This is a genomic window from Micromonospora halophytica (assembly GCF_900090245.1).
Classification (GTDB): domain Bacteria; phylum Actinomycetota; class Actinomycetes; order Mycobacteriales; family Micromonosporaceae; genus Micromonospora; species Micromonospora halophytica.
Genome location: NZ_FMDN01000028.1, coordinates 1 through 54,690, shown reverse-complemented (window position 1 = coordinate 54,690; position 54,690 = coordinate 1). Strand labels below are relative to the sequence as shown.

The following is a 54,690-nucleotide window of genomic DNA, read 5'->3' as shown; positions in this document are numbered from 1 at the left end:
CGAAGAACATCACCCCGAAGCGGCTGAGCACCACGTCGAAGCCGGCGTCGGGCAGCGGGTGCACCTGGGCGTCGCCCTGGACGAAGCGGACGTTGTCCACCCCCTCCTCGGCGGCGCTCGAACGGGCCCGGTCGAGCATCGGCGCGGACAGGTCGAGGCCGACGGCGTGCCCGTCGCCGGCCCGGCGGGCGGCCAGCCGGGTGAGCTGCCCGTTGCCGCAGCCGACGTCGAGCACCCGGTCGCCCGGCCCGACGTACGCCAGCAGCGGGGCGTTGAAGCCGGCGTTGACCGCGTCGTAGCGGTCGTGGTGGTCGGCCCAGTGCTGCCCCTCGTAGCCGTTCCACGCCTGTTCCTGGTGGGTGTTGACGATGATCCCCATCCGGCCCTCCAATAAAGAACGCTTGTTCATGAACGCTCATTCATAATGTTCGGGCGGGCCACGTCCTGTCAACGGTTTCGCCGGTGATCGCCTCGGGTACCTCCGGCCCTCGATGAAGCTGCCCACGAACTCCACGACGTTGCGCCGCGCGGCGCGCAGCCTGTTCGGCTGGACCGCGCTCAGGCCCAACCAGCTCGCCGCCATGCGTGCGGTGATGAAGCGACGCGACGCCCTGGTGGTGCTGCCCACCGGCGCCGGCAAGTCGGCGATCTACCAGATCCCGGCCAGTCTGATCCCCGGCCCGACCGTGGTGATCTCTCCCCTGCTGGCCCTGCAGCAGGACCAGATCGCCGCGCTCAACGAGCGGCGACGCCCGGAGCTGCGGGCGGTGCGGATCAGCTCCGACGAGAGCCCGGCCCAGCAGGCCGAGGCGATCACCGAGATCCGCGAGGGGCGGGCGGAGTTCCTTTTCATCACCCCGGAGCAGCTCAGCAACCCCGACCGGACGGCCGAGGTGAAGTCACTGAGGCCGGCCCTGGTCGCGATCGACGAGGCGCACTGCATCTCGGCCTGGGGCCACGACTTCCGCCCCGACTACCTGGCGCTGGGGCACCTCATCGACGGCATCGGCCGTCCCCCGGTGGTCGCCCTGACCGCCACCGCCTCGCCCCCGGTACGCGACGACATCATCGCCCGGCTGCGGCTGCGCGACCCGGAGGTGGTGGTCTCCGGGCTGGACCGGCCCAACATCTTCCTCGAGGTCGCCCACTGCCCCACCGACGACTACCGGTGGCGGCGGCTGGCCGCGCTGCTGCGCGACGACGGGCGCCCCGGCATCATCTACGTGCCCACCCGGCGGGCCGCCGAGGACCTGGCCGCCCGGCTGACCGAGGCCGGCTTCCCGTCGCAGTACTACCACGGCGGGATGCCCACCGGCGCCCGCAACGAACTGCACGAGGCGTTCCTCGCCGACCAGGTGCCGATCATGGTGGCCACCTCCGCGTTCGGCATGGGCATCGACAAGCCGAACATCGCCTGGGTCGTCCACATGGCGCTGCCGGACTCCCCGGACAGCTACTTCCAGGAGATCGGCCGCGCCGGCCGGGACGGCGAGCCCGCCCGGGTGCTGCTGCTCTGGCGCGCGGAGGACGTCGGGCTCCAGCGCTACTTCAGCGGCGGCCTGCCGGACGCCACCGAACTGCGGGACCTGGCCGCGCTGCTGCGCAAGCAGGCCCGGACCAGGAAGGAACTGCGCGAGCTGACCGGCCTCGGCGCGCGCAAGCTCGGCCGGTACCTGGCGCTGCTGGAGCAGATCGGGGCGGCGCAGCCCCGCGCGAGGCAGAAGATCGGCGCGCCGCGCTACTCCCCCACCCCGGTCGACGCCGCCGCGGCGGCGCTGGCCGAGGCGGAACGCCAGCAGACCGTCACCCGTTCCCGGACCGACATGATGCGCGCCTTCGCCGAGACCACCGCCTGCCGGGGCCAGACCCTGCTGGCCTACTTCGGCGAGCAGATGTCCGAGGTCTGCGGACACTGCGACAACTGCCACGCCGGCACCAGCACCGCCGACGACGGCGCGGTCGGCCCGTTCCCGGTGCACAGCCAGGTCCGCCACCCCGAGTGGGGCTCGGGTCTGGTGCTCAACTACGAGGACGACCGGATGACCGTGCTCTTCGACGAGGTCGGCTACAAGACGCTCTCCGTGCCCGTGGTGTCCGAACAGGGTCTGCTGACGCTCGACTAGCCTGACCCGGGCAGCCGCGGCGCACGGTGCGCAACACCCAACGAGCGAGAGGGGCTCAGTCGTGATCGAACAGCCGGCGTACACCGGGTTCGGGTTCTCCGACGAGGAGTGGGGGCTGCTGGTCGGCCTGCCGCAGGCGGTCCTCACCGCGGCCAGCGCCGCCGAGTCCGACGGCACCCGGCGCACCCGCGCGGAGAACGCCGCGGGCCTGGAGACCATCTCCGCCGGCCGCGAGTCGGCCAGCCCACTGGTCGCGGCGATCGCCGGAGAGATCGTGTCCCGCGTCGGCGACCCGGAGGCCGGCGAGGAACTGCCGGTCATCGAGCCGGCCGACCCGCAGGGCATGATCGACGACGTGCTGGCCCGGGCCGGCCAGGCCTCGGCCCTGCTGGCGGCCAAGGTCGACGAGGGCGAGGCCGGAGCGTACCGGCACTGGCTGGTGGAGATCGCCGAGCAGGTGGTCGGCGCCGCCGCCACCGGCGGCATCCTCGGCCTCGGCGGCGACCAGGTCAGCGACTCCGAGCGACGCTTCCGGGACCGGCTCTCGCACGTGCTCAACGACTGACGGCGCACCGGCGGCGGCTCCGCGTCGGGCGAGCCGCCGCCCGTCGGGGCTTCCGCGACAGGGCGCACTTCAGCCGCGCCTTCCGTGCGGTCGACGACGCCGACCGGCCTCCGGGGCCGCAGGGTTCCCGGCCCCGTCGCTCTTCCCGAGGACCGACGGCGGGGCCGGTCATGCCTCTTCGAGCAGTTCCAGCACCGACCGTTCGGCCTCGTCCTGCGGGGAGTCGGAACGCACCGGAGCCACCACCCCGTCGTGGTACAGGTCCACCACCCGCGGGTCCACGTAGGACGTGCGCGCCACGGTCGGGGTGTTGCCGAGCAGCTGCGCGACGTCCTTCATCACCCCGGCGACCGCCCTGCGCCGGGCGGTGACGGAGCACCGCACGCCGACCGTGGCCAGCTCGGTGGCGGCGAGCACGGTGGCGTGCCAGGTCCGGAAGTCCTTCGCCGTCATCTCCCCACCGCTGGCGTCACGCAGGTAGCCGTTGACCTCGTCGCTGCGCACGTCGCGCCAGGTCCGGCCGTCCCAGTAGCCGAAGAGGCGCTCCTCGGCCCGCCGCCGGCGGCGCAGGTTGGTCAGCACCCGGCACAGCTCCGGGTCCTCGATCCGGCGTACCTGGTCGAGGCCGCCCTTGGCGGGGAACTCGAACACCACGCAGCCGGCCCGGGAGCGGGCGTGCTCGGGACGCAGGGTGGAGACACCGAAGGTGGCATCCTCACCGACGGCGTACTGGTCGTTGCCGACCCGGAACATCCCCATGTCCAGCAGCCGGGCGACGGTGGCCAGCACCCGGTCCCGGCTGAGTCCACGCCCGTCCAGGTCCCGGGCGATCCGCTCGCGCAGCGTCGGCAGCCGGTGGGCCACCTCCAGCACGTGGTCGAACTTCGCCTCGTCGCGCTTGCGCCGCCACTGCGGGTGGTACAGGTACTGCCGGCGCCCGGCCGCGTCGACGCCGACGGCCTGGATGTGCCCGTTCGGGTACGGCGAGATCCAGACGTCCCGCCAGGCGGGCGGGATGACCAGGTCCCGCAGCCGGCCCAGCTCGTTGCGATCGCGGACCGGCTCGCCGTCCGGACCGAGGAACACCCAGCCCCTGCCGGCCCGGCGGCGCCCGTAGCCCGCCCGGCCCGGATCACTACGCCGCAACCGCACCGGAGACCCGCACCGCCTCTTCGGCCTCGTCCACGGCGGCCAACACCCGGTCCACCGGCAGGGCCGCCAACGTCGGGTGGGTTCCCACCCCGGACGAACCGGGCCAGTCCCGGGCGCCGGCCCAGAGCACCCGGTGCCGGGGGCGGTCCGCCGGCGGGCCCCACTCGGCCGGCGGGACGGGCCCGAAGAGCAGCACCGAGGGGACGCCGTACGCGGTGGCCAGGTGGCCGACGCCGGTGTCGCCGCTGACCACCAGCCGGGCCCCGGCGACCAGGGCGGCCAGCTCGCCGAGGTCGGTGCCACCGGCCAGCACCGCGTCGGCGGGCAACCCGGCCCCGGCGGCGACCCGCCCGGCCAGGTCGCGCTCGTCCGCCGAGCCGGTCACCACGACGCGGTGGCCCCGACCGGCCAGTTCCCGCGCCAGCGCGGCGAACCGCCCCGCCGGCCAGCGTTTCCGTTCGACCTTGCTGCCCGGGTGCACGATCGTCGCACCGGCCGGCGCCCCGCCCGGCGCAGGCCGGCGCAGCGCCAGGTCGGTGCGGTCGGCGGGGATGCCGTACCAGGCGAGCAGCCGGCACCAGCGCGCCACCTCGTGCTCCCCGGGCCGCCAGGGCGGGCCGTCGAGATGCCCGACCTCCGGGCAGCGGAAGGCGAGCAGCCGCCCCGCCCCGGCCAGCATCCGGTGCGACTGCGGACCCCGCCCGTGCAGGTTGACCGCCAGGGACACCGGCGGCCATGGCGGCGGGCCGAGCCCGTCGGTGGGCAGCAACCGGTCCACCGCGCCGACCAGGTCGACCAGGGGCGCGAGCCAGGCCGGCGCCGCCAGCGCCAGCTCCTCCCCGGGGTACACGGCCCGCAGCGCGCGCAGCGCGGGCACCGCCGTGGCCAGGTCACCGACGCCCAGGGCGCGCAGCACGAGGATCACGGCCAGGACGTCTCCCGCTCGGCGCAGACCACCATCTCCCGTACCGCGCAGCCGGGCGGTTGGGAGAGGGCGAACATGATCGCGGCTGCGGTGTCGGCCGGGTCGTTGAGGTTGGCGTCCGGTCCCGGCTTGTACTGCGGGTCACGCTCGTCGAAGAAGGCGGTGCGCATGCCGCCCGGGATCAGCAGGGTCACGCCGATCCGGCCGGCGAGTTCGGCGGCGAGCGCGCGGGTGAAGCCGACCACCCCGAACTTCGCCGCGCAGTACGCGGTGGCGTCGCTGACCGCCTTGATCCCCAGTGTCGAGGCGACCGTGACGACGTTGCCCCGGGCCGCCTCCAGGTAGGGCAGCGCCGCGCGGACCACCGCGACCGTGGCGAGCAGGTCGACCGCCACGATCCGCTCCCAGGTCTCCCGGGACAGGTCGGCGAGCTTGCCGGGCACGTCCGTGCCGGCCGCGGTCACCACCGCGTCCAGGCCGCCGTTACGCTCGGCCAGCTCCCGGGTGGCCTCCTCCGCGGCCCGGGTGTCGGCGAGGTCGCACTCGACCCACGGCACCCCGTCGCCGGGACGGTGCCGGTCGAGCACGAGCGGCCGCCCGCCGGCCCGGGCCACGGCGGTCACCACGGCCGCGCCGAGGCCGCTCGATCCACCGGTGACCAGGACGGTCGGACCGGTGCCGGGTGCGCTACTGGTCATCGTGCTCCCTCCGCCGTGGGACACCCGGCGCGGGCCGCGCCGGTGGGGGCGACGGCCGGCCGCTCGCCGCGGGCCGCCGCGATCATGTCGGTGGTGGAACGCCCGTCCAGGTACGGCACCACCACGGTCTGCCCGCCCCAGCGGCGCAGCACCTCGGCCTCCGGCAGGGCGGAGGTGTCACCGCCACCGGTGGCGTAGTCGCCGCCCTTGACCCAGATGTCCGGACGCAGCCAGCTCAGCGCCGCGTGCGGGGTCGGCTCGTCGAATACCACCACCGCGTCGACACAGCTCAGCGCGGCGAGCAGTCGGCTGCGGTCGCCCTGGGACATCACCGGGCGGTCCGGCCCCTTCAGCCCGGCGACGCTGGTGTCGGAGTTGAGGCAGACGACCAGGCAGTCACCGAGCTGCCGGGCGGCCTGCAACGTCGCCACGTGCCCGGCGTGCAGCAGGTCGAAGCAGCCGCCGGTGGCGACCACGGTGCCGCCCGCGGCGCGTACCTCGGCCACCACCGCGCCGGCCGCCGCGGCCCCGATCCGCTCCCCGCCGCCGCTGAGCACCGCCGGCGGGGCGGCCCGCACCTCCACCGGCAGCGCGGCGGCGACTCCCCCGCCGGCCACGTACGCCGACGCCTCCGCCACCGCCTCCTGCACCGCCTCGGAGACCAGCGCGCCGCGAGCCAGGGCGAGGGTGGCGGCGGAGGCGAACCGGTCCCCGGCGCCGCAGGTGTCCCCCTCGGCGTTGACCGGGGCCGAGACGACCAGCGGGGTGGACCCGGCGTGGCAGAGCAGCGCGCCGTCGCCGCCGAGGGTCACCGCCACCGCACCGGCCCGCCACCGCTCGCGCAGCCCCTGCGCGCCCCGGGCGGCGGTGGCCAGCCGGGACTGCCCCGGCGGCACCTTGGTCAGCTCGCGTGCCTCCGGCTCGTTCGGGGTGGCCAGGGCGACCCCGGGCACCGCCGCCGGCCCCCGGGGATGCGGGTCCCAGACCACCGGGGCGCGGGTGGCGGCCAGGGCGGCACGCAGCGCCGGCTGCCGGGCCACACCCCGACCGTAGTCGCTGACCAGCACCGCGGACGCCTCGGCGATCAGCCGGAGCACCGCCTCGTGCGGTGCCCCCGGTTCGGCACCGGCGCCACCCCGGTCGTGCCGCAGCAGCACCCGGCCGCGCGCCCGCAACCGGATCTTCTCCGGGGTGGCCCCGGGCAGCGGCAGCGCGTACACCCGCACGCCGGCGGCGGTCAGCAGCGAGCTGAGCCGGGCCCCGGCGGCGTCGTCGGCCAGCGCGGTCACCAGCGCCACCTCGGCGCCCTGCGCGGCGGCGAAGACCGCGGCCAGGCCGGCCCCGCCGGGCCGGTCGGCGTGCGCCGTCTCGTCCAGCACGGGGACCGGGGAGTCCGGGCAGAGCCGGTTCACCAGGCCCTCGACGTCACGGTCCAGCAGGGTGTCGCCGACGACCACCAACGGTCCCCGCACGTTCGCCTCCCTCATCCCGCCTCGACCTGCCGGTGGCCGTCGTCGAGCACCACCTCGACCCCGGTGCGGACCGGCTCCACCTGCGCCGCCGCGTCCACCGACGCCGGACGCCCGGCCGTCGCCAGCGCGGCCGGCAGCTCCCGGTCGACGTACTCGCAGAGCACATGGGTGGAGACCAGGTGCAGCTCCTGCACCACCTGACTGTCCGACGACGCCACGGCGAGCACCTCGTGGCAGGCGTCGGCGAGCGGGTTCGGGGCGGGGCCGGTGAACGCCCAGCAGCGCAGTCCGGTGTCCCGCCCGGCACGCGCGGCGGCCAGCAGGTTGGCGCTGGCTCCGCTGGTGGACATCAGCAGCAGCACGTCGCCGGGGCGACCGTGGGCGCGGACCTGACGGGCGAAGACCTCGTCGTAGCCGTAGTCGTTGCCGATCGCGGTCATCGCCGAGGTCTCCGCGTGCAGGGCGATGGCCGACAGCGGCTGCCGGTCGTCGCGCAGCTTGCCGACCAGCTCGGCGGTGAGGTGCTGGGCCTCGGCGGCGCTGCCGCCGTTGCCGGCGACGAGCAGCCGGCCCCCGCCGGCCAGGGTCGCGGCCAGCGCGGCCCCCCACCGGGACAGCAGCCCCTCCGACTCGCGGTACGGCAGCAGCGCCTCCGCCAGCAGGGTCAGATGCGCGTCGAGCAGCCCCGCCGTCATCAGGCGACCACCCGGGTCGGCCGGCGCACCGCGACCACCTCGCCGTACAGCTCCGCCAGCCGTTCCGCGGCGGTGCCCCAGGAGTAGCTGCGGCGGGCGCGTCGCAGCGCCTCGGTGGCGTACCCGAAACGGCGGATCCGGTCGTCGAGCAGGCGCTGGATCGCGGTGCCCAACGCCTGCGGGTCACGGGCCGGCAGCAGGTCGCCGGTGACCCCGTCCACGACGGTGTCCTTGATCCCGCCGACGGCGGTGCCGACCACGGGCACGCCGCACGCCATCGCCTCCAGCGGGGTGAGGCCGAACGGCTCGTACCAGGGGGCGGCGACCAGCAGGTCGGCCGAGCGGTACCAGCGGCCCATCTCCTCGCGGGGCACCGCGCCGACCAGCTTCACCCGGTCGGCCACCCCGCACGTCTCGGCCAGCGCCCGCAGCCGGCGGGCGTACGGGTCGGTCTCCAGCAGCCCGGCGGGCGGCCCGCCGACGATGACGCACTCCGCCTGCGGCACCAGCTCCATGGCCCGCACGACGGTCTGGAAGCCCTTGCGTTCCACCAGCCGGCCGACGGTGAGCACGCGGGGCCGGTCGGGCTCCCGGTCGGCGGCGGGGCCGAGCGGGGCGAAGGTGGTCAGGTTGACCCCGGAGGGAACCACCGTCATCCGGGAGCGGGGGACGCCGAGGCGGACCAGTTCGCCCACCTCGTCCTGGCACTGGGCGACCACCCGGTCCACCGCGCGGCCCAGTTCCCGTTCGTAGGAGATCCGGCGGGCCGGGCTGGTGTCCTGCACCCCCTGGTGGCGTTTCTTGACCGTGCCCAGCGCGTGGTACGTCTGCACCACCGGCACCCCGGTCTGCCGGCTGGCGGCCAGCGCGGCGAGCCCGCTCATCCAGAAGTGCGCGTGGATCACCTCGGGTGTCCAGTCCCCGCCGCGCCAGTGCTCCACCAGCCATCCGCTGAATTCCTTCATGTGCGGCAGCAGGGCATCCTTGGCCACCGGCTCGGCCGGCCCGGCCGGTACGTGCACCACGTCGTACCCGTCGGGGGCGCGGACGGTGACCGGCAGGTCGACGGCGTCGCGGCGGGTGTAGACCTTCACGTCGTGCCCGGCGGCCGCCAGCGCGGCGGAGAGTTCCGCGACATGCGTGTTCTGCCCGCCGGCGTCCTCACCGCCCAGCACGGCGAGCGGGCTGGCGTGCTCGGAGATCATCGCGATGCGCATACTTCCTCCTCCAGCAGGCGGTCCCAGTCGGCGAGGAAACGGTCCAGGCCGTAGCGGCCGAGGGCGGCGGCGCGGGCCTGCTCGCCCGCCCGGCGGGCCTCGGCGGGCTCGGTGACGAACCGCCGCGCGGCCCCCACCAGCACGTCCACCCGGGTGGAGAGCGCGCCGGCAGCCGGTGGCACGGCTTCGACGGCTTCGGTGGTGGCGAGCGCGACCACCGGCATGCCCATGCTCATCGCCTCGATCAGGCTCAGCCCCAGCGAGGTCCACCGGCACAGGTGCAGGTACGCCCGCCGCCGGGCCAGCTCGGCGTGCATCCGGTGCTGTGGCACGTCGTCGTGGCTGGTCAGCCGGTCGGCGGGGAGACCCAGGTGGTCGGCGAGCCCGGCCACCTTCATGCCGAAGACGTCCAGCGGGGCGATCTCGGCGAAGCGGGTCAGCAGGTCGGTGCCGGTGACCCGCCACCGGCGCACCGGCTCGTTGACGACCACGGCGAGCCGGTCCAGCTCCCCGGTCCAGCCGACGGCGGGCGGCACCACGCCGTGCTCGACGACGGCGGTGCGGGTGCCGCCGTTGTCGTAGAACAGCTCGTTGAAGTGCGTGACGTGGGTGAGCAGCAGGTCGTCGCGGTCGGCCATCGGGTGGCGGGTGTTCGGCACGTCGCCCTTGGGGGTGTTGTGCTCGACGTAGATGGCCGGCACGTCCCGGCCGACCCGCCGGCCGAGCCAGTCGCAGGCCAGGTCGAACTCCTCGGGGCGTTGCAGCAGCACCACGTCGACCTCCTCGCGGCGCAACTGCTGCGGGGTGACCTCGACGGCGCTGTCCGGCCACGGGTAGGTGCGCGCCCGGCCCAGCCCGTACGGGCCGCGGTCGGGGGTGACCGGCACCAGGTAGCGGTGCTTGCCGTGCACGAAGGAGGTGGTCCAGGAGCCGTGCACGTGCCACACCAGGACGTTCATCGGGGGCTCCCGCCGCCGGTGACCACCACCGGTGCGCCCGGTCCCGGCGCGGCGGTGACCGTCGCGGCGGCGGGGGCGTCGGCGGGCACGCCGAGCAGCCGTACGGCATCGAGGACCCGGCCCGGCTCGACCGCGGCGAGGCAGGGGTGTCCGGGCACCGGGCAGCGGGTGGCCCGGGTGTCCCGGCACGGCGCGGCGGCGTCGCCGAGGCGTACGGCCGGCACCCGGTAGGGCCCCCACTGTCCGTACGGGACGGTGGGGGCGAAGAGGCTCACCACCGGGACACCCAGCGCGGCGGCGAGGTGGGCGGGGCCGGTGTTGCCGACGACGAGCGCCCCGGCGCCGGCGAGTACGGCGGCCAGCTCGGCCAGCCCGGTGCGCCCGCCGAGGTCAAGGCCGACGTCCCCGGCCACCTGGGCGGTCAGCGTCGTCTCCTCCGGGCCGCCGGTGACCACGACCCGGTGTCCGGCGGCGGCGAGCACCCGGACGATCCGGGCCGCCAGCTCGGGCGGGCAGGCCCGGGTCGGCACCGCGGAGCCGGGGTGCACCACCACGTAGCCCGCTCGGCCGAGCCGGTCCGGCGGCGGGGGCAGCCCGTCGGTGCGTACCCGCAGGGTCGGCTGGTCCTCCGGCGGCAGCGCGAAGCCGGCCGCGGCGGCCAGCGAGAGGGCCCGCTCGGGTTCCGGCACGCCGTCCGGCACCCGGTGCCGGACGTCGAGCAGACTGCCCGGGTAGTCGTCGCTGATCGCGCTGATCCTCGGCACCCCGGCCATCCGCAGCAGCAGCGCCAGGGGCAGCGGCGACTGGTGGAAGGAGGTGAAGACGACCGCCTCGTCCGCGCCGACCGCGGCCAGGCGGGCGGTCAGCGCGTGGACGTCGTCGGGGTCGACGGGGGCGGGGTCGCCGTCGATCCAGGGCAGTGGCCACTCGATCAGCTCGTCGACGCCGGGCAGCAGGGCGGCGGCCTCCCGGCCACGCGACCCGCAGAGCAGCACGACCCGCTCGGCGCCGGCGGCGACGGCCCGGACGGCCGGGCCGGTGACCAGCACGTCCCCGGCGGAGTCGCTGCGCGCCACCAGCACGGTGCCCCGGCGCGGGCCCGGTGCCGGGCCGGTGACCAGGGCGGCCCGGGCGAGGACGGCGGTGACCGCCGCCGGCAGGTCGGCCACCACGGCGGGCGCGGCGGCCACCTCGGCCGGGCGGGTGGTGGCGGTGGGCACCATGATGCCGGTGGCGCCGGCCGCGCCGGCCGCGGTCATGTCCGCGCCGATGTCGCCGACCACGACGCACCGGTCCGGGGTGGTGCCGAGGGCGTGGGCGGCGGCACGCACCATGCCGGGGGCCGGCTTGCGGCAGTCGCAGCCGGCCCGCTCGTCGTGCGGGCAGACCTGCCAGGTGTCGAACGGGCCGAGCAGTTCCTCGACCCGCGCGTGCACCGCCCGCATCTGCCCGGCGGTGAACAGCCCCCGGGCCAGGCCCGACTGGTTGGTGACCACGCCCAGGCGCAGCCCGGCGGCACGCAACCGGTCCAGCGCCTCCCGGGCGCCCGGCACCGGGCGCACCTTGTCCGGGTCGCCGTTGTACGGCACGTCCTCGATCAGGGTGCCGTCGCGGTCCAGCAGCACCGCGTCGAACAGGACCGGCTGCGGCGCGCCCCGCCCGGCCGGTTCCACCCGGCCTGACCTGCGCTGATCCGGCTCCACCTGGTCCCGTCGCACGGGCGGCGGGTTCCCGGAGCCCCGGGGAGTAAACATCATCTACCCGGCGCTACGGCTCGTCGCCGTCGCCGGAGTCCGCACGGTCGCCGGTCGGGCCTTACCCACCGCCCCGGAGAAGCTAACGCCGTCCCGTTAGATCCCGCGGCGGCCGGGGTACAGGGTCGCGGTGGCGATTGTGGAGAAGGTGATCGACGCTCCCCCGCAGCAGGTCTTCGACGTGCTCGCCGACGGGTGGACGTACAGCGACTGGGTGGTCGGCACGGCACACGTACGCGACGTGGACGCCGACTGGCCCCGGGCGGGCACCCGGCTGCACCACCGGGCCGGGCCCTGGCCGTTCTCCCTGGAGGACTCCTCCACCGTGCTGGCCTGCGAGCCGCCGCACAAGCTGGTCATCAAGGCCGGCCTCTGGCCGGCCGGCGAGGCGGTCGTCGTGTTCACCCTGGAACCGGTCGGTGACGGCTTCGGCACCCGGGTGCGCATCGGCGAGGACTTCGCCGCCGGACCGCTGCGCTGGGTCCGCAACAAGCTCAACGACCTGGTGCTGCACCAGCGCAACAAGGAGACCCTGCGCCGGCTGTCGGACATCGCCACCCGGCAGAAGGCGGACGAACGCGCGCGGCGCTGACGGTCGGCCCCGGTGTCGGCGGCGCGGGCGGGGAGCCTCGACGGGCACCGGCACGGCACTGGCTACCCTTTGGGGGAAAACCGTCGGCAACCAGAGGATGTCCGTCATGATCGAACCCGTGGAGCTGCCCTCGCCCTGGCGGGACGCACGCCTGACCGTCGTGGTCCCCACCTACAACGAGGCGGGCAACCTCCCGGTACTGGTCGAGCGGCTCCTCACCCTGCCGCTGCCGGGCCTGACGGTGCTGGTCGCCGACGACAACTCCCCGGACGGCACCGGCGAGGTCGCCGACAAGCTCGCCGTCGAGCACCCGGACCGGGTCCAGGTCGTGCACCGCGCCGGCAAGGAGGGGCTGGGCCGGGCGTACGTCGACGGGATCAGCCGGGCCCTCGACGGTGGCGCGGAGTACGTCGCGCAGATGGACGCCGACCTGTCGCACCCGCCGGAGGCGCTGCCCGGCATGCTCGGCGCGCTGCTCTCCACGCAGGCCAGCGTGGTGATCGGCTCCCGTTACGTCCCCGGCGGCGAGTTGGACGAGAACTGGCCGCTCTACCGTCGCGCGCTCAGCGGCTGGGCCAACCTGTACGTGCACACCCTGCTGCGGGTGCGCATCCGCGACCTCACCGCCGGCTTCAAGATCTGGCGGGCCGACGCGCTGCGCGACATCGGGCTGGAACGGGTGCAGTCCAACGGCTACAGCTTCCAGGTCGAGATGCACTACCTGGCCACCAAGCTCGGGCACACCATCCTGGAGGTGCCGATCCGCTTCGAGGAGCGGCGCGACGGCGACTCGAAGATGACCACCGCCACCAAGGTGGAGAGCGCCCTGATGCCGTTCAAGCTGCGTACCCGGCACCGGAACCTGGAGCGCTGACCCCTCCCGGCGGGTCACCCGGCCCGGTCGTGCCATGCCACCGGGCCGTCAGCGGTAGACGGCGCGGTGCGCCGCGCCGATCACCCGGGCGTACAGTCCGCCGGTCAGCGCGCGGTCGCGGTGCAGCGCCGCCCGGGCCGCGTTCGCGCCCGGCGCGCCGTGCACACCGCCGCCCGGGTGCGCCGAGGCGTTGGCCAGGTAGAGCCGGTCGACCGGGGTGTCGGGCCGGCCCAGCCCGGGCACCGGCCGCAGGAAGAGCTGCTGGTACGCGGCGGCGGTGCCGCCACCGACCGCCCCACCGACCAGGCCCGGGTTGCGCTCCTCCAGGTCCGCCGGACCGGCCACGAACCGGCCTCGGACCAGGGCCTTGAAGCCGGGGGCGTACCGCTGGAGCACCGCCTCCATCCGGTCGACGTGCCGGGTCACGTCCTCGACCCGCCAGTCCCGCCGGAACGGCAGGTGGGTGTACGACCAGAGCGACTCGGTGCCCGCCGGTGACCGTCGGGCGTCGGCGGTGGTCATCTGGCCGACCAGCAGGAACGGCTCCTCCGGGACCTGGCCGCAGGCCAGGTCGGCGGCGTACCGGGTGAGGCCGTCGAGGTCGGTGGCCAGGTGCAGCGTCCCGGCTCCGCGCAGCTGCGGGTTGGTCCACGGCATCGGCCCGTCCAGCGCCCAGTCGACCTTGACGGTCGAGCCGTCCCAGCGGAAGTGCGCCAGGTCCTCCACCAGCCGGGGCGGCAGCGCGGCCGCGCCGACCAGGTCCAGGTAGAGCACGGGGGCGGGCACGTCGGCCAACACCGCCCGGCGGGCCCGCCAGAGCGTGCCGCCGGCCGTGCGTACGCCCATCGCCCGGCCCCGGGCCACCAGCACCCGGTCGACCGGGGCGGAGTAGCTGATCCGCCCGCCCCGGGCCAGCAGCCGGTCCATCAGCGCGTCGGTGATCTTCTGCGCCCCGCCGACCGGGACCGGCCAGCCGACCTCCTGGCCGAGCATGGCCAGCAGCCAGCCGTAGATCCCGGAGCCGGCGTCGTCCGGAGACAGGTCGGTGTGCAGGGCGCAGCTCGCCATCAGGGCGGGGGCGCCCTCGCCCCGGAACAGCTCGCGGCCGAGTTGGCGGCTCGGCAGCACCAGCCGGCGGGCCAGTCGCAGGGCTCCGGCCGCCCGCAGCCGACCGAGCAGCTCGAGGCCGTTGCGTACCGGCGGGAACGGGGTGAACAGGGCGTCCAGCAGTGGGCGGGAGACGGTGCGCCAGTCGTCGTACGTGTCGATCCAGCGCTGCCCGTCGCCGGGGGCGAACGCCTCCATCGAGGCGGCGCTGTGCGCCGGGTCGCGGTTGAGCACCGCCGCGCGCCCGTCGGGCAGCACGTGTGCCAGGACGTCCGGGGCGTGGGTCCAGGTCAGGCCGTGCGCGTCGAGGCCGAGCCGGCGCAGCACCGGCGAGGCGTACCCGAGGGGGTAGAAGGAGCTGTAGAGGTCGCTGAGGTAGCCGGGGGCGGTCACCTCGGCGGAACGGACCGCCCCGCCGGGGACGCCGGTCGCCTCCAGCACCAGCACGTCCCAGCCGGCGTCGGCGAGCAGGTTCGCGGCCACCAGCCCGTTGTGCCCCGCCCCGACGACGACGGCGTCCGCGGTCTCCGTCCCGCTGTCGATCATCCGATCCGGCTACCCGGCCGGCAACCGGGCGAAACGCGTTTGCCTCGCCGGGAGCGGGGCATGCGCTGCCGCATGTACAGGGTTGAACAGGTCATCGGTGGAGTGTGGGGCGCGGGCGGCGAGGGTGGTGAGCTGACGGTCCACGATCCGGCCGACGGCTCCCCGGTCGCCACCGTCCCGGTGGCCACGGCGGACGAGGTGGCCAAGGCGGTCGAGGCGGCCCGGGGCGCGGCCGCGGAGTGGACGGCGACGCCCCCGGCGGAGCGGGCGGCGGCGCTGCACCGGGCGGCGGACGCCCTGGCCTCGACGGCCGAAGAACTGGCGGCGGCGACCACGGCGGAGATGGGCAAGCCGCTGGGCGACGCGCGGGGCGGCGTCGAGGCGGGCATCGGCACGTTGCGACAGTACGCCGAACTCGGTCCGGTGCGCGGTGGCCGCACCCTGCACGGCGGTGCCGCCGCGATCGACTTCATGGCACCGGAGCCGCGCGGCGTGGTCGCCGCCATCACCCCGTGGAACGATCCGGTGGCGGTCTCCTGCGGGCTGCTCGGCGCGGCCCTGGTCACCGGCAACGTGGTGCTCTTCAAGCCCAGCGAGCGGACCCCGGCCACCGGGTGGCTGCTGACGAAGATCCTCGACAGCACGCTGCCGGCCGGGGTGCTCTCCCTGCTCACCGGCGGCGCCGAGGTGGGTGCGGCCCTCGCGGCGCAGGAGGTCGACGTGGTCGCCCACGTCGGCTCGACGGCGACCGGACGGGCCATCGCGGCGGCCTGTGCCCGCACCGGCGCGAAGGCGCTGCTGGAGAACGGCGGCAGCGACCCGCTGATCGTCGACGCCGGGGTGGACCCGGTCTGGGCCGCGACGCAGGCGGCGATCGGCGCGTTCGCCAACGCCGGCCAGATCTGCGTGGCGGTCGAGCGGATCTACGCGCACCGGGACGTCGCCGAGGACTTCGTCGACGCGCTGGTCGAGCGGGCGCGGGCGCTGAGGGTCGGGCCGGGCCGCGACCCGGGCACCGAGCTGGGGCCGCTGGTGGACCGGCGGCACCGCGACCACGTGCACGGCCAGGTCACCGCAGCGGTCGCGGAGGGCGCGACGCTGCGGGTCGGCGGCACGCTGCCGGACGGGCCGGGGGCGTTCTACCCGGCCACGGTGCTCACCGACTGCCGGCAGGAGATGACGCTGGTCCGCGAGGAGACGTTCGGCCCGGTCGCGGCGGTGGTCGTGGTGGACTCGTTCAGCGAGGCGCTGAAGTGTGCCGCCGACTCGCCGTACGGGCTGGCCGCCACGGTGCTGACCCCGTCGATGAGCCACGCCCAGCGGGCCTGGCGGGAACTGCCGGTGGGCACCGTCAAGGTCAACGCGGTCTTCGGCGGCGCGCCGGGCGGCGCCGCGCAGCCGCGCCGCGGCAGCGGCCAGGGCTTCGGGTACGGCCCGGAGCTGCTGGACGAGTTCAGCACGGTGAAGACCGTGCACATCGAGGCCCCGGGCGGCGGCCACTGGTGAACGCACGCGCGGGAGCCCGGAACCGCCCGGTCCCGGGCTCCCGGAGCTGTCGCGGTCACCGGTCAGCGAGCGCGGGCCTTGGCCTTCTCCCGGGTCTTCGTGGTCTGCCGGGTGTTCGCCTTCTCGATCGCCCTGACCAGTTCCGGCTTGGTCATCCGGGACCGGCCGGGCACGTCCAGCTTCCTCGCCACCGCCATCAGGTGGTCCTTGGTGGCGTTGGCGTCCACGCCGCCGGCGGTGGGCGCCCGCCGGGCCGGGCCGCCACCGGCCGCCTGCCGGTCGCTGGGGCCCCTGCGTCCCTTCGGCTCCCAGTGGTCGCCGACCTTCTCGAACTCGTGCTTGACCGCGGCGAAGGCGGTGCGGTGCGCCCGCTCTCCCTCGCCGTACGTCTCGACCGCCGAATCGTGTGTCTTCTCCCAGGTGCGCTGCGCCTTCTCCGGGGAGCGCCGCAGCGTGCTGGGCAGTACCTCGCGCCCGGGCATCTCGTCCTCCTCCGCGTCGGTTTCGCTCTGGTTGACGGTTCCCCGGGCCCACCGGGGCAAACTCCGGCGTCGGGTTTGTCGATTTCCGCCCGGGGGTACCGGCGGGGCCAACTGGGAGCCGGGTGACCTCCGGCCGTCGGGCGACACAGGGAGCGGGCATGGCAGCGACGACGGAGTCGACCGCGACCGCCGGACGGCAGGGCCGGCCGGTCCCCCGCCGGGTACGCCAGTTGAGGTGGGCCACCTGGCGCGGCGCGTTGGTCCGCAGCGGTCGCAACTTCGTGAAGGACAACTGCGCGGACTGGGCCGCCGCGCTCACCTACTACGGCGTGCTGGCGCTCTTTCCGTCCACGGTCGTGGTGGTCGCCCTGGTGGGGCTGGTCTCCGACGGGGAACGGACCGTCGACACGGTGCTCGACCTGGCCCGGGACGTCGGGGCCGGCGCGGTGGTCGCCAACGACGGCTTCGTGTCGGTGGTGCGCACCGTGGTCGACCAGCAGAGCGGGGCGAAGGTGCTGTTGAGTTTCGGTCTGCTCGGCGCACTCTGGTCGGCCTCCGGCTTCATCGGGGCGTTCACCCGGGCCTCCAACGCCATCTACGGCGTCGAGGAGGGCCGGCCGTTCTGGCGACTGCGTCCGATGCAGATCGGGTTGGCCGGGATCTCGCTGGTGCTGCTCGCGGTGGTGGCGCTCGGCCTGATCGTCAGCGGACCGGTGACCGACGCGGTCGGCGACCTGGTCGGCGCGGGCGGGCTGGCCCGCGCGGTGTGGAGCGTGGTCAAGTGGCCGGTGCTGGCGCTGGTGATGATGACGCTGCTGTCGCTGCTGTTCTGGATCGCCCCGAACGTCCGGCAGCCACGGTTCCGCTGGCTCACCCCGGGCGGGGCGGTGGCCCTGCTCGTCTGGGTGCTCGCCTCCTCCGGTTTCGGCCTGTACGTCGCCAACTTCGGCTCGTACGACGTCACGTACGGCAGCCTCGGCGCGGTCATCGCCTTCCTGGTCTGGCTCTACCTGTCCAACTGCGCGCTGATGTTCGGGGTGCAGATCAACGCCGAGCTCCAGCGCGGGCGGGTGTTGCAGACCGGGGCGGACGACCCGGGTGAGCCGGTGCTGCCGCCGAAGGCCGCCGCCGATTCGTGACCCGGTGCCGGGTTCGGCGTTTCCCGCCGGTCCCCCGGGGTAGCACACACGGCATGGAACGTGGCAGCAGCAAGCACGGACCGAGGATCGACGAGCAGATGAGCCAGGAGGTCGCCGGCCTCGTGCAGGGGCCGGGCACCGGGGGCTCGCGCGTCGAGGAGTTCCGCGAGGCGGAGCCGGCCGGCGAGGACCAGCCGGGAGCCACCACGGCCCCGGCGGGTGAGCTGCGTACCGGCGCCCCGCAGGGGATGAGCTCCGAGGACGTGGAGGCGCGCAGCCGGCTCGGGCGGTTCATCACCCTGTCCGCCCTGCCGGGCGACCGCGAGGCGTTGGTGGCCAACGCCCGGGACAACGACGCGCCGGCCGACATCGTCGCCGCGCTGGAACGACTGCCCGACGGCACGCGGTACCAGACGGTTTCCGAGGTGTGGGCGGCTCTCGGGCACACGAACGAGACGACGCGCTGGTGAGACGGACCGGCCCACGGTTCGCCGAACGCGCCAGCGGCAGAGGAGGAACGCTTTCATGAGCGGCGTTATCGAGCATGTCGAGGTGGCCGTCCCGATCCGGACGGCGTACGACCAGTGGACCCAGTTCGAGGAGTTCCCCCACTTCATGGAGGGGGTCGAGGAGGTCCGGCAGCTGTCGGACACGATGACCCACTGGACGGTGGAGATCGCCGGGGTCAAGCGCGAGTTCGACGCCGAGATCACCGAGCAGCTCCCCGACGAGCGGGTGGCCTGGAAGTCCACCGGCGGCACCCAGCACGCCGGCGTGGTGACCTTCCACCGCCTCGACGAGGGGCAGACCCGGGTGACCCTGCAGATGGACTTCGAGCCGCACGGTGTGGTCGAGCAGGCCGGCGACAAGCTGGGCGTGGTGGACCGTCGCGTCAAGGGCGACCTGGCGCGGTTCAAGCAGTTCATCGAGCGGCGCGGTCTGGAGACCGGCGCGTGGCGGGGCCAGGTCGACCGTCCCCAGCCCTGATCCCTCCCCCGCGACACGACCTCCGATGGCCGCCGGTGACCCGGCGGCCATCGCCGGGTCCGGGGACCGTTTGCGATCACCGGACCCGGGTACCGCGATGGGATGACGCAGAACGACGACAGGGCGTGGCGGGACGAGCAGAAGACCCCGCTGGAGGAGTTGGACCGGGCGATCGCCCGGTCGACCATCGACGGGCAGGCCGACGACGTCACCGGGAGTGCCGCCGGCGAGGAGGCCGCTTTCGGGCACGGGCCGGAGGCGGTGGACCGGGGTGCCGGGCCGGAGACGGAACGGCGGGAGATGACCGACACGGAACGGGCGTACCGTCCGTCCACCACGGGACGGACCGGCCCCGACACGATGTGACGTGGCACGCCCCGGGCGGGACGCCGTCCGGGGCGTACGAGCGGGCGCCGGGGCCCTACCCTGGGACGGGTGCTGCCCCTGCCGCCCGGTGAGTTCCGGGCCTACCTCTTCGACTGTGACGGCACCGTCGTCGACTCGATGCCCCTGCACCACGTCGCCTGGCGGCAGGCGCTGCGGGACTGGGGCTGCGACATCCCCGAGGACCTCTTCTACGCCTGGGGCGGCCGGACGCTGGTCGACATCGTCAACGACCTCGGCGACCGGCACGGCGTCGCGCTGCCGGTGTGGGACGTCATCCGCCGCCAGGAGGCGCTCTACCGCGAGCTGCTGCCCACCCTGACCGCCGTGCCGGAGGTACGGTGGCACATCGATCAGGCGCACGGCAGCGTTCCGTTCGCCGTGGTCTCCGGCGGCAACCGGGAGGCGGTGACGGCCTCCCTGGCCACCCTCGACCTGCTCGACCGGTTCGACCTGCTGGTCTGTGCCGGTGACTACGTCCGGGCCAAGCCGGACCCGGAGTGCTTCCTGCTCGCCGCCCGCCTGCTCGGCGTACCTCCGGAGTCCTGCCTGGTCTTCGAGGACACGGACCTGGGCATCCAGGCGGCGACCGCGGCGGGCATGGCCTCCGTGCGTGTCCCTCCGCCCTGGCAGCGCGCCGTGCCCGCCCAGCGGCCGCGGCCCACGGGGCCGGAGGCGGCGGTCTCCGGCGAGCACGCTGGGGGGTGAGGTGGCCGGCGGTGTCGTCCTCCCCCGAACCGGCAGAATGCGACGCCCGGACGGGCAGGAACGCGGACAGCCCGTCCAGAATCGGCCGATCGGGTGACGGCAATCCGGGATCGTCGCGCAAGACTTTCGGAATGCAACAGGGCTCCGGCTTCCTCACCCCACGTCAGCGTCGCCTGGCCTGGCTCGGCTTCCTGCTCGCCGCCGTCCAGGCTCCCGTCTCGGCCAAGCTGGTCGCCGACGACTCCTGGCTGTTCAGCCTCTGCGTCGCCCTGATGGTCGCCACGGTGATCATCGCGGACGACGCCGGCCGGCGGCGGCCGGCCGACGCGCCGGTCGACTAGTCGTCGCCACCCGGGCACGCTTCGTGCCCGGGCCGCCCCCGGCTGCGCCGACGTTCCTTCATCTCCGCCTCGTACAGGTGGCGACGCCCGCCGGCCAACTCGTCGCGCGCGCGGCGGTCCAGGTCGCGGAAGAGCGCGTAGTACCCGTCGTCGAAGTCCTCGACGATCTGGAACGTCCACCGGCCGGCGATCACGTTGCGGCCGAGCAGGTCGGTGCCTATCCGGTCGGCGATCTCGTGGTGCCCGGCGGCCCGGAACTGCGCGACCGCGTCGTCCAGCATCAGGTCGGCGTGCCCGATCAGCTGGTGCAGGTCGTAGAGGCGGCCCCGGGCCCGCTCCACCGTCTCCAGGGCCTCGCTGAGCTTGCCCAGCGCCGCCACCGTCTCGTCGGTCACCCCTGCGGGCCGGCGGTGCGCCTGGTCCGGGCCGTCCTCGTGCTGTCCCATCCGTCCCTCCCCGGTGCCGGCTGCGCCCGATCGCGCGCCGTTCCCCTTCTGCCCGGGCTGGGCCGGCTCAATCCGCGCGGGGGAACTCCGCCGACCGGAGGGGGATCCCGGACCGTCCGACCGGCCGAGACCGTCGCGGTTACCGGGTGGTTAACCTCGGTCCCCATGCGTGTGCCGTACCACCAGGTCGCGACCCGGACCGCCGCGAGTTCGGCGCGCTCCGCCCTCGCCCTGCTCTCCGCCTCCGTCGGGGCCACCGGCCTCGCCGCGGCCGCCGCCGACCCCGGCCTGCTCGCGATGGTCGACCAGCACGCCGCAGCCGTGCGGGACAGCCTCGACGGGGACCGCCGGCCGCTGACCCCGGCCGCGCTCGCCGGGTACGCCGAGGGAGTACGCGCGGCGGCCCTGGAGCACGGCCTGGTCCCGCCCGCCGGGCCGGTCGACTGGTCGGCGCCGAGCTGGCTGCTCACCCGCCTGCTGGCGGTCTGCGCGCTCGCCCGCACGCTCGACCCGCGCCACCTCGAACCGGCCTGACCGGCGACGGGGAGGGCGTCCGCGCCACGCGCAGGACACCCTCCCCCGGTACGCCCCGACTCAGCTGCCCGGACGTCGGAACTGCTGGGTCTCGTCGCCCATGGCGCCGGACTGGTACGTCCCCCGGCCCGACATCGTCCCGGCCTCCTCGGCGCGCGGCATGGTCCGCGTGCCACCCCGGTCGGCCATCTCGCGGTTCATGTCGCCCCGTCCGGCCGTCTGCGCGCGACGGCTCTCCTGGATGGTGCGCGACTCCTCGGCCGCGCGGTTCAGCCAGCCGTCCCAGCGGCTCTGCATCGGCTTCACCAGACCACCGCCGACGCCGACGATCAGGATGCCGGCCACCGTGGCCAGGACCGCGATCAGCACCGGCGTGGTGACCGTGGTGGCGATGCCCACCTGGTTGAGCGCGGCGATCACACCGAGCGCCAGGACGAAGACCGCGACCACGTTGGCCAGGACCTTGCCGTACGAGAGGCCGCCCAGCGCCCCGGTGACCAGGTCCTTGACGGCGTTGGCGATGGCGGCGGCCACGACCACGATGACGATCGCCACGAACGCGCGCGGCAGCCAGGCCACCACGCCCCGGATCAGGTCACTGATCGCGTTGGGTCCCCACACTCCGAAGGCGAACTGCAGGGTGAACAGCAGCACCGCGTAGTACGCGAGCTTCGCCAGGATGTCGCTGGCGTCGTACCTGGTGCGTTCGAGCGCGCGTTTGATCCCGCCGCGTTCGACCGCCCGGTCGAAACCCACCCGTTCCAGTGCCGCGTCCACGATCTTGAGTACCGCTCGGGCGATGAGCCAGCCCACCACGAGGATCGCGATGAACGCGATCGCCCTCGGGATGAAGAGCAGCACCGACCTCCACATGTCGGCCACGGCGTCGCCGATGTCGACCTGCCTGACCGCGAGGGTTTCCGGCATGATGTCCCTCCTGTCGCATGGACTGCGCCGGGCGCATACCCGGTCGTCCCGGCAGCACGCCGCGAGACCCCGCCCCAATTTCCCGACATGTCTTCTGATACCGGCCTTGACCTGCATCAACGTCGTGCCACCGGAGGGCCTCGGAGAACCCCGGCGGCATGATCGAAACGCGCGCGGCACCGGCCGGTTAGGCTGCGAGACATGCCAGGCACGGTCGGGCGAGTCCCCACACCACCCACCGCCCCCGGACCGTCCCCGGTCTCGCAGGTGACGGCGGCCATGCTCGGCCACCCGTGGGCGGACACGGTGCTGGGGCCGTCGCAGCAGTGGGACCCGGCGGTGCGCGCACTGGTGGACGTGGTCCTCTCCTCTCCGGTGCCGATGGCGCTCTACTACGGCGACCAGTTCGTGATGCTCTACAACCAGGGCTACTCGGAGCTGATCGGTGACCGGCACCCCGATGCGATCGGCCAGCCCGCTCCCGAGGTCTTCGCCGACCTGTGGCACACCCCCGGCGTGGGGGACGTGATCGAGCGGGTCTACCGACGTGGGGAGTCCTTCCTCCAGCGGGAGTCGGTGCTTCCGATCGACCGGCACCTCGCCGTCACCGGCGACCACGCCGTCTTCACCCGGGGCCACTCCCCGGCACGCGACAGCGCCGGGCGGATCATCGGCGTGCTCACCGTCGCCGCGCAGACCACCCAGTTCACCCAGCAGTTGCAGAGCCTCAGCGACTTCGCCGCCGCGCTCTCCGGCACCCTCACCCTGGACGACGTGGCCCGGGTCACCCTGCGGTACATGCTGCACTCGTTCGACGCCGACCGGGTGGTCCTCGCGGTCGACGACGGGCCGGCCTGGCGGATGGTCCGCCGGCTGCGGGGCGAACTGCTCGACGAGGCCGACGAGCGGCTGCCCCCGCTGTGGCGGCCCACCGGCGCGGACTCCCCCGCCCCGGCGGTGCGGACCGCTCGCAGCGGGGTGCCGTACTTCGTCGGCGACGGGCAGCCGCTGCGCGACAACGCGGTGGACCGGCACGACCAGAAGATCCGTGCACTCGCCGCGCTGCCGCTGCGTTCCTCGGTGATCCGGGGTGGTCTCAGCGTCAGCTACCAGGCCCCGCACGGCTGGTCGGCTGCGGAACGGGCGCTGCTCGCCGCCTCGGCCGAGCTGGTCGGGCAGGCCGCCGAACGGGCCCGCCGGTTCGAGACCCAGCACGGCACGGCCCAACTGTTGCAGCGCAGCATGCTGCCGGAGCAGCTGCCGACACTGCCCCGGCTGCGCGTCGCCGCCCGGTACGACCCCGGCGTCGACGGCAACGCCGCCGGTGGGGACTTCTACGACGCGTTCCTGCTGCCCACCGGCGAGCTGGGCGTGGTGCTCGGCGACGTCGCCGGCCACGACGTGCAGGCGGCCGCCCGGATGGGGCAGGTCCGCGCGGCGCTGCGTGCCCTGGCACTGGCCGACCCGCGTCCGGACGCCGTCCTCGCCGGGCTGGACCGGCTGGTGGCCAGCCTCGGCACCGAGACCGGCACCCAGGAGCTCTTCGTCACCGTGGCCTTCGGCGTGGTGGACTCCGGTCGCGGGCAGATCACCCTGGCCAGCGCGGGGCACCCGCCGCCGTTGATCCGTCGCTGCGCCCCTGACGGCTCGGCCACCGCCGAGTACGTGGAGCTGCCGGCCGGCGCCCCGCTGGGCCTGGGCTGCCGGCCGCGTACCACCACCGTGGCGTTCCTGCCCGGTGACACCCTGCTGCTCTACAGCGACGGGGTGGTGGAGCGGCGGCGGCAGAGCCTCACCGCGGGGCTGGACGGGCTGGCGGTGGCGGTGGCCGGGGCGGCCAGCGGTGATCCCCGGGCGCTCTGCGCGGTCGCCACCGGGGCGGTCTCCGGCGCGACCGAGGACGACGTGGCGGTGCTGGCGGTGGAGTACGCGCTGCGGCCGAGCCGCTCGGCGAGCATGGAGATGCCGGCGGAGCCGACCGCGCCGAGCCGGGTCCGGCACTGGATGACCGCGAAGCTGACCGACTGGCAGGTGCCGGAGGCGGTGATCGGGGCGGCGGTGCTGTGCACCAGCGAGCTCACCACCAACGCCCTGCTGCACGCCGGCACGGCCGCCCGGGTGGTGATCGACCTCAGCGCCGAACGTCTGCTGGTGTCGGTCGCCGACTCCGGCACCCGGGGGGCGGTGACCCGGACGCAGACCGACACGTTGAGCAGTCGGGGCCGGGGGCTCGGCCTGATCGAGCAGCTCAGCGACGCCTGGGGGACGGACCCGACGGTCCGCGGCTCGACGGTCTGGTTCGAGATCCTCCTCCCCCCGCAGTGATCCGGGGCGCGTCGGCGTGACCCGGCCGGGTAGGAGGGGTGCATGAGCGCGGACCGGCCCGACGGGGTCCTCTTCGACGTCGACGGCACCCTCGTCGACACCACGTACCTGCACACGGTGAGCTGGTGGGAGGCGCTGCGCCAGGCGGAGCACCGGGTGCCGATGGCGACCATCCACCGGTCCATCGGGATGGGCTCGGACAAGCTGCTGGACCATCTGCTCGGCCCGGAGCGGGACCGCGGCGAGGACGACAGGCTGCGCACCGCCCACGACGGGTTCTTCGGCGAGTACTGGGAGCGGCTCGCTCCGCTCCCCGGCGCCGCCGAACTGCTGCGGGCCTGCGCCGCCCGGGGCCTGCGGGTGGTGCTGGCCACCTCCGCCGCCGCGCACGAGGTCGCCGCGCTGCGCGCCGCCCTGGACGCCGACGACGTGATCCACACCGTCACCTGCTCCGCCGACGCCGAGGAGAGCAAGCCGGCCCCGGACATCCTGGTCGCCGCCCTGGAGCAGTCCGGCCTGGACGCCGGGCGGGTCGTCTTCGTCGGCGACTCGGTGTGGGACGTCGCCGCGGCGGCCGGGCTCGACATCCCCTGTGTCGGGCTCACCTGCGGCGGCACCGGCCGGGGCGAGCTGGCCGGGGCCGGGGCGGTGGCGGTCTACGACGACCCGGCGGCGCTGCTGAGCGGTCTGGCCGACTCCCCGCTCGTGTCGCGGAGGCGGAAGTCACCGACGGACAAGACGGACACCCAGGCTTAGCCCACGGGACCACGGGGCACAGTCCCACCCGCCCACGTGCCGTGGGCGGGTGGGCGAGAGGTGGTGCCGTGGAGCCGGTCGATGTCGCGTTCGCGCTGGTGGGTGTCGGAGCCCTGCTGGCCGGGATCCTCCCCCGGATGCTCGAGCACCGCCCGCTGTCCATGCCGATCGCGTTCCTCGGCCTGGGCATGCTGGTCTTCCTGCTGCCCACCGGCCTGCCCTCACCGGATCCGCTGCGCTGGCCGGACATCACCACCCATCTGACCGAGATCGGGGTGATCGTCGCCCTGATGGGCGCCGGGTTGAAGATCGACCGTCCGCTGAGCTGGAAGAGCTGGTCGTCCACCTGGCGGTTGCTGGCGATCGCCATGCCGGTGTGCATCGCGGCGGTGGCGCTGCTCGGCTGGTGGTGGGCCGGGCTGGTGCCGGCCGCGGCGCTGCTGCTCGGCGCGGCCCTGGCCCCGACCGACCCGGTGCTGGCCGCGGACGTGCAGGTGGGCGAGCCGACCGACGTGGAGGACTCGGAGGACGAGGTGCGCTTCGCGCTCACCTCGGAGGCCGGTCTCAACGACGGGTTGGCCTTCCCCTTCGTGTACGCGGCCATCGCCATCGCCACCGCCGGTCTCGCCCCGTCGGCGTGGTTGGCCGACTGGTTCAACGTCGACGTGCTCTACAAGCTGTCCGTCGGGGTCGGCGGCGGGCTGCTGATCGGCTGGCTGCTCGGCAGGCTGTTCTTCCGCGCCCCGAGCGAGCTGCGGCTGGCCCGGCACGCGGAGGGCTTCCTCGCGCTGGCCGCCACCTTCCTCGCGTACGGGTTGGTGGAGGTGGTGGGCGGATACGGCTTCCTGGCGGTGTTCGTGGCCGCCCGGGCGATCCGGGCCGCCGAGCGGACCCACGAGTTCCACTCCGTGCTGCACGACTTCGCCGAGCAGGTCGAGCGGCTGCTCACCGTCATGTTGCTGCTGCTCTTCGGCGGCGCGGTGATCGGCGGCCTGCTCGCCCCGCTGACCTGGCAGGCGGCGGTGGTCGGCCTGGCCCTGGTCTTCGTGATCCGGCCGCTGGTCGGCTGGCTGTCGCTGCGCGGGGCGCCGGGGCGGCCGGCGGAGCACTGGGTGATCGCGATGTTCGGCATCCGGGGCGTCGGCTCGTTCTACTACCTGGCGTACGCCACCACCAAGGCCGACTTCCCGCAGGCGGACCTGATCTGGGCCACGGTCGGCCTGGTGGTGATCGTCTCGGCGGTGGTGCACGGCATCGCCGCGACCCCGGTCATGCAGCTGCTGGACCGCGAGGGCAAGCGGACCCGCGAGCCGTCGGAGCGGGGCGAGCCCGCACTGGACGGCGCCCGGGGCTGACCTCGGGGCGGGCACCGTCACCGCCGGTCGTCCGGCGGCACCGCTCAGCCGCGCACGGCGGGCAGCCGCTCGGCCAGGGCCCGGCCCAGGTCCCGCCCGGAGCGCCAGGCGCTCTGCACCCGGGGCCGACCGAAGGCGTCCCCGGCGAGCCCGATCCCGTCGTCGTCGAGGTGGTACGCGGTGTCCGCGCCGGAGTTCGGCTTGGCGTACGTCCAGCGGTGCACGTGCACCAGCTCGGCCGGCTCAGGCAGCCCGAGCAGGTCGCGGACGGCCTGCTCGATCGCCGGGCCGGCGGCGGTGGGCTGGGCCAGGTGCCCGGCGGCGAACTCGGCGGTGGTGTGCGCGACGAGCACCGGGGCGCCGTCGCCGCGCCGGTCGCCGTCGTCGCAGACCAGCGCGAGCAGCGGGTCGTCGTTGACGAACGCGCCGTGGAAGTCCGGCCAGCGGCGGGCCGGGAAGCGCAGCACGGCGGCGAGCGTCGGTGACCAGCGCTGTTCCCCAGCGGCGCGGGTGGCCGCGGCCAGCGCCGGGTCGAGCAGCAGGGCCGCCTGTGGTCCGGGCATGCACAACGCCACGGCGGCACACCGGGTGCCGTCCACCGCCGGGCCCGGCTCGACGGTCATCACCAGCCGGTCGACGGTCGCCGGCAGGTCCCGGGCCAGCTCCTCGACCAGGGAGCGCAGCCCGTGCGGGGCCGCCCAGCGGACCGGCCCGGTCACCTCCCGCCGGCCCGCCCGGTCGTACGCGACGAAGGTGTCGGTCCACTCGCGGACCAGGCCGGCGGCCCGCCACCGGTCGAGCACGGCGGCGAAGTCCGGGTCGTCGACGGTGAGGTACGCCGCGCCGGTGTCGGCGGGCCGGCCGTCGAAGCGCCGGCTGGCCATCCGGCCCCCGGGCACCCGGCCGCGCTCCCGGATCCGCACCGGGACACCCGCCCGGACCAGCTCGGCGGCGCAGGCCACCCCGGCGATGCCGGCTCCCACCACGATCACGCCCGAGTCCATCCGGTGATCGTATGTGCCGCGTGGCCGGCATGAAGGGCCGATGACGGGGTAGGGGCACACCTGTTCGAAGAGAGGTGGACACGATGACCGACCGCAATCGGCGGACGCCGGCGCCGGTGACCGCTGGGCGGTCAGCCCCGACGCGGGGGCAGGCGGTGCAGCTCGACGGCGTCGAGTCGCCCCGCCGCCACCCGCGCGGTGAGATAGGTGGCGTACGGCTGCGAACGCCGGTCGGTCGGCGAGCCGGGGTTGAGCAGCCGCAGCCCGCCCGGGGCGACGCTGTCCCACGGGATGTGCGAGTGGCCGAAGACCAGCAGGTCGCGGTCGGGGAAGCGGGCGGCGCAGCGTTCCTCCCGCCCGGCCTTCGGCCCGGTCTCGTGCACGACGGCCACCCGCAGTCCGTCGAGTTCCACCCGGGCCACCTCGGGCAGCCGGGCCCGCAGGTCGGGGCCGTCGTTGTTGCCGTACACCCCGACGAGCCGGCGGGCGCGGGCCTCCAGCGCGTCGAGCAGCGTCACGTCGACCCAGTCACCGGCGTGCAGGACCACGTCGGCGGACTCGACCGCCGACCACAGGGGCGCGGGCAGGTCCCGCGCGCGTTTCGGCAGGTGGGTGTCGGCGAGGATCACCAGGCGCATGCCCTCATTCTTCTCCGGTCCGCCGGGTCCGTAACTTTCGAGGTCTTCACATCCCGGCAACATGCCCGTATTTTGTGCTGCATATGGGAGCGCTTCCACGCACCTTTGTCGATACCTTTGAGGGGCTGGTCATGAGAGACAGCAGAACCATCGCCGCCGTCGGCGCGGCGGCCACCGCATTCGCCGTCGCCGCCACGGTGGGCGTGGGGGCACTCCGGCCGGCACCGGCCGCGGCGGCCGACTCCGCCTTCTACGTCGACCCGCAGACCGCGGCGGCGGCCTGGGTCGCGGCGAACCCGCAGGACCCGCGCGCCGCGGTGATCCGCGACCGGATCGCCGCCGTCCCGCAGGCCCGCTGGTTCACCCGGACCAACACCTCGACCGTACGCGCCGAGGTGGACGCCCTGGTCGGAGCCGCCGCAGCAGCCGGGAAGACGCCGATCCTGGTGGTCTACAACATCCCCAACCGGGACTGCGCCGGCGCCAGCAGCGGCGGCGCCCCGGACCACGCCAGCTACCGGGCCTGGGTCGACCAGGTCGCCGCCGGCCTGAACGGCCGGCCGGCCACCATCGTGCTCGAACCCGACGTGCTGCCCCTGATGACGAGCTGCCAGAACGCCGGCCAGCAGGCCGAGACGAAGGCCTCCATGGCGTACGCGGGCAAGAAGCTCAAGGCAGGCTCGGCCGCGGCGAAGGTCTACTTCGACGCCGGCCACTCGGCCTGGCTCTCCCCCGCCGAAATCGCCTCCCGGCTGGTCGGCGCGGACATCGCCAACAGCGCCGACGGCATCTCGGTCAACGTGTCGAACTACCGCAGCACCGCCGAGGCCGTCCCGTACGCCAAGCAGATCATCGCCGCCACCGGGGTGTCCCGGCTGCGGGCGGTCGTCGACACCAGCCGCAACGGCAACGGGCCGGCCGGCTCGGAGTGGTGCGACCCGGCCGGCCGGGCGATCGGCACGCCGAGCACCACCGCCACCGGCGACCCGATGATCGACGCGCTGCTCTGGGTGAAGCTGCCCGGCGAGGCCGACGGTTGCATCGCCGCGGCGGGGCAGTTCGTCCCGCAGCGCGCGTACGACCTCGCCGTCGCCGCCGGCCCGCTGCCGACCACCGCTCCCCCCACCACCACACCGCCCACCACCGCTCCCCCGACCACCGCTCCCCCGACCACCGCGCCGCCGACGACCACGCCGCCCACCACGCCGCCGGCCGGCGGCTGCGTGGTCACCTACACCCCGAACTCCTGGACCGGTGGCTTCACCGCCGACGTGCGGATCACCAACTCCGGTGCCGCGGTCAACGGCTGGACGCTCACCTTCCGGCCCGGGACCGGCGTCCGGCTGACCAACGGCTGGAACGGCGAGTGGAGCCAGAACGGCGACCAGGTCACCGTCCGCAACGCCACCTGGAACGGCAGCCTGCCCGCCGGTGGCACGGTGAGCGTCGGCTGGCAGGGGACCTTCACCGGCACGTCACTGCCCACGCCCGCCGGCTTCCAGCTCAACGGCGCCGCCTGCTCCTGACCGGCGTCGCCGGCCGGCGGTGGACCGGGCCCGCACCGGGTCCGGTCCACCGCCGGCCGGCTGCCGCGCCCGCGCGCCGGGCCGGCGCGGCGCTCAGGCGCCCTGGCCCTGGTTCTGCATCAGCCCGCCGTCCATGAAGTACGTCGACCCGGTCACATAGTCGGCGTCGTCGCTGGCCAGGAAGACGGCGAGCTTGGCGATCTCCTGCGGCTCGGCGGCCCGCTTCCACGGAATCGACTGCACCTGCTCCTCCAGGTACGCCGGATCGTCGATGGCCCGCTGGTTGAACGGGGTGAGCACCATCCCGGGCCCGATGTTGTTGACGTTCATGTGCATCGGGGCGACTTCCAGCGCAAGGCTCTTGGCCAGCTCCAGCATGCCGCCCTTGCTGGCGTCGTAGTCCGCGCCACCGGCCCGGGCCACCTCCTGGTGGATCGAGGTGATGTTGATGATCTTCCCGTGTCCGCCCTGGTCCCGGCGGTGCCGGACGAACCGGCGGCAGCAGAAGAACATCCCGTAGAGGTTGGTGCGGATGGCTCGGTCCCAGGTCTCGGTGTCCAGGTCGGCGACCGGAATGCCGGAGGCGTCCACCCCGGCGTCGTTCATCAGCACGTCGAGGGTGCCGAACTCCGCGAGGGCCTCGTCGAACATCGCCTCGACCTGGTGCTCGACGCTGATGTCGCCCTGCACCACCACGGCCCGGCCGCCGGCCCTCTCGACCTCGGCCTTCGTGTGGTTCGCCCCGGCGTGGTCGTGCAGGTAGTGCACCACCACGTCCGCGCCCTCCCGGGCGAACTCGATAGCGGTGGCCTGGCCGATGCCCGAGTCCGAGCCGGTGATCAGGGCCTTTCGGCCGGTGAGTCGTCCGGTCATGCGCGTACTCCCTCCGTGCGCCCCGCACCGGTCGGCACAGGCTGTCGGTGGCGGTCCGCAGTGTCACGGGCCCGCTCGGCGGCCTCGGTGAGGCAGCCGGCGGCGTTGATCAGGCCGATGTGCGAGAAGGCCTGCGGGAAGTTGCCCAGCTGCTCGCCGGTGGCCGCGTCGATCTGCTCGGCGTACAGGCCGAGGTCGTTGACCCGGGCGGCGAGCTGCCCGAACAGTCGGTCCGCCCGGTCCAGTTCGCCGGCCTGGGCGAGGCAGCCGACCAGCCAGAACGAGCAGATGACGAAGCCGGCCGGGTCACCGTCCCAGCGGCGCAGCAGGCCGTCGCGGGACAGTTCACGCTCCACCACGTCCATCGTGGAGCGCATCCGCGGGTGGCCGGCGGGCAGGAAGCCGACCAGCGGCATGATCAGCACCGAGGCGTCCAGTTCGTCGGAGTCGAACGCCCCGGTGTACGCGCCGAGCCGGTCGTTCCAGCCCCGGGTGAGCACCGCCGCACGGACGGCGTCCCTGGCCACCGCCCAGCGGGCCACGTCGGCCGGGTCGCCGATGCGGTCACCGAAGCGGACGGCCCGGTCCAGCGCCGTCCAGCACTGCACCTTGGACGAGACGTAGTGCCGCTCGGCGTCCCGGGCCTCCCACATGCCGGAGTCGGGGCGGCGCCAGTCCCGCACCGCCTGGTCGGCCAGGGCGTGCAGCAGGTGCCGGACGTCCGGCGACATCGGGTCCAGGTAGTGGCGCATCAGCCAGGCGGCGTCGAGGATCTCGCCGAGCACGTCGGTCTGCCGCTGCTTCCAGGCGTCGTTGCCGACGTTGACGGGGCGGCTGCCGGCGTACCCGACGAGGTGGTCGAGGGTGTGCTCGCTGAGGTCCCGCTCGCCCTCCACGCCGTACATGATCGGCACCCGGCCGTCGTCGATCCGGCCCATCGCCCGGGTCACCCAGGAGAACTGCCGGTCGGCCTCGTCAGGGCAGGCGGCCAGCCAGAGCGCCTGGAGGGTGAGGCTGAAGTCGCGCAGCCAGACGAAGCGGTAGTCGTAGTTGCGGTCGCCGCCGAGCCGCTCCGGCAACGAGGTGGTCGCCGCCGCGACGATCGCGCCGCTGGGCTGGTACGTCATGCCCTGCACCACCATCGCGCTGCGCCGTACCGCCCCGGGGTGCAGGCCCCGGTACTCGTGCAGTCCGGCCCAGGACCGCCAGCCGGCGACCGCGTCGGCCACCAGCCGGTCGGCGTCGGGCAGCGCCGGTTCCCCGCCGTCGTAGATCGGGGCGTACCCGAGGGTGAAGCGGCAGGTCTCCCCGGCCCGGACGGTGATCCGGGCGGTGGCGTCGCCGCGCCCGCACTCCATCGGGACGTCGGTGCGCAGGCTCAGCCGGCAGCCGCCGGCCCGGGCGTCGACGACCCCGCCGGAGTCGATCAGGTACGGGCTCACCTGCCCGTACTCGAAGCGGGGCCGGTAGTGGACCCGGACCGGCACCTCCCCGTGCAGGCCCTCGACCACCCGGCCCAGCGCGCGCGGCGAGCGCAGGCCGATGTCGTGCCCCCGCGCGCCCGGCTCCAGGGCCAGCGCGTCGGTGACCGCCAGCACCCCGTCGGGCGTGGTGAAGACGGTCCGCAGCACGAGCGTGTCCTCCAGGTAGGACCGCTCGACGGTGTGCCCGCCCTCCGGGCCGATCGACCAGTGCCCCGCCCGGTCGTCGAGCAGTCGCCCGAAGACCGCCGGCCCGTCGAACCGGGACGGACACCACCAGTTGATCGAGCCGGTCCGGTCCACCAGGGCGGCGCTCCGGCCGTCGGCGAGAAAGCCGTGGTCGCTGATCCGTCCGCTGCGCACGGCGGGGTCTACCCGGGGCGGCGCACCGCCAATCCTGACCGTCGGCGTTAGCGCACCGCCCCGGGAGGGAACGCGGCCCGTCGACGAAGGAGGATGCTATGACCAGACCCTCGACCCCGAGCGCCACCTGGCGTCCCGGGCTGCCGGGCGGCGACAACCTCCCGTCCGGTCCGGCCGGGCGGCCGGCCACGCCCAGCGGTGACGGACACGGACCGCAGGCGGGCGCGCCCACCATCACGATCGGGTCGTACCCGGACTATCCGTCCGCGCAGCGGGTGGTGGACTACCTGGCGGACAACCGGTTCCCGGTGGAACACACCGCGATCGTGGGCACCAACCTGACGTTGGTGGAGACGGTGCTCGGCCGGCTCACCACCGGACGTGCCGCGTTGCTGGGCGCGGGCACCGGAGCCTGGTTCGGGCTCTTCATCGGTTTGTTGTTCGGCATCTTCACCGTCGGCAACTGGTTGGCGGTGATCCTGGTCGGGCTGGTCATCGGCGCGATCTGGGGCGCCGTCTTCGGCGCGGTGGCACACGCGATGTCCGGCGGTCAGCGCGACTTCACCTCGGCCAGCTCGCTGCGGGCCGGCCAGTACGCGGTGACCGTGGACGCCAACCTGGCCGACCAGGCGCGGCAGATGCTGGGCCGGATGCACCTGACGCCGACCGGCGCGACCGCCCGCTGAGCGGACCCCGACGGCACCCCGACGCCCCGTGCGCCGGGGTGCCGCGCGTCCGGTCGTTCGTCGGGTGACTCAGCCGTCGGTGGACAGCCGGGCGTGCAGGTGTTCGTCGTGCCGCCGGCCGTCGCCGTACCGGTACGCCTCGCGCAGGGTGCCCTCGGCCCGGTAGCCGGCGCGTTCGGCGACCCGGCAGGAGGCGGGGTTGGCCACCGCGTGGCAGAGCTCGATGCGGTGCAGCCGCAGCTCGGCGAAGGCCCAGGCGGTGAGCGCGACGACGGCCCGGGAGGCGACTCCCGCGCCGCGGGCGGCGGCGACCGTCCAGTAGCCGATCGAGGCGTCCTCGCCGCGGATCTGGTGCAGCGAGACCGAGCCGAGCAGGGAGCCGTCGGCCGCCGAGGTCACCGCGAGGCTGACGTGGTCGCCGCCGGACCAGTCCGCCCGGCGCCGGACCCAGTCGGTGGCCCCGGCCAGGTCGTCGCCGGCCCCGCGGGCCGGGTTCCACCGGGCGATCGCCGGTTCCCGCAGCGCGTCGAGGACGGCGTCGGCGTCGGCGACGCGCCAGGGACGCAGCAGCAGGCCGGGGGCGGTGATCTCGACGTGGTCCACGACGCGGCAGTGTGCCAGCGCGGGCCCGGGGACGCCCACCGGATTTCCGAGGGAGCAGTGCTTCAAAGTCAAACCATCACACTGATCATGTGCCGTGTTGCCTCTATCACCGGGCGACAACGATAGTTGTTGAAATTTTAAGTAGTGCTACTCTCGGGGACGTGACCGAGAGTCTGGACAGCGCGCGGATGGCCGGCTGGCGCGCGTACATCGAAGCCAGCCAGCGGCTGTTCACCCAACTGGAGGACGACCTGCGCGCCGACAGCGGGCTGAGCTTCGCCGACTACCACGTCCTGGTCCTGCTCTCCGAGGCGCCGGGGCAACGGCTGCGGATGGGCGAGCTGGCCGACCGGCTGGTCTTCTCCCCCAGCCGGCTGACGTACCAGATCTCCTCCATGCGGCGACGCGGCCTGGTCGCCCGGGAGTCCTGCCCGGCCGACCGCCGGGGCAACGAGGCGGTGCTCACCGCCGCCGGGCTGCTCGCCCTGCGTGAGGCCGCGCCGGGGCACCTCGCCTCGGTGCGCCGGCACCTGATGGACGACCTCGACGACGTCGAGGTGGCCACCCTGACCCGGGTCTTCGCACGGCTCGGCCGGCGCCTGCGCGCCGACCGCGACGCGTCGTCCACCCACAGCGACTAAGGAGTTCGCGATGCCCGCCATCACCGTCGACGACGTCCTCGTCCTGCCGCGCCTGCCCCGGCTCGACGAGACCACCGCATACCGGCCGGTGCGCCGCCTGATCACCGCTCCGAGCGGGTACGAGGGCGAGGGCTTCCCGGTCCGCAGGGCCTTCGCCGGGGTACCGATGAGCGAGCTGGACCCGTTCGTCCACCTCGACCAGATGGGCGAGGTGGACTACGCCCCGGGCGAGCCCCGCGGGACGAGCTGGCACCCGCACCGCGGCTTCGAGACGGTGACGTACATGATCGACGGGATCATGGACCACCAGGACTCGCAGGGTGGTGGGGGCACCATCACCAACGGCGACACCCAGTGGATGACGGCCGGCAGCGGCCTGCTGCACATCGAGGCGCCGCCGGAGCACCTGGTGATGAGCGGCGGCCTCTTCCACGGCCTCCAGCTCTGGGTCAACCTGCCCAAGGTGGCGAAGATGAAGCCCCCGCGCTACCAGGACATCCGGGGCCGGGAGGCGGCGCTGCTCACCACGCCGGACGGCGGCGCGCTGATCCGGGTGATCGCCGGCGAGGTCGCCGGGCACCAGGGGCCGGGCTCGACCCACACCCCGATCACCATCGCGCACGTGACGGTGCAGCCCGGCGCCGAGCTGAGCCTGCCCTGGCGGCCGGACTTCAACGCGCTGGTCTACGTGCTCGGCGGCCGGGGCACGATCGGCACCGACCGGCGGCCGGTGCACACCGGCCAGCTCGCCGTGCACGGCCCGGGCGAAGCGCTGCGGGTCACCGCCGACGAGCGGCAGGAGTCCCGCACCCCGGCGCTGGACCTCTACCTCATGGGCGGCCAGCCCATCCGGGAGCCGGTGGCGCACTACGGGCCGTTCGTGATGAACACCCGGGCCGAGCTGATCCAGGCCTTCGAGGACTTCCAGGCCGGCAAGCTCGGAGTGGTCCCCGCCGAGCGGCTGCCGCACACCGGCGGCCAGGGCGAGCGGCCCTGACCCGAGGACGGGCGCCCCGGTACACCGGGGTGCCCGGGCCGGGCCCCGCCTCAGGAGACGGCGAAGATCCCGGCGACCCCCAGGATCACCATCAGCAACACCGCCAGGATCGCGCCCCGTTCACTCTCCACCGCCTGCGGCGAGTACTCGGTCACGGAGTTCGTGGTCTCGGCGGGCATGCTGCGGCCTCCTCGGTGTTCGTCGTCGTCAGGGGTGCGGCAGGTCACCACCGGGGGCACGACCGGGCCTTCCGACGTGCGGGCCCTCGGCGGGGGACCTACCGTGAGGACGTTGTCGACCTCGGGGGGCTGGAGCATGGCGATCGAGGACTGGTTCCTGACCGCTGCGGAACGCGCCAACCCGGTCTCGGAATTACCCGCCTGGACGACGGGAAACCTCGCCGAGCCGTTGATTCACGGAGCGGCGTACTTCGACCGGCTGGTCACCGAGGTGGAGGCGCTCGGCCCGGGTGACCACCTCTTCTTCACCGACTGGCGGGGCGACCCGGACGAACGGATGCGCTGGGACGGCCCCACGGTGGTGCAGCTCTTCGCCCGGGCCGCCCAGCGCGGCGTGGTGGTCAAGGGGCTGCTCTGGCGCTCCCACCTCGACGCCCTCGCCTACAGCGAGGCGGAGAACCGCAGCCTCAGCGAGGCGATCTGCGCGGCCGGCGGCGAGGTCCTGCTCGACCAGCGGGTCCGCCGGGGTGGCTCGCACCACCAGAAACTGGTGGTGCTGCGGCATCCCGGCGCGCCGGAGCGGGACGTCGCCTTCGCCGGCGGGATCGACCTGTGCCACAGCCGGCGCGACGACGCCGGCCACCGTGGCGACCCGCAGACCGTGCAGATGTCGCCGAAGTACGGCCCCCACCCGCCCTGGCACGACGTGCAGCTCGCGGTCCGCGGGCCGGCGGTCGGCGCGCTGGACACCACGTTCCGGGAACGCTGGACGGACCCGATGCCACTGGACTCGGAGAACCCGCTGGCGTACCTGCGTGACCGGCTGCGCGGCGCCGACCTCAGCCCCGACCCGCTGCCGGCGCGGCCGCCGGACCCGCCGCCCTGCGGGCCCCACCACGTCCAGGTGCTGCGCACCTACCCCGCCGTACGCCCCCGCTACTCCTTCGCCCCGGACGGCGAGCGCACGGTGGCCCGTGGCTACACCAAGGCGGTACGCCGGGCCCGCCGGCTGATCTACCTGGAGGACCAGTACCTGTGGTCCGCCGAGGTGGCCGAACTGTTCGCCGGGGCGCTGCGCGACAACCCCGACCTGCACCTGGTGGCGGTGGTCCCCCGGTACCCGGACGTGGACGGCCGGCTGGCGCTGCCGCCGAACACCGTGAGCCGGGAGCAGGCGCTCTCGCTCTGCGGGCGGGCCGCCCCGGACCGGGTGCACGTCTTCGACGTGGAGAACCGGGAGGGCCAGCCGGTCTACGTGCACGCGAAGGTCTGCGTGGTCGACGACGTCTGGGCGAGCGTGGGCAGTGACAACTTCAACCGGCGCTCCTGGACGCACGACAGCGAGTTGTCCTGCGCGGTGCTGGACGACACCCGGGACGACCGGGCGCCCACCGACCCGGGCGGGCAGGGCGACGGGGCGCGGGTCTTCGCCCGGGAGCTGCGGCTGCGGCTGTGGCGCGAGCACCTGGACCGCGACCCGGACGGCGCACAGGACGACGACCTGCTCGACCCGGCCTCGGCGGTACGGGCGATCACGGCGGCGGCGGACGCCCTCCAGCGGTGGCACGACTCGGGCCGCCGGGGACCCCGACCCCCGGGTCGGCTGCGTCCGCACCGCCCGGAGCGGCTGCCCTGGCTGACCCGGCTCTGGGCGCTGCCGGCGTACCGGCTGGTCTACGACCCGGACGGCAGGCCGCTGCGGGACCGACGCGCCGGCACCTGGTGACCCGCCGCGCCGTCCGCGCGGGCCGGGGTCTCGAGCGGGTACCGGGTCAGCCCGCCGGGGTAGGCGAACGAGGTGCGGGGGGCGTAGAAGCCCCAGGGGATCAGCAGCGGGTTCTCCGGCCGCAGCACGTAGGTCGGGTGGTCGGGCGCGAGGAACTCCACCGATTCGACCTCGAACGGGGTGACCGGCTCGGAGATGAACGGGTAGACCCCGCTGAGCAGTTCGCCGTCGCGCATCGTGAGGTAGCGGTGGTGCCCCCGGCGCACCTCGTGGCCGGTGGCGCCCACCCGGGCCCGGGCGCGGATCACCGGCACCCCGTCGGCCACCGTCTCGGCGACGAGCAGGTCACCCCGGACGTCGATCCTGGTGCGGCCGAGCACGGCGGGGGCGCCCCGGGCGGCGGCGTACCCGCGCACCCGAGGGCTGGAGGTGACGTAGTGGGTCCACCACCCGCCGGGGGTCACCCCGTCGGGGGCGTCCATCCCGACCAGGGACACCCCGAGGTAGGTCAGCGAGTAGGCGCCGAAGCCGGAGGTCTGGGCGGCGTCGTCGACCACGTACTGGTTCATGAAGACCTGCCGGTCCGCCCGGGGGCGCAGGCCCGGCGGCACGAGCGCCGCGACGCCGTCCGGATCCGCCGGCAGCCAGCTGAAGTGCAGCGTGCGGCTGTCGACGACGAGCTGCGGATCGGCGGGATCGAGCACGGTGCCTCCGTACCTGGGGGGTTACACCGCGACGCTACGGGCAGTCCCGTCGGCGGGACAACGACGGAAAGCCGACAGTCTGCGACGTATGTCGCATGCCCGATTGACCGGTCGGTCAGCCGCACGCACCTGTCCGGAGGGGCGGGTGGGACGGCCGTTCGGACAGCCTGCGGACGACCCGGCCCGGTAACCGTGATCACAAACCGCCGGGTTTATGCCCGCTCTACGGCTTTTGCCACTTGGGATCCCTTAAGTACATCGTACTTTCGGCTAGATTTGATCGGGACTATCGGGCTAAGGTGACTCCCGAACGGACCATCTGAAGCTAAACCGAAGCGTCACGTCTTTTTCCCGCAGACGAGGTGCAGGGAGGACCACCCATGACCGCGCCAGCGACCACCGAGCAGACGGCGACAACCCAGACCACCGAGAAGCTGGACCCGCGCGCGCTCACCGACAGCGCCACGGACCTGCTCAACGCGATGGCCGCACTGCCGGCCAGCCACCCGTCCCGCGCCGCCATGCGGGACCGGGCCATCGAGGCCTGGCTGCCCCTGGCCAACCACCTCGCCCACCGCTACAGCGGGCGGGGCGAGCCCACCGACGACCTGGCCCAGACCGCCGCCATCGGCCTCATCAAGGCGATCGACAAGTTCGACCCGTCCCGCGGTGTCGACTTCGCCGGCTACGCCATCCCGACCATCATCGGCGAGCTGAAGCGGCACTTCCGGGACCGCACCTGGGACATCCGGGTCCCCCGCCGGCTCCAGGAGCTGCGGCTGGCCATCTCCGACGCCAACAGCTCGCTGCTGCAGACCCTCGGCCGCTCGCCGACGGTCGCCGACATCGCCGCCCACCTCAAACTCACCGAGGAAGAGGTCCTGGAGGGCCTGGAGGGCGCCCGCGCGTACAACGCGGTCTCGCTGTCCACCCCCACCGGCGACGGCGACCGGGCGACCGAACTGGGCGACATGCTCGGCGGCGAGGACAGCGAGTTCGAACTGGCCGAACTGCGGGTCGCCATCGGCCCGGCGCTCGCCACGCTCGACGAGCGCGAGCAGAAGATCCTCACCCTGCGCTTCTACGGCAACCTGACCCAGTCGCAGATCGCCGAGCAGATCGGCGTCTCGCAGATGCACGTCTCGCGGCTGCTCGCCCGGGCGTTGACCAAGCTGCGGGGTCAGCTCGACGGCACGTACTAGGTGACGGGGTCGACGGGCCCGGTCACCGTCACGTCCTCGCAGGCCCGGTCGGCGATTCGCCGGCCGGGCCGCTGCCGCCCCGGGTCACCGCAGCACCAGCAGGTCCATCCGGTCCACCACAGGCGCGTCCGGGGTACGCACCGCCGCCCGCCGCAACCGGTCCAGCCCGCGCGCGAAGGCGTCGTCGTCGAGCAGGAGCAGCGGGCTGTGCGCCTCCCGGCGCAGCCCGGCCGCGGCCTCCGCCAGGGAGGCCGCGCTGACCTGCGACACCCGCTCCAGGCTCGCCGTCGGGAAACCGGCCGCCGCGAACGCCGCGCGGACCTGGGTCACCGACGGATAGCTGTCCAGCACCCGCGCTGCCTCCGGGAACCACCGGAACAGACTGATCCCGTCGCTGCGCCCGGCGAAGACCGAGCGGACCAGCACCGGCGCGCCCGGCCGCAGCACCCGGCGCAGCCCCGCGGCCACCGCGGGCAGGTCCGGCAGGTGGTGGATCACCGTGGAGAGCCACGCCGCGTCCAGGCTGGCCGCCGCGAACGGCAGTGCCTCCGCCCGACCGGCCACCAGCCCCGGGCACACCGCCCGCGTCCGCATCGCCGCCGACGGCTCGACGGCCACCACCTGCGCGCCGTACCAGTCCCGGAAGGCGACCGACCAGGTGCCGGTGCCGGCGCCGAGGTCGAGCAGCCGCAGGTCGGGGCGGGGGCGCAGGTGCCGGCCGACCGCCGCCTGCCACCGCGCGATGCCGCCCTCGTCCAGGTGCCGGGTCGCGGCGAAGGCGACCGCCGCCCGCTCGTCGTACGCGATGCGCGCCATGGATACACCCCACGCGATCCGTCGACCACCGTCAAGGTGATCCCCACAACAGTGAGGTGACCGACCGCTCGCGCAGGGTGACCGTACGCGCAACGGCCCCGGGCAGGTCGCCCAGGGCCGTCACCGCCTGCTCAGCGCCCCGCCGGATCCCGCCACATCGGATAGAACGGGGTACCGTCCGGCAGCCGGAACGGCTCACTGCCCCGGTACCCGTGCCGGGCGTACAGGTCGCGGCTGCTCTCGCTGCTCGCCTCGAGGTACGCCGGCACCCCCTCGGCGTCGAGCACCGCGTGGTGGTGCCGCAGCAGCGCCGTGCCGATACCCTGCCCCTGCCGCTGCGGAGCCACCGCGAGGAACGCCAGGTGATGGTGGTCGTCGTGCGGGTGGCTGGCCGCGAAGAGGTCGTCGAGATGACGGAACCGGTCGGTCCACTCGCCGCAGGCGTCGGCCAGCCGCTGGTCGTAGTCGACCGGTTCCGGCCCGGGCTGGCCCACCTGCGGCAGCCAGACGGCCACCCCGGAGCGGTCCGCGGTGCCGTGGACCAGGCCGTGCCGCATCGCGTGATCCACCATGATCTCGAAGTGGTCGGCGAGCACCGCTTCGCGCCGCGCCGCGTCCGGCACCAGCCACCGGGTCGCCGCCAGCACCAGGAAGGAGTTGGCGATCCGCTCGGCGACCACCCGGGTCTGCGCCGCGCCGAGCCGCTCGACGGTCGGGCCGCTCACCGGCCCGCCCCCGCCCGAACCGGGGCCGGCTGGCCCGGGCCCGGCAGCACGGCCGCCGCCGCGCTCTGCGCGCCGAGACCGATGCGGGCGTACACCTCGGGTCGGTTGCGCCGCAGCAGGACGCCCCACAGCACGCCGAGCAGCGCGGCGACCGGGTAGACCGCCGGGACGGCCCAGCGCAGCGGGGAGTCCGGCGCCACACCGAGCAGGGTGGCGAAGTTGGCCACCGCCACCGAGATGACCGCGACCAGCGCGACGGACGCCAGGCCGGGCGCGACCGCCCGCCGCCACAGGTTCTCCGGGGTGGCGGTACGGGCGAAGAAGGCGATCACGGCGACGCTGGTGGTGGCGATCAGCAGCAGCACCCCGAAGCCGCCGCCCGCGCCCGCCCAGTAGAAGAGCTGGAGCACCGGGTCCCAGCCGTTCACCGTGTAGAGCACGATCACCACCAGCCCGAGCACGCTCTGCGCCAGCGACGCGACCCGGGGCGAGCCGGTGCGCGGCGAGGTCTGCCCGAACGCGGCCGGCAGCACCCGTTCCCGGCCGAGCGCGAACGCGTACCGGGCCGTGGTGTTGTGGAACGAGATCATCGCGGCCAGCACCGAGGTCATGAAGAGCGCCTGGCCGATGGTGACGACGGTGTCGCCGAAGTGCGCGGCGGCCAGGTTGAAGATGAGCGCGACGCTCTGCTCGCCGGCCTGCTGCGACACGTTCTCCGGGCCGGTGGCCACGGTCATCGTCCAGGACGACAGCGCGTAGAGGCCGGCGATGATCACGACGGAGAGGTAGGTCGCCAACGGCACGGTCCGCTTCGGGTCCTTGCTCTCCTCGCTGAACACCACCGCGGACTCGAAGCCGACGAAGCCGGTCATGGCGAGCACGAGCAGCGCCCCGGCCCCCGGCGCCACCAGGTTGGCCGGGGACAGCGCGTCGAGGCTGACCGAACCGCCGGCCGGGTTGGTGAGCTGACCCAGGTCGAAGACGACGATCACCACGATCTCGGCGATCAGCAGCACCGCCAGCACCAGGCCGTTGACGTCGACGCGGAGCAGGCCGAGCAGGGCGACCAGCGCCCAGGCCACCAGGGCCACCAGGGCCCAGTGCGGCTCGACGCCGAACAGCGTGCCGAAGACCGGGGCCGCCGCGGCGCCGATCGCGCCGTAGAGGCCCACCTGCAGGGCGTTGTAGGCGATGAGGGCGACCCAGGCCGCACCGACTCCGGCCGGACGGCCGATCCCCCGGGAGACGTACGCGTAGAAGGCGCCCGCGTTCTCGACCCGGCGGGCCATCGCCACGTAGCCGACGGAGAAGAGCGCCAGGACGGCGGCGACCGCGAGGAAGGCCAGCGGCATGCCGGTGACGCCGGTGACCGCGTACCCGGTGGTGACCACACCGGCGACCACGGTGAGCGGCGCGGCGGCGGAGAGGACGAAGAAGATGACCGAGGGGACGCCGAGCCGGCCGCTGGCCAGGGCGTCGGACACGTTGCTGGGTCGTTCCAGCCTGCTTGTCGGGGGCATGGGGACTGCTCCGGGTTCGATGAGGGGAGGGGTCGGGGGTGGCGGGGATCAGGGGATGCCGCGCAGCACGGCCGCGCCGACGGCCGCCTCGGTGTGCGCCACCAGCTCCCGCAGCGGGGGTGGCAGCGCGGGGACGAGCACGCCGAGCCGGTGCTGGGCGCGGGGACCGGCGCTCCACAGCACCTCGCGGGAGAGCCCTGCGGCGGTGACCAGCCCGAGCAGGACGGCGTCCGGGACGGCGGGGGGATCCGGCCGTTCCAGCAGGGCACGCAACCGGGTGGCCGGCCAGGCGACCGCGTTGAGGTCGACCGGGACGAAGCTGACGGTGGTGCGCAGCAACCGCCGGCTCTCCTGGCGGCGCAGCACGCCCGCCCGGGTCAGCCGCTCCCCCACGCTGGTCGTCGACGACCGGGCCAGGAAGGCCAGCCAGGTGCGGATCTCCTGGTGCTGGGGCTCCCCGATCAACTGGTCGAGCACGGTGTGCGAGAGCGCGTCGGCCGGTGGACGCCGGTCGATGACGGTGACCAGGCCGTTGGCCACGGTCACATGTCCGAAGAGGACGAGCTCGCCGAGGAGTGCGCCGGCGAGCCCCAGCCCGGTCGCGGCGGGGTGCAGTCTGGCCTTGCCCCGACTGTCGTTGTGGGCGATGAGGAAGAACTCGTCGGCGATGAGCAACGAGCCTCCAACGCGGTAAGTCCACAAGTGATCGACGCCGGGTGACAGGATGCCCGCACCCTTGCACCTTTGCAACTCCCGGATTCGACGGTTGCACTCCGTGTCCGGGCGACCTGCGGATTTTGCCGTGCCAGACTCGGAGGGTGACCGCCAGCCCCACTGTCCGCCGTCGTCGTATCGCCCGGGAACTGCGCCAGCTGCGCGAGCGCGCCGGCATGACCCTCGACGTGGCGGCCCGCCAGCTCGACATGTCCAAGAGCAACCTCTCCCGCATCGAGAACGCCCAGATCGGCATCAAGCCCCGCGACGTGCGGGCCGCGCTCGCCCTCTACGAGGTCACCGGCGCGGACGCGGAGGCGCTGATCGAGATCGCCCGGGGCGCGCAGCAGCGCGGCTGGTGGCAGACCTACAGCGACGTGCTGCCGGAGTGGTTCGAGTTCTACGTCGGGCTGGAGGCCGAGGCCGCGCGGCTGCGGACGTACGAGGCGGAGGCGGTGCCCGGACTGCTGCAGACCGAGGCGTACGCCCGCGAGGTCTACCGGCGTACCGCCGGGGAGGAGGGCCTGGAACGCAAGGTGGCCGCCCGGCTGCGCCGGCAGGAGGTGCTGCGCCGCGAGAACCCGGTCGAGTTGTCGGTGGTGCTGAACGAGGCGGTGCTGCTGCGGCCGGTGGGCGGCCCGGCGGTGATGGCGGAGCAGTTGGCGCACATGGCTCGGGTCGCCCAGTCACCCAACGTGACTATCCACGTACTTCCCTTCTCGGCGGGTGGACACCCGGCGATGAGCGCGCCGTACGTCATCCTCAACTTCGCCGACGCCGCCGACGCATCCGTGGTCTACCTGGACAATCTCACGCTGGGGCTGGCTCTGGAGGAGGCCGCGCACGTCTGCGGGTATAGCCTGGTGCACGAGGAGCTGTGCCGTCTGGCGCTGCCTCCGGCGGACTCCGTGGCCCGCCTGGAGGAGGCTTCTCGTCACTTTGCGTGACCGCTTCGCGGCGCGCTCGCCGGAGAACGTGAGGTACGGGGATGACCATGCTCGACCTGTCCGGTGCGCAGTGGCGCACGAGCACCCGCAGCGTCGGCAACGGCAACTGCGTCGAGGTCGCCACCGTCGACGGTCGGGTCGCCGTACGCGACAGCAAGGACCGGCCGGGGCCGGTGCTGGTCTTCCCCGCCCCGGCGTGGGCCGCATTCGTCACCGGGATCGACGTGGTACGCCCCGGCTGACCGCCGGGGTGCCACAGTGGGCACCGTGCTCTCCGACGTCTCCCTCGAACTGCCGGTCAGCCCGGTACTCCCCGCGCTGGTCTCGGCCCTGACCGCCGACGGCTGCGCCGTCCTGGTGGCGCCCCCGGGCACCGGCAAGACCACGCTGGCCCCGCTCGCGGTGGCCGACCGGGTCGACGGGCGGGTGGTGATCGCCCAGCCCCGCAGGGTGGCCGCCCGCGCGGCGGCCCGCCGGATGGCGCACCTGCTCGGCGAACGGGTCGGCGGGCGGGTCGGGTACGCCGTACGCGGCGACCGGCGGGTCGGCCCGGACACCCGGGTCGAGGTGGTCACCACCGGACTGCTGGTCCGCCGCCTGCACCACGACCCGGAGCTGCCCGGGGTGGGCGCGGTGCTGCTCGACGAGGTCCACGAGCGGCAGCTCGACGCCGACCTGGCACTGGCCTTCGCGGTGGAGGCCCGCACCACGCTCCGCCCCGACCTGTGGCTGCTGGCGATGTCGGCGACCCCGGAGGCGGACCGGTTCGCCGCGCTGCTCGGCGGGGACCGGCCGGCCCCGGTGGTGCGGGCCGAGGCGGCACTGCACCCGGTGACCCGGATCTGGGCGCCGCCGCCCCGGCCGGTCGCGCCGCCCGGCGCCGGCCGGGTCGACCCGGTCCTGCTCGACCACGTCGCGGCCACCGTCCGCCGGGCACTGGACGAACGGGACGGGGACCTGCTGGTCTTCCTGCCGGGGGCGGGTGAGATCACCGCGGTGACCCGGCGGCTGGCGGGGCTGGCCGACCGGGTGGCCGTGCTGCCGCTGCACGGGCGGCTGCCCGGCGCAGAGCAGGACGCCGCGCTGCGGCCGGCGGAGCACCGCCGGGTGGTCCTGGCCACGGCGGTGGCGGAGAGCAGCCTGACCGTGCCCGGCGTCCGGGTGGTGGTGGACGCCGGGCTGAGCCGGGTGGCCCGTACCGACCTGTCCCGCGGGCTCGGCGCCCTGGTCACGGTCCCGGTCTCCCGGGCGGCGGCCACCCAGCGGGCCGGTCGGGCCGGTCGGGAGGCCCCGGGCGCGGTCTACCGGTGCTGGTCCGCCGGCACGCACGAGCGGTTGGCCGCGCAGCCGGAGCCGGAGATCGCCACCGCCGACCTGACCGGCTTCGCCCTGGAGCTGGCCGCCTGGGGCAGCCCGGACGGCGCCGGACTGGCCCTGCCCGACCCGCCGCCACCGGCGGCGCTGGCGGTGGCCCGGGAGACCCTGACCACCCTCGGCGCGGTCGACGCGGACGGCCGGATCACGCCGCGTGGCCGGACGATCGCCGCCGTCGGCGCGCATCCCCGGCTGGCCCGCGCCCTGCTCGACGGCGCGCGGCGGGTCGGCGCGGACCGGGCCGCCGAACTGGTCGCGCTGCTGGCCGAGGAGGGACTGACCGGCCGGGGCGACGACCTGACCGCCGCCTGGCGGCGGCTGCGCACCGGGGTCGACCCGGGCGCGAGTACCCGCTGGCGCTCGGAGGTGCGTCGGTTGCGCGCCGCCCTGCCCACCCCGCCCCCCGTCACCGAGCCCGAAGAGCAGGCTTCGGCTCAAGCGCTCACAGATCTTGGCGAGTTGCCGTTCGTGGCGAACCGCAACTCGCCAAGATCTCCGGAGCGCACCCCCACGAGCGGCGCGAAGCGCCCTCGCGACGACGCCGGAACGGCCGGAGCCGGGACCGGCTCCGGCGGGGCGGCGGGCAGCAGCGGGGCAGGGGCGGGAGGGAGGCTGCCGGACGATCTGGCCGCGGGACTGCTGGTCGGTCTGGCGTACCCGGAGCGGGTCGCCCGGGTGCGCCGGGCCGGCGGGACGGCGTACCTGATGGCCGGTGGGACCGAGGCGGAGCTGGCGGCGGGGACGGCGCTGGCGGGCGTCGACTGGCTCGCCGTGGCGGTGGCCGACCGTTCCCCCGGCGCGCCGGCCGCGCGGATCCGGCTCGCGGCGGCCGTCGACGAGCCGACCGCGCGGGAGGCGGGCGGTCCGTTGCTGTGCGAGGAGCGGGAGGTCCGCTGGGGCGACGGCGACGTGGTGGCCCGGGAGGTGGTCCGGCTCGGCGCGATCGAGCTGGTCAGCCGTTCGCTGACCCGGCCGGGCCCGGAGCTGCTGGCTGCCGCGCTGCGCGACGGGCTGCGCCGGGAGGGGCTGGCGCTGCTGGACTGGACGCCGTCGGCGCGGGCGCTGCGGCAGCGGCTGGCGTTCTGCCACCGCGCGCTCGGCGGGCAGTGGCCCGACGTCGGCGACGACGCGCTGCTCGCCGCCGCCGACGACTGGCTCGGCCCGGAGCTGGTCGCCGCCCGCCGCCGGGCCGACCTGGCCCGGATCGACGTGACGGCGGCGCTGCGCCGGCTGCTGCCCTGGCGGGAGGCCGCCCGGCTGGACGAGCTGGCCCCGGAGCGCGTCGAGGTGCCCAGCGGCTCGCGGATCCGGGTGGACTACGCCGACCCGGCCGCGCCGGTGCTGGCGGTGAAGCTCCAGGAGACCTTCGGCTGGCGGGACGCGCCGAGGATCGCCGACGGTCGGGTGCCGGTGCTGCTGCACCTGCTCTCTCCCGCCGGTCGCCCGGTGGCGGTCACCGCCGACCTGGCCTCCTTCTGGTCCGGCGGGTACCGGCAGGTGCGGGCCGAGTTGCGGGGCCGCTACCCGCGTCATCCGTGGCCGGAGGACCCGACGACCGCCGCGCCGACCCGGCACGCCGCTCCCCGGCGGCGCTGAGCCGGCTCACTCCTCGATGATGTCGGCGATCAGCACGGTGACGTTGTCCGGGCCGCCGGCCCGCAGCGCCAGGTCGATCAGGCGACGGGCGCAGAGTTCCCGGTCGGGGGTCTCGGCGAGCACCTCGGCCAGGGTGTCCGGGCGGACGACGTTGGAGAGCCCGTCGCTGCACAGCAGCCAACGGTCGCCGGCCCAGGGCACCATCGTCGCGTACGACGGGGAGACCTCCTCGCCCTGCAACGCCTGGGTGACCACGGCCCGACGGGGGTGGCTGGCCGCCTCGTCGGGGCTGATCAGCCCTTGGTCGACGAGCATCTGCACGAAGGTGTCGTCCCGGGTGATCTGCTTCAGCGTCCCCTCCCGGAACAGGTAGGCCCGGGAGTCCCCGACGTGCGCCAGGGCCAGGCAACTGCCGGTCCGGGCGAAGAGCAGGGCGGTCAGTGTGGTGCCCATGCCCTGCCGGTCCGGATCCTCGACGACCGCCTGCCGGATCCGCTCGGTGGCCAGCTCGATGCCACTCTGCAACGCGGCCACCAGGGCGTCCTCGGGGGTCTCCACGTCCAGGGGGGCGATCGCGTCCATGGCGATCCGGCTGGCCAGGTCGCCGGCCGCCATCCCGCCCATGCCGTCGGCGACGGCGACGAGCCAGGCACCGGCGTGCAGGGCGTCCTGGTTTCCGCTGCGGATCAGCCCACGGTCGCTCGTCCCGACGGAACGAAGCTTCAGGGTCATGGGAGGCAGCCTGCCAGGCGGAGGCCGGTGTTGTCTCTAGGAGATCAGTAGGACGGGGCGTGGCGCGGTGAATCTCACTGTCGTTCGCGTTCCGACGCCCCACCGGCACCGCACGACCCCAACTCATCCAGTCGAATCGATTGACACGGGCGAGACGCGCTGGAAACATCTGGCTGATACTGGGAGCGCTCCCAAGAGCGCGCCCACCTCCCCCGTCCCCGGAAAGGAATCCCCGTGATCCTGATCCGACGCCGCCGGCGCCTCGCGCTGCTGGCAGCGACCACCCTCGCGCTCTCCGCCGCAGGTGCCGGCGTGGCGTACGCCGAGGTGCCACCGGACGCGCCCGAACAGATCAGCAACGGCGACTTCAGCGAGGGTCTCGCCCCGTGGTTCACCTACGGCACGGGCACCCCCGACGTGTCCGACGGCCGGCTGTGCACCACGGTGGCCGGCGGGCTGGCCAACCCGTGGGACGCCGGCATCGGCCACGACGGGGTCAAGCTCAACGCCGGCGCGGAGTACGTCCTCGGCTTCGACATCTCCGCCACCCCCGGCATGTCGGTCAAGGCCATCCTCCAGCTCGGCAGCGCCCCCTACACCACGTACGCGGCGGTGGACGCCGTCGCCGGCACGGAGACGAAGCGGGTCGAGCAGACCGTCGTCGTACCCGACGACAACCCCAACGCCCAGCTCGTCTTCCAGGTCGGCGGGGCCGCCGCCGAGCAGCGGCTCTGCCTGGACAACGTCTCGCTGCGCGGCGGCGAGGCCGCCCCGCCGTACGTGCCGGACACCGGGCCACGGGTCCGCGTCAACCAGGTCGGCTACCTGCCCGGCGGGCCGAAGAACGCCACCGTGGTCACCGAGGCGACCGACCCGCTGCGCTGGGAGCTGCGCTCCGCAGCCGGCACGGTGGTGGCCGACGGCGAGAGCACCCCGCGCGGGGTGGACGAGGCGTCCGGACAGAACGTGCAGACCATCGACTTCTCCTCGGTGCAGACCCCCGGCGCCGGCTACACGCTGGTCGCCGACGGCGAGACCAGCCACCCGTTCGACATCTCCGGTGACCTCTACGACCGGCTGCGCGCCGACTCGATGCAGTTCTTCTACGCCCAGCGCAGCGGCATCGCCATCGACGGCGACCTGATCGGCGAGGAGTACGCCCGCCCGGCCGGGCACCTCGGCGTCGCCCCCAACCAGGGCGACATCGAGGTGCCCTGCGTCCCCGGCACCTGCGACTACTCCCTCGACGTGCGCGGCGGCTGGTACGACGCCGGCGACCACGGCAAGTACGTGGTCAACGGCGGTATCGCCGCGTACCAGCTGCTGAGCACGTTCGAGCGGACGAAGACCGCGGAGACCGCCGCCGGCGGCGCGGCACTGGGCGACTCCACCCTTCGGCTGCCCGAGCGGGGCAACGAGGTCCCCGACGTGCTCGACGAGGCCCGCTGGGAGATCGAGTTCCTGCTGCGCATGCAGGTGCCGGCCGGCGAGCCGCTCGCCGGGATGGCCCACCACAAGATCCACGACAAGGCGTGGACCGGGCTGCCGCTCGCGCCCGAGGACGACCCTCAGCCGCGCGAGCTGCACCCGCCGTCGACCGCGGCCACCCTCAACCTGGCCGCCGTCGCCGCCCAGTGCGCCCGGCTGTTCGCCCCCTACGACGCGGCCTTCGCGGCCCGCTGCGGCACCGCCGCGAAGACCGCCTACGCGGCGGCGAAGGCCCACCCCGAGCGGTACGCCCCGAGCAGCGGCGTCGGCGGCGGCCCCTACGACGACACCGACGTCACCGACGAGTTCTACTGGGCGGCGGTCGAGCTGTACCTGACCTACGGCACGAAGGCGTACCTGGCCGACGTGACCGCGTCGAAGCACCACACCGGCGACGTCTTCGCCGCCGCCGGCTTCGGCTGGCAGAGCGTGGCGGCGCTGGGCCGGCTCGACCTGGCCACCGTGCCCAACGGGCTGCCGGCCGCCGAGAAGACCCGCATCCGCGCCTCGGTCACCGACGCGGCCGACAACCACCTGGCGACCCTGCGGGCCCAGGCGTACGGGCTGCCGATGCCCGCCAACGGCTACTTCTGGGGCGGCACCAGCAACGTGATCAACAACGCTGTCGTGCTGGCCACCGCGTTCGACCTCAGCCGGGACGCGAAGTACCGCGACGGGGCGGTGCAGGCGGCGGACTACCTGTTCGGCCGCAACGCGCTGAACATGTCGTACGTGACGGGCTGGGGCGAGCAGCACGCCCGCAACCAGCACAGCCGGATCTTCGGCCACCAGCTCGACCCGTCGATGCCGAACCCGCCGGCCGGTTCGCTGGCCGGCGGCCCGAACGCCGACCTGCAGGACCCGTTCGCGGCGAACCTGCTCGCCGGCTGCGAGCCGATGTTCTGCTACGTCGACGACATCAACTCGTACGCGACCAACGAGGTGGCGATCAACTGGAACTCGGCGCTGGCCTGGTTCGCCTCGTTCCTGGCCGACCAGGGTGACGCGAAGGCGGTGCCGGCGCAGACCTGCGCCGTCGCGTACCAGGTCCACGGCGTCTGGCCGGACGGCTCCAACACCCAGGTCACCATCCGCAACACCGGCACGACGCCGGTGAACGGCTGGACGCTGCGGTACGCCTACACCGGCGACCAGCAGGTCACCCAGGGCTGGTCGGCCCAGGTGAGCCAGACCGGGGCCACGGTCACCGCGAAGAACCTGTCCTGGAACGCGACGATCGCGCCGGGTGAAAGCGTGACGTTCGGCCTGCTGGCCAAGCCCGGCACGCTCGCCAACCCGGCGCCGAACCTGATCACCGTCAACGGCTCCTCCTGCGCCCTGTCCTGATCCACCCTTCCCGCCCGGGGCACCGCGCCCGGGCGGGAACCTCGGCCGTCGCCCCCTGTCCCCTGGGGGCGACGGTCCGCCGTTTGCAGCGTGTCGCGGTGTCCCCGCGCCGGGATGCCGCGACACGCCGCAAATCGCGACCGGGCGAAGCACCTGACGCCCGGTCAGTCCCGCGCTCTCGCCCAGGTGAGGAAGCGTTCGGTCAGCTCCGCCGGGCGGACCGGCCCGCCGAGTTGGCCGAGCTGCGCCGCCGCCTCGCTCATCACCGTCGCCAGGTACACCAGCAGCCCCGCCCGGTCGTGGCGGTACTGCACCAGCAGCGACAGCCGGGCCGGCTGGCAGGGCCACTGCGCACCGCAGGCCCGGCACCGCCACAGCGGACGCATCGGCTCGTGCGGCCGGGGCGGACGGCTCACCGCTGCTCCGGGCGTCGCCACCCGCCGGCCCGCCAGCGCTGGGCGGGGGTCAGGTTGCCGGTACGCCCCGGCCCCATGGTCGGGAAGAGCCGGGTGGGCGCGTTCTCCCACGAGGGGCGGGGCCTCGGCAGTGCGACGGCCGGGGTGGACGGGGTGGACTCGTGGCGGCTGCGCCAGAACCGGAAGCGCACGGGGATGCTCCTCACGTCGTGGGTGGACCGGGCCGCCCCGGCGTCGTCGGCGGGGCGGCCCGACGGTTCCGCCGACGGTTCGGGCCACGGCGGCGGTTCCGATACCGAAAGCCTTCCGCGCGTCGCGGGACGGCCACACTGCGTATCGGTAGCGTGCACAGACGTTCCGGACGTCCTTCGTGGAGGCTGGCGTGAACGACGTGTTGCGGGTGGCGATGGCCGAGGCGGGCGAGACCGCCGAGTCCCTGGCCGAGCAGGCCGGGGTGGATCCGAAGACCGCCGCCCGGTGGGTGTCACCGGGGCGGCTGCCGCATCCCCGGCACCGTGCGGCGGTGGCGAGGGCGCTGGGCCGGGAGATCGGCGAGCTGTGGCCGGAGGTGGTCCGCCGCCGGGAGCCGGCCTGGTTCCGACCCTGGACCGACGTCGAGCAGGACGCCACCTCGCTGCGGTCGTTCGAACCGTCGGTGATCCCCGGCCTGCTCCAGACCCCGGAGTACGCGCACGCGGTGCTCAGCAGCGGCCCGCTCGCCGACGACGAGATCGAGGGGTACGTCGCCGCGCGGCTGGCCCGGCAGGCGGCGGTCTTCGACCGGCCGCGCCCGCCGCTGACCGTCTTCGTCATCGACGAGGCGGCGCTGCGCCGGGGCGAGCCGGAGATCATGCACCCGCAGCTCGACCACCTGGAGGTGATGGCCCGGCGCTCCTGCCTGCTGCTGCACGTGGTGCCGCTGCGCGCCGGCTTCCACCCCGGGCAGGCCGGGGCCTTCGTCATCGCCAGCCTCGACGACACCGAGGACATCGGCTATATCGACGACCAGGCGGCCGGTCGGCTCACCAACGACGTTGCTCCCCTGTGGCGGGTCTGGGACACTGTCAGGTCGGTGGCGCTGCCGCGCGACCAGTCGATCCAGCTCCTGAAGGCGCGAGAATGGCTGAGATGACCGGCGCCCGGTGGCGCACCAGCACCCGCAGCAGCTCCAACGGCGGCAACTGCGTCGAGGTCGCCGACAACCTTCCCGGCGTCGTGCTGGTGCGCGACTCCAAGGACCGCGACGGCGGCACGCTCACCTTCACCCCGGCGGCGTGGCGCGCCTTCGTCCATGGCAGCGCCCGATCGAACCGGTGACCGTACGGCCGGCCGGCCCCGCCGGCCCCGCCGACCTCCCGGCCCTGGTCGCCCCCCGGATCGCCAACGCCGAGGCGCACCTCGCCCTCGACCCGACGGCGTACCGGGTACCTGATCCGGCGGTCGTCGCCGGCCACTTCCGGGACACCCTGGCCGCCGACCGGGACGCGATCCTCGTGGCCGAAGCCGCCGACGGGCAGGTCGTGGGCATGGTCGAGGTGCTGCGCCAGGCCGATCCGCCCGCGCACCAGATCCTGCGACCGGAAGCGTCCGCCGCCGTACACACGGTGGTGCTGCCGGGGCACCGCGGCCGGGGCGTCGGCGCGGCCCTGCTCGCGGCGGCGCGGGAGTGGGCGAGCGCGGTCGGCTGCCACCGTCGTCCTGACCCTGGCCCGCTCTACGGCGGGTGAGCCGTCAGACCGGCCGCCGCATGGCGACCCGGTCGCTCATGTCCAGGCCCAGCGCCGCCTCGGCCGCCAGCACCTCCGCCAGGCCCGGCCCGGTCCGGGTCGGCGGCAACGCCACGAAGCCGCACCGGGCGTAGTAGGGCGCGTTCCACGGCACGCTGCGGAAGGTGGTCAGCGTCAGCGCCGGCCGCCCCCTCCCTGCGGCCCAGCCGGCGACGTGGTCGAGCAACCGCCGGCCCACACCCCGCCGGGCGTGGCCGGGATGGACGCTGAGCTGCTGCACGTGGGCGCAGCCGTCGACGAGGCGTACCACGGCGAAGGCGATCGGCCGGTCGTCGGCGTCCACCGCCACCCAGGCCCGGCCCTCGCGCTGGCATGCGCCGAGCGTGTCGAGGTCGAGCGGCGGCGCGTCGGCTATGTCGACCATGCCGATCTCGCGGAACGGCGCGCCGGAGGCCACCTCGATCGCTTGCAGTTCGCTGAGTTCGTCAGCCGTCGCCGTCCTGATCCGCTCCACGGTCCCGAGCCCACCACGGCCACCGGCCCGACGCCCAGCGGATTTCGGCGGCCCGGCACGCGGGCGGGGCGCCCGTGCCACGTTGCGGCTGGTACGGACGCCCCGGTGGTGCGTGTGTTCGCCTGATCCCGGCCGAGGCCGGTCCCGGCTGGTGCTCAGGCGACGGGCAGGCCGCCGACCTGGGTGTTGATCCAGGTACGGATCGACGGCAGGTCTCCGTAGATGGACGGGCCGGTGGCGCAGGTGGAGTTGTTGTTGCCGGCCCGGCTGGTCGCGCCGATCAGGTTCCACACCCCGTTGATCTTGCGCACCTGCGGGCCACCCGAGTCGCCGTAGCAGGCGCCGGAGTTGCCGTTGGTGTTGTTGGTGCAGATCTCGTACGGACCGTTGATGCCGAGGCACCGGCTGTCCGAGACGATCGAGGTGTCGAGCTCGTGCGCGATGGTCGGCGCGGAGCCGCAACCCCGCTGCGGGCAGGTCTGCCCCCAGCCGATGATCCGGGTCGCCGTGCCGACGGCGCCGGAGGTGGTCGGGATCGGGGCGGGGGCGTAGCCGACCGAGCTGGCCAGTTGGAGCAGCTTCACGTCGATGGTCGGGTGGTTGACCCCGCGGGTCACCCGGACCACCGTGCCACCGCTGGTGCGGTTGATGCTGCCCACCCGCACCGAGGTGGGCGTCGGGCAGTGCCTCGCGGTGACCGCCCAGTTCGCCTTGATCAGGGTGCCGGTGCAGCCCGAGGTGTACACCATCCACGGGTAGTTCTCGGTGGCCGGGCGGCCACCGACCACCATCGGGGTGACGTCGCCCTCGTCGGACCAGCTGTAGCTGGCCGTGGCCGGCGCGGCCAGGGTGCCGCCGAAGAGCTGGTTGACCCGGTACGCCTCGGCCGCGCTCGGATACGCGTTCTTGCAGGAGACCGGGGCGCTGCTGCCCGACATCAGGTCGGAGCAGAGCCCGGTGCGCCGGTCGGGCAGGCCGAGGATGTGGCCGATCTCGTGGGTGGCGATCCGAGTACGGTCGTACCCCATGTCGACGGCCTGCCAGCCCATCCACACCCGACCGTTGCCCAGGCTCGTCGTCTGGGCGCGGGGCCAGCCGGTGTCGACGTAGATGGTGATGTTGCCCGGCGTGCGGGGGGCGAGCCGGACGGAGCTGACGGAGCTGTTCCAGATGCTGGCGGCCTGGTCGAAGTTGGTGCGGAACTCGCCGGCCCGGCTGGCGTCGTAGTAGACGGTGCGCACGGCGGCGGAGGCCGCCGTGGTCTCGACCGCCACCAGACCGGTGGCGCCCAGCACCGCCGCGAGCAGAGCTGCGGCGGTACGCGCGAGTTGTCGTCGTCGGATCATCCGACCTCCCATCGATAGATGATGATGATGAATGCTAATCATATCGATGTTGATCGGTCCAATAACGCATTCCTCATACCATGGCCGGGGAGCCCGGCCCGGTCGACCGCCCCGACCCCGAGGCGGGCCGGTTGCCCGCCCCCTAGACGAGTAATTCCTAAGTCGGTCCGGGGCTGCGAACGCAGCGAAGGGTGTTGATGATCCGTTTGTGACGACAGACCTCAACACCCTTCTCA

At 74.3% G+C, this 54,690-nt stretch carries 56 protein-coding genes and 2 pseudogenes (1 of these 58 only partly in view); 29 read left to right on the top strand and 29 right to left on the bottom strand.

The window, feature by feature from the left end; genetic code table 11:
* Window positions 1–409, bottom strand: the 5' portion of a protein-coding gene (locus GA0070560_RS25535; protein ID WP_245675707.1) for a class I SAM-dependent methyltransferase. The gene continues 461 nt to the left of window position 1, outside the view; the window shows 409 of its 870 coding nt (coding positions 1–409); it begins with the start codon at window positions 407–409; the stop codon falls past the left edge of the window.
* Window positions 410–491: 82 nt separating this feature from the next.
* On the opposite strand from GA0070560_RS25535, the gene GA0070560_RS25530 reads away from it, so the two are divergent.
* Both GA0070560_RS25530 and GA0070560_RS25525 read left to right on the top strand, forming a co-directional pair.
* Complete coding sequence (locus tag GA0070560_RS25530) at window positions 492–2,123, top strand: RecQ family ATP-dependent DNA helicase (RefSeq protein ID WP_091302278.1); 1,632 nt, start codon at window positions 492–494, stop codon at window positions 2,121–2,123.
* 61 nt (window positions 2,124–2,184) lie between these two features.
* A complete protein-coding gene (locus GA0070560_RS25525; protein ID WP_091302276.1) occupies window positions 2,185–2,688 on the top strand; it encodes a hypothetical protein in 504 nt (167 codons plus the stop codon).
* A 168-nt stretch (window positions 2,689–2,856) separates the two neighbouring features.
* On the opposite strand, the gene GA0070560_RS25520 is transcribed toward GA0070560_RS25525, so the two are convergent.
* Genes GA0070560_RS25520 through GA0070560_RS25485 form a run of 8 tightly spaced genes read right to left on the bottom strand, consistent with a single transcriptional unit; the run spans window position 2,857 to window position 11,560 of the window.
* Entirely contained in the window at window positions 2,857–3,840 is a 984-nt protein-coding gene (locus tag GA0070560_RS25520) for a DNA topoisomerase IB (protein ID WP_091302274.1), read from the bottom strand.
* Window positions 3,824–4,765, bottom strand: coding sequence for a glycosyltransferase family 9 protein (locus GA0070560_RS25515; protein WP_091302272.1), 942 nt, complete (start codon window positions 4,763–4,765; stop codon window positions 3,824–3,826). The genes GA0070560_RS25520 and GA0070560_RS25515 overlap by 17 nt, the downstream gene beginning before the upstream one ends.
* Window positions 4,762–5,463, bottom strand: a complete 702-nt coding sequence (locus tag GA0070560_RS25510) for an SDR family oxidoreductase (protein ID WP_091302270.1) — start codon at window positions 5,461–5,463, stop codon at window positions 4,762–4,764. The genes GA0070560_RS25515 and GA0070560_RS25510 overlap by 4 nt, the downstream gene beginning before the upstream one ends.
* On the bottom strand, window positions 5,460–6,935 hold the full coding sequence (locus GA0070560_RS25505) for a PfkB family carbohydrate kinase (protein WP_091302298.1): 1,476 nt from the start codon (window positions 6,933–6,935) through the stop codon (window positions 5,460–5,462). The genes GA0070560_RS25510 and GA0070560_RS25505 overlap by 4 nt, the downstream gene beginning before the upstream one ends.
* Window positions 6,936–6,946: 11 nt before the next feature.
* Window positions 6,947–7,630, bottom strand: a complete 684-nt coding sequence (locus GA0070560_RS25500; protein ID WP_091302269.1) for a D-sedoheptulose-7-phosphate isomerase — start codon at window positions 7,628–7,630, stop codon at window positions 6,947–6,949.
* Window positions 7,630–8,847: a glycosyltransferase gene (locus GA0070560_RS25495; RefSeq protein WP_091302268.1), complete on the bottom strand. Its 1,218-nt coding sequence runs from the start codon at window positions 8,845–8,847 to the stop codon at window positions 7,630–7,632. Before GA0070560_RS25495 ends, GA0070560_RS25500 begins: the two co-directional genes overlap by 1 nt.
* Entirely contained in the window at window positions 8,832–9,806 is a 975-nt protein-coding gene (locus GA0070560_RS25490; RefSeq protein ID WP_091302266.1) for a glycosyltransferase, read from the bottom strand. Before GA0070560_RS25490 ends, GA0070560_RS25495 begins: the two co-directional genes overlap by 16 nt.
* On the bottom strand, window positions 9,803–11,560 hold the full coding sequence (locus tag GA0070560_RS25485; RefSeq protein ID WP_091302296.1) for an HAD-IIIA family hydrolase: 1,758 nt from the start codon (window positions 11,558–11,560) through the stop codon (window positions 9,803–9,805). The genes GA0070560_RS25490 and GA0070560_RS25485 overlap by 4 nt, the downstream gene beginning before the upstream one ends.
* A gap of 130 nt (window positions 11,561–11,690) precedes the next feature.
* On the opposite strand from GA0070560_RS25485, the gene GA0070560_RS25480 reads away from it, so the two are divergent.
* Window positions 11,691–12,152 carry an SRPBCC family protein gene (locus tag GA0070560_RS25480; RefSeq protein ID WP_091302264.1) on the top strand — a complete coding sequence of 154 codons (462 nt, stop codon included), beginning with the start codon at window positions 11,691–11,693 and terminating at the stop codon, window positions 12,150–12,152.
* A 106-nt stretch (window positions 12,153–12,258) separates the two neighbouring features.
* Complete coding sequence (locus GA0070560_RS25475) at window positions 12,259–13,026, top strand: polyprenol monophosphomannose synthase (RefSeq protein ID WP_091302262.1); 768 nt, start codon at window positions 12,259–12,261, stop codon at window positions 13,024–13,026.
* 48 nt (window positions 13,027–13,074) lie between these two features.
* On the opposite strand, the gene GA0070560_RS25470 is transcribed toward GA0070560_RS25475, so the two are convergent.
* Entirely contained in the window at window positions 13,075–14,679 is a 1,605-nt protein-coding gene (locus GA0070560_RS25470) for a phytoene desaturase family protein (RefSeq protein WP_091302261.1), read from the bottom strand.
* A 72-nt stretch (window positions 14,680–14,751) separates the two neighbouring features.
* On the opposite strand from GA0070560_RS25470, the gene GA0070560_RS25465 reads away from it, so the two are divergent.
* Window positions 14,752–16,185 (top strand): aldehyde dehydrogenase family protein, encoded by a 1,434-nt coding sequence (locus GA0070560_RS25465; RefSeq protein WP_091302259.1) that lies wholly within the window; start codon window positions 14,752–14,754, stop codon window positions 16,183–16,185.
* A gap of 62 nt (window positions 16,186–16,247) precedes the next feature.
* On the opposite strand, the gene GA0070560_RS25460 is transcribed toward GA0070560_RS25465, so the two are convergent.
* Entirely contained in the window at window positions 16,248–16,667 is a 420-nt protein-coding gene (locus GA0070560_RS25460; protein ID WP_091302257.1) for a ChaB family protein, read from the bottom strand.
* Between the two features lie 158 nt (window positions 16,668–16,825).
* On the opposite strand from GA0070560_RS25460, the gene GA0070560_RS25455 reads away from it, so the two are divergent.
* The 6 genes from GA0070560_RS25455 (at window position 16,826) to GA0070560_RS25430 (ending at window position 20,226) form a co-directional block, all read left to right on the top strand.
* Window positions 16,826–17,806 (top strand): YihY/virulence factor BrkB family protein, encoded by a 981-nt coding sequence (locus tag GA0070560_RS25455; RefSeq protein WP_091302255.1) that lies wholly within the window; start codon window positions 16,826–16,828, stop codon window positions 17,804–17,806.
* A 53-nt stretch (window positions 17,807–17,859) separates the two neighbouring features.
* Window positions 17,860–18,276, top strand: coding sequence for a DUF2795 domain-containing protein (locus GA0070560_RS25450; RefSeq protein WP_091302253.1), 417 nt, complete (start codon window positions 17,860–17,862; stop codon window positions 18,274–18,276).
* A gap of 55 nt (window positions 18,277–18,331) precedes the next feature.
* On the top strand, window positions 18,332–18,793 hold the full coding sequence (locus GA0070560_RS25445) for an SRPBCC family protein (protein WP_091302251.1): 462 nt from the start codon (window positions 18,332–18,334) through the stop codon (window positions 18,791–18,793).
* Window positions 18,794–18,895: 102 nt separating this feature from the next.
* Complete coding sequence (locus tag GA0070560_RS25440) at window positions 18,896–19,159, top strand: hypothetical protein (protein ID WP_091302249.1); 264 nt, start codon at window positions 18,896–18,898, stop codon at window positions 19,157–19,159.
* Between the two features lie 69 nt (window positions 19,160–19,228).
* The gene (locus GA0070560_RS25435) at window positions 19,229–19,885 is read left to right on the top strand and encodes an HAD family hydrolase (RefSeq protein WP_281185150.1); all 657 of its coding nucleotides are present in this window, start codon (window positions 19,229–19,231) and stop codon (window positions 19,883–19,885) included.
* A gap of 131 nt (window positions 19,886–20,016) precedes the next feature.
* Window positions 20,017–20,226 carry a hypothetical protein gene (locus GA0070560_RS25430; RefSeq protein WP_091302244.1) on the top strand — a complete coding sequence of 70 codons (210 nt, stop codon included), beginning with the start codon at window positions 20,017–20,019 and terminating at the stop codon, window positions 20,224–20,226.
* On the opposite strand, the gene GA0070560_RS25425 is transcribed toward GA0070560_RS25430, so the two are convergent.
* Entirely contained in the window at window positions 20,223–20,672 is a 450-nt protein-coding gene (locus GA0070560_RS25425; protein WP_091302242.1) for a hypothetical protein, read from the bottom strand. The two genes, GA0070560_RS25430 and GA0070560_RS25425, sit on opposite strands and share 4 nt — an antisense overlap.
* Before the next feature lie 165 nt (window positions 20,673–20,837).
* Here GA0070560_RS25425 and GA0070560_RS25420 point away from each other — a divergent pair, with 165 nt between their 5' ends.
* Window positions 20,838–21,206: a DUF6401 family natural product biosynthesis protein gene (locus GA0070560_RS25420; RefSeq protein WP_091302241.1), complete on the top strand. Its 369-nt coding sequence runs from the start codon at window positions 20,838–20,840 to the stop codon at window positions 21,204–21,206.
* 60 nt (window positions 21,207–21,266) lie between these two features.
* On the opposite strand, the gene GA0070560_RS25415 is transcribed toward GA0070560_RS25420, so the two are convergent.
* Entirely contained in the window at window positions 21,267–22,133 is an 867-nt protein-coding gene (locus GA0070560_RS25415) for a mechanosensitive ion channel family protein (protein WP_091302239.1), read from the bottom strand.
* A 201-nt stretch (window positions 22,134–22,334) separates the two neighbouring features.
* Between GA0070560_RS25415 and GA0070560_RS25410 the strand changes: the two genes are divergently transcribed.
* The 3 genes from GA0070560_RS25410 to GA0070560_RS25400 all read left to right on the top strand — a co-directional run bounded on the left by GA0070560_RS25410 (window position 22,335) and on the right by GA0070560_RS25400 (window position 26,569).
* The gene (locus GA0070560_RS25410) at window positions 22,335–24,458 is read left to right on the top strand and encodes an ATP-binding SpoIIE family protein phosphatase (RefSeq protein WP_091302237.1); all 2,124 of its coding nucleotides are present in this window, start codon (window positions 22,335–22,337) and stop codon (window positions 24,456–24,458) included.
* 42 nt (window positions 24,459–24,500) lie between these two features.
* Window positions 24,501–25,214 carry an HAD family hydrolase gene (locus GA0070560_RS25405; protein WP_091302235.1) on the top strand — a complete coding sequence of 238 codons (714 nt, stop codon included), beginning with the start codon at window positions 24,501–24,503 and terminating at the stop codon, window positions 25,212–25,214.
* Window positions 25,215–25,282: 68 nt separating this feature from the next.
* Window positions 25,283–26,569 carry a cation:proton antiporter gene (locus GA0070560_RS25400; RefSeq protein ID WP_091302233.1) on the top strand — a complete coding sequence of 429 codons (1,287 nt, stop codon included), beginning with the start codon at window positions 25,283–25,285 and terminating at the stop codon, window positions 26,567–26,569.
* Window positions 26,570–26,613: 44 nt separating this feature from the next.
* Here the strand turns inward: GA0070560_RS25400 and GA0070560_RS25395 are convergent, their stop codons facing one another.
* Both GA0070560_RS25395 and GA0070560_RS25390 read right to left on the bottom strand, forming a co-directional pair.
* Complete coding sequence (locus tag GA0070560_RS25395) at window positions 26,614–27,561, bottom strand: NAD(P)/FAD-dependent oxidoreductase (protein WP_170839582.1); 948 nt, start codon at window positions 27,559–27,561, stop codon at window positions 26,614–26,616.
* A 143-nt stretch (window positions 27,562–27,704) separates the two neighbouring features.
* The gene (locus GA0070560_RS25390) at window positions 27,705–28,211 is read right to left on the bottom strand and encodes a metallophosphoesterase family protein (RefSeq protein WP_091302229.1); all 507 of its coding nucleotides are present in this window, start codon (window positions 28,209–28,211) and stop codon (window positions 27,705–27,707) included.
* Window positions 28,212–28,342: 131 nt separating this feature from the next.
* On the opposite strand from GA0070560_RS25390, the gene GA0070560_RS25385 reads away from it, so the two are divergent.
* On the top strand, window positions 28,343–29,737 hold the full coding sequence (locus GA0070560_RS25385; RefSeq protein WP_091302227.1) for a glycoside hydrolase family 6 protein: 1,395 nt from the start codon (window positions 28,343–28,345) through the stop codon (window positions 29,735–29,737).
* A 93-nt stretch (window positions 29,738–29,830) separates the two neighbouring features.
* Here the strand turns inward: GA0070560_RS25385 and GA0070560_RS25380 are convergent, their stop codons facing one another.
* A complete protein-coding gene (locus tag GA0070560_RS25380; RefSeq protein WP_091302225.1) occupies window positions 29,831–30,610 on the bottom strand; it encodes a glucose 1-dehydrogenase in 780 nt (259 codons plus the stop codon).
* Window positions 30,607–32,454 carry a glycoside hydrolase family 15 protein gene (locus tag GA0070560_RS25375; RefSeq protein ID WP_091302223.1) on the bottom strand — a complete coding sequence of 616 codons (1,848 nt, stop codon included), beginning with the start codon at window positions 32,452–32,454 and terminating at the stop codon, window positions 30,607–30,609. The genes GA0070560_RS25380 and GA0070560_RS25375 overlap by 4 nt, the downstream gene beginning before the upstream one ends.
* A gap of 98 nt (window positions 32,455–32,552) precedes the next feature.
* On the opposite strand from GA0070560_RS25375, the gene GA0070560_RS25370 reads away from it, so the two are divergent.
* Entirely contained in the window at window positions 32,553–33,140 is a 588-nt protein-coding gene (locus GA0070560_RS25370) for a YflT domain-containing protein (protein WP_091302221.1), read from the top strand.
* 69 nt (window positions 33,141–33,209) lie between these two features.
* Here the strand turns inward: GA0070560_RS25370 and GA0070560_RS25365 are convergent, their stop codons facing one another.
* Window positions 33,210–33,743 carry a GNAT family N-acetyltransferase gene (locus tag GA0070560_RS25365; RefSeq protein WP_091302294.1) on the bottom strand — a complete coding sequence of 178 codons (534 nt, stop codon included), beginning with the start codon at window positions 33,741–33,743 and terminating at the stop codon, window positions 33,210–33,212.
* Between the two features lie 161 nt (window positions 33,744–33,904).
* On the opposite strand from GA0070560_RS25365, the gene GA0070560_RS25360 reads away from it, so the two are divergent.
* Together GA0070560_RS25360 and GA0070560_RS25355 are read left to right on the top strand one after the other, a co-directional pair.
* Window positions 33,905–34,384 carry a MarR family winged helix-turn-helix transcriptional regulator gene (locus GA0070560_RS25360; RefSeq protein WP_091302219.1) on the top strand — a complete coding sequence of 160 codons (480 nt, stop codon included), beginning with the start codon at window positions 33,905–33,907 and terminating at the stop codon, window positions 34,382–34,384.
* A 10-nt stretch (window positions 34,385–34,394) separates the two neighbouring features.
* Window positions 34,395–35,381, top strand: coding sequence for a pirin family protein (locus GA0070560_RS25355; RefSeq protein ID WP_091302217.1), 987 nt, complete (start codon window positions 34,395–34,397; stop codon window positions 35,379–35,381).
* A gap of 50 nt (window positions 35,382–35,431) precedes the next feature.
* Here the strand turns inward: GA0070560_RS25355 and GA0070560_RS29860 are convergent, their stop codons facing one another.
* Window positions 35,432–35,560: a hypothetical protein gene (locus GA0070560_RS29860; protein WP_269459458.1), complete on the bottom strand. Its 129-nt coding sequence runs from the start codon at window positions 35,558–35,560 to the stop codon at window positions 35,432–35,434.
* Window positions 35,561–35,696: 136 nt separating this feature from the next.
* Between GA0070560_RS29860 and GA0070560_RS25345 the strand changes: the two genes are divergently transcribed.
* Window positions 35,697–37,286, top strand: coding sequence for a phospholipase D family protein (locus GA0070560_RS25345; protein WP_091302213.1), 1,590 nt, complete (start codon window positions 35,697–35,699; stop codon window positions 37,284–37,286).
* Here GA0070560_RS25345 and GA0070560_RS25340 read toward each other — a convergent pair.
* Window positions 37,235–37,990, bottom strand: coding sequence for an acetoacetate decarboxylase family protein (locus GA0070560_RS25340; protein ID WP_091302211.1), 756 nt, complete (start codon window positions 37,988–37,990; stop codon window positions 37,235–37,237). The two genes, GA0070560_RS25345 and GA0070560_RS25340, sit on opposite strands and share 52 nt — an antisense overlap.
* Before the next feature lie 380 nt (window positions 37,991–38,370).
* Between GA0070560_RS25340 and GA0070560_RS25335 the strand changes: the two genes are divergently transcribed.
* Entirely contained in the window at window positions 38,371–39,192 is an 822-nt protein-coding gene (locus tag GA0070560_RS25335) for a SigB/SigF/SigG family RNA polymerase sigma factor (protein WP_091302209.1), read from the top strand.
* A gap of 84 nt (window positions 39,193–39,276) precedes the next feature.
* Here GA0070560_RS25335 and GA0070560_RS25330 read toward each other — a convergent pair whose 3' ends face one another.
* The 4 genes from GA0070560_RS25330 to GA0070560_RS25315 all read right to left on the bottom strand — a co-directional run bounded on the left by GA0070560_RS25330 (window position 39,277) and on the right by GA0070560_RS25315 (window position 42,928).
* Window positions 39,277–40,008 (bottom strand): class I SAM-dependent methyltransferase, encoded by a 732-nt coding sequence (locus GA0070560_RS25330; RefSeq protein ID WP_091302207.1) that lies wholly within the window; start codon window positions 40,006–40,008, stop codon window positions 39,277–39,279.
* A gap of 131 nt (window positions 40,009–40,139) precedes the next feature.
* The gene (locus GA0070560_RS25325; RefSeq protein ID WP_091302205.1) at window positions 40,140–40,733 is read right to left on the bottom strand and encodes a GNAT family N-acetyltransferase; all 594 of its coding nucleotides are present in this window, start codon (window positions 40,731–40,733) and stop codon (window positions 40,140–40,142) included.
* On the bottom strand, window positions 40,730–42,253 hold the full coding sequence (locus GA0070560_RS25320) for an APC family permease (RefSeq protein ID WP_091302202.1): 1,524 nt from the start codon (window positions 42,251–42,253) through the stop codon (window positions 40,730–40,732). Before GA0070560_RS25320 ends, GA0070560_RS25325 begins: the two co-directional genes overlap by 4 nt.
* A gap of 48 nt (window positions 42,254–42,301) precedes the next feature.
* The gene (locus GA0070560_RS25315) at window positions 42,302–42,928 is read right to left on the bottom strand and encodes a GOLPH3/VPS74 family protein (RefSeq protein ID WP_091302200.1); all 627 of its coding nucleotides are present in this window, start codon (window positions 42,926–42,928) and stop codon (window positions 42,302–42,304) included.
* Window positions 42,929–43,071: 143 nt separating this feature from the next.
* Between GA0070560_RS25315 and GA0070560_RS25310 the strand changes: the two genes are divergently transcribed.
* The 4 genes and pseudogenes from GA0070560_RS25310 to GA0070560_RS30150 form a co-directional block, all read left to right on the top strand.
* Window positions 43,072–43,914, top strand: coding sequence for a helix-turn-helix domain-containing protein (locus GA0070560_RS25310; RefSeq protein WP_091302198.1), 843 nt, complete (start codon window positions 43,072–43,074; stop codon window positions 43,912–43,914).
* 41 nt (window positions 43,915–43,955) lie between these two features.
* Window positions 43,956–44,156, top strand: coding sequence for a DUF397 domain-containing protein (locus GA0070560_RS25305; protein ID WP_091302196.1), 201 nt, complete (start codon window positions 43,956–43,958; stop codon window positions 44,154–44,156).
* Between the two features lie 25 nt (window positions 44,157–44,181).
* Window positions 44,182–45,711: pseudogene (locus tag GA0070560_RS30155) on the top strand (helicase-related protein); the annotation flags it as partial.
* A 186-nt stretch (window positions 45,712–45,897) separates the two neighbouring features.
* Window positions 45,898–46,884, top strand: a pseudogene (locus tag GA0070560_RS30150) (ATP-dependent helicase C-terminal domain-containing protein); the annotation flags it as partial.
* 6 nt (window positions 46,885–46,890) lie between these two features.
* On the opposite strand, the gene GA0070560_RS25295 reads toward GA0070560_RS30150, so the two are convergent.
* On the bottom strand, window positions 46,891–47,616 hold the full coding sequence (locus GA0070560_RS25295; RefSeq protein WP_091302194.1) for a PP2C family protein-serine/threonine phosphatase: 726 nt from the start codon (window positions 47,614–47,616) through the stop codon (window positions 46,891–46,893).
* 240 nt (window positions 47,617–47,856) lie between these two features.
* Here GA0070560_RS25295 and GA0070560_RS25290 point away from each other — a divergent pair, with 240 nt between their 5' ends.
* On the top strand, window positions 47,857–50,451 hold the full coding sequence (locus GA0070560_RS25290) for a glycoside hydrolase family 9 protein (protein ID WP_091302291.1): 2,595 nt from the start codon (window positions 47,857–47,859) through the stop codon (window positions 50,449–50,451).
* Window positions 50,452–50,615: 164 nt separating this feature from the next.
* Here GA0070560_RS25290 and GA0070560_RS25285 read toward each other — a convergent pair whose 3' ends face one another.
* Together GA0070560_RS25285 and GA0070560_RS25280 are read right to left on the bottom strand one after the other, a co-directional pair.
* A complete protein-coding gene (locus GA0070560_RS25285; protein WP_245675706.1) occupies window positions 50,616–50,867 on the bottom strand; it encodes a flavin reductase in 252 nt (83 codons plus the stop codon).
* Window positions 50,864–51,058: a hypothetical protein gene (locus tag GA0070560_RS25280; RefSeq protein WP_091302193.1), complete on the bottom strand. Its 195-nt coding sequence runs from the start codon at window positions 51,056–51,058 to the stop codon at window positions 50,864–50,866. Before GA0070560_RS25280 ends, GA0070560_RS25285 begins: the two co-directional genes overlap by 4 nt.
* A 191-nt stretch (window positions 51,059–51,249) precedes the next feature.
* On the opposite strand from GA0070560_RS25280, the gene GA0070560_RS25275 reads away from it, so the two are divergent.
* The 3 genes from GA0070560_RS25275 to GA0070560_RS25265 are packed head-to-tail and all read left to right on the top strand — an operon-like array spanning window position 51,250 to window position 52,594.
* Entirely contained in the window at window positions 51,250–51,999 is a 750-nt protein-coding gene (locus GA0070560_RS25275; RefSeq protein ID WP_091302191.1) for a helix-turn-helix domain-containing protein, read from the top strand.
* A complete protein-coding gene (locus tag GA0070560_RS25270; protein WP_091302190.1) occupies window positions 51,996–52,184 on the top strand; it encodes a DUF397 domain-containing protein in 189 nt (62 codons plus the stop codon). The genes GA0070560_RS25275 and GA0070560_RS25270 overlap by 4 nt, the downstream gene beginning before the upstream one ends.
* A complete protein-coding gene (locus tag GA0070560_RS25265; RefSeq protein WP_170839581.1) occupies window positions 52,181–52,594 on the top strand; it encodes a GNAT family N-acetyltransferase in 414 nt (137 codons plus the stop codon). The genes GA0070560_RS25270 and GA0070560_RS25265 overlap by 4 nt, the downstream gene beginning before the upstream one ends.
* A gap of 4 nt (window positions 52,595–52,598) precedes the next feature.
* Here the strand turns inward: GA0070560_RS25265 and GA0070560_RS25260 are convergent, their stop codons facing one another.
* Window positions 52,599–53,108 carry a GNAT family N-acetyltransferase gene (locus GA0070560_RS25260; RefSeq protein ID WP_245675705.1) on the bottom strand — a complete coding sequence of 170 codons (510 nt, stop codon included), beginning with the start codon at window positions 53,106–53,108 and terminating at the stop codon, window positions 52,599–52,601.
* 155 nt (window positions 53,109–53,263) lie between these two features.
* Window positions 53,264–54,451: a snapalysin family zinc-dependent metalloprotease gene (locus GA0070560_RS25255; RefSeq protein ID WP_091302282.1), complete on the bottom strand. Its 1,188-nt coding sequence runs from the start codon at window positions 54,449–54,451 to the stop codon at window positions 53,264–53,266.
* Between the last annotated feature and the right edge of the window lie 239 nt (window positions 54,452–54,690).

Excerpts from the sequence above, each read along its gene's own strand:
- GA0070560_RS25305 (WP_091302196.1), top strand. The coding sequence starts at position 43,956 with ATGACCATGCTCGACCTGTCCGGTGCGCAGTGGCGCACGAGCACCCGC.
- GA0070560_RS25390 (WP_091302229.1), bottom strand. The coding sequence starts at position 28,211 with ATGCGCCTGGTGATCCTCGCCGACACCCACCTGCCGAAACGCGCGCGG.
- GA0070560_RS25455 (WP_091302255.1), top strand. The coding sequence starts at position 16,826 with ATGGCAGCGACGACGGAGTCGACCGCGACCGCCGGACGGCAGGGCCGG.
- GA0070560_RS25445 (WP_091302251.1), top strand. The coding sequence starts at position 18,332 with ATGAGCGGCGTTATCGAGCATGTCGAGGTGGCCGTCCCGATCCGGACG.
- GA0070560_RS25450 (WP_091302253.1), top strand. The coding sequence starts at position 17,860 with ATGGAACGTGGCAGCAGCAAGCACGGACCGAGGATCGACGAGCAGATG.
- GA0070560_RS25410 (WP_091302237.1), top strand. The coding sequence starts at position 22,335 with ATGCCAGGCACGGTCGGGCGAGTCCCCACACCACCCACCGCCCCCGGA.
- GA0070560_RS25500 (WP_091302269.1), bottom strand. The coding sequence starts at position 7,630 with ATGACGGCGGGGCTGCTCGACGCGCATCTGACCCTGCTGGCGGAGGCG.
- GA0070560_RS29860 (WP_269459458.1), bottom strand. The coding sequence starts at position 35,560 with ATGCCCGCCGAGACCACGAACTCCGTGACCGAGTACTCGCCGCAGGCG.
- GA0070560_RS25470 (WP_091302261.1), bottom strand. The coding sequence starts at position 14,679 with ATGATCGACAGCGGGACGGAGACCGCGGACGCCGTCGTCGTCGGGGCG.
- GA0070560_RS25475 (WP_091302262.1), top strand. The coding sequence starts at position 12,259 with ATGATCGAACCCGTGGAGCTGCCCTCGCCCTGGCGGGACGCACGCCTG.
- GA0070560_RS25510 (WP_091302270.1), bottom strand. The coding sequence starts at position 5,463 with ATGACCAGTAGCGCACCCGGCACCGGTCCGACCGTCCTGGTCACCGGT.
- GA0070560_RS25440 (WP_091302249.1), top strand. The coding sequence starts at position 18,896 with ATGACGCAGAACGACGACAGGGCGTGGCGGGACGAGCAGAAGACCCCG.
- GA0070560_RS25370 (WP_091302221.1), top strand. The coding sequence starts at position 32,553 with ATGACCAGACCCTCGACCCCGAGCGCCACCTGGCGTCCCGGGCTGCCG.
- GA0070560_RS25320 (WP_091302202.1), bottom strand. The coding sequence starts at position 42,253 with ATGCCCCCGACAAGCAGGCTGGAACGACCCAGCAACGTGTCCGACGCC.
- GA0070560_RS25465 (WP_091302259.1), top strand. The coding sequence starts at position 14,752 with ATGTACAGGGTTGAACAGGTCATCGGTGGAGTGTGGGGCGCGGGCGGC.
- GA0070560_RS25530 (WP_091302278.1), top strand. The coding sequence starts at position 492 with ATGAAGCTGCCCACGAACTCCACGACGTTGCGCCGCGCGGCGCGCAGC.
- GA0070560_RS25430 (WP_091302244.1), top strand. The coding sequence starts at position 20,017 with ATGCAACAGGGCTCCGGCTTCCTCACCCCACGTCAGCGTCGCCTGGCC.
- GA0070560_RS25380 (WP_091302225.1), bottom strand. The coding sequence starts at position 30,610 with ATGACCGGACGACTCACCGGCCGAAAGGCCCTGATCACCGGCTCGGAC.
- GA0070560_RS25495 (WP_091302268.1), bottom strand. The coding sequence starts at position 8,847 with ATGCGCATCGCGATGATCTCCGAGCACGCCAGCCCGCTCGCCGTGCTG.
- GA0070560_RS25345 (WP_091302213.1), top strand. The coding sequence starts at position 35,697 with ATGGCGATCGAGGACTGGTTCCTGACCGCTGCGGAACGCGCCAACCCG.
- GA0070560_RS25355 (WP_091302217.1), top strand. The coding sequence starts at position 34,395 with ATGCCCGCCATCACCGTCGACGACGTCCTCGTCCTGCCGCGCCTGCCC.
- GA0070560_RS25415 (WP_091302239.1), bottom strand. The coding sequence starts at position 22,133 with ATGCCGGAAACCCTCGCGGTCAGGCAGGTCGACATCGGCGACGCCGTG.
- GA0070560_RS25270 (WP_091302190.1), top strand. The coding sequence starts at position 51,996 with ATGACCGGCGCCCGGTGGCGCACCAGCACCCGCAGCAGCTCCAACGGC.
- GA0070560_RS25485 (WP_091302296.1), bottom strand. The coding sequence starts at position 11,560 with ATGTTTACTCCCCGGGGCTCCGGGAACCCGCCGCCCGTGCGACGGGAC.
- GA0070560_RS25425 (WP_091302242.1), bottom strand. The coding sequence starts at position 20,672 with ATGGGACAGCACGAGGACGGCCCGGACCAGGCGCACCGCCGGCCCGCA.
- GA0070560_RS25335 (WP_091302209.1), top strand. The coding sequence starts at position 38,371 with ATGACCGCGCCAGCGACCACCGAGCAGACGGCGACAACCCAGACCACC.
- GA0070560_RS25490 (WP_091302266.1), bottom strand. The coding sequence starts at position 9,806 with ATGAACGTCCTGGTGTGGCACGTGCACGGCTCCTGGACCACCTCCTTC.
- GA0070560_RS25295 (WP_091302194.1), bottom strand. The coding sequence starts at position 47,616 with ATGACCCTGAAGCTTCGTTCCGTCGGGACGAGCGACCGTGGGCTGATC.
- GA0070560_RS25405 (WP_091302235.1), top strand. The coding sequence starts at position 24,501 with ATGAGCGCGGACCGGCCCGACGGGGTCCTCTTCGACGTCGACGGCACC.
- GA0070560_RS25330 (WP_091302207.1), bottom strand. The coding sequence starts at position 40,008 with ATGGCGCGCATCGCGTACGACGAGCGGGCGGCGGTCGCCTTCGCCGCG.
- GA0070560_RS25385 (WP_091302227.1), top strand. The coding sequence starts at position 28,343 with ATGAGAGACAGCAGAACCATCGCCGCCGTCGGCGCGGCGGCCACCGCA.
- GA0070560_RS25420 (WP_091302241.1), top strand. The coding sequence starts at position 20,838 with ATGCGTGTGCCGTACCACCAGGTCGCGACCCGGACCGCCGCGAGTTCG.
- GA0070560_RS25460 (WP_091302257.1), bottom strand. The coding sequence starts at position 16,667 with ATGCCCGGGCGCGAGGTACTGCCCAGCACGCTGCGGCGCTCCCCGGAG.